Genomic DNA, 57,671 nt, shown 5'->3' with positions numbered 1-57,671 from the left:
GTCAGCGAGATACCGATTGGATAATACATCTTTAACAATATCCATCGATTTTAATAATGGCACACCGTTTTCCAATAAAGTGCCAAGGGTTCTGGCAAATCTTGATATCTGCATTTTCCACAAAAGATTACCAATAAACGGCAATTGTAACTTCTTTTGATCTAATTTTATAGCAACATGGTTATCCTTCATTGCTTTTTTATAAGAAAAGAACGCAATCACTGCTACAAGGATGAAAACCCAACCGTATCGAATAGAATATTTGCTTATACCCATGAGTATCATGGTCGAAAAAGGAAGGGAAATGCCCATACCCTCAAAGATCTGCGCAAACTTAGGAATAACATACACAATAAGCGCTCCCACACACACAAGACCCGTGATGCTTAGCAAAAGAGGATAAATCATTGCAGAAATAATTTCACCGCGTACTTTCTGCAACCTTTCCTGAAACACCCCCAATCTCTTGAGTACTTGCGGCAACACCCCACCTTCTTCTCCGGCACGCACCATATTGATATAAACACTGGAGAAAAGCTTAACATGATTCGTGAGTGTTTCGGCAAAGGATTTTCCGGACTTAATCCCATTTAGCAAATCCTCAATAACATCCCTAATCATATTCTTGCTTTGTCCGGACAATAGAATGGATAAACTTTTGTCAAGAGGCACACCACCATCGAGCAGGGTAGCAAGCTCCTGGGTGAAAGGCAAGACAGCTTTTTTATTCACACGGTTCAGGAAAAATCCAAATTTTTTATTTTTATCTGCCTGCTGAATATGCAAAATAATGTGTCCTGATTTACGGAGTTCGTTAATCAGGTCTATCTTACTCAGCGCTTCTTTTTCTCCTTCCACAATACCGCTGGATACGGTTAATAATTTATATCGAAAAATACTCATAAACGTTTATTTTTTAATGTTCGATCTCATGACTACAACCTGTTCCTCGCCATACCAATCAAGCTTTACTTGATCCGGTTCTATTGTTTTTACTCTATATTCTGCGATTTCCTCGCCTTCTTCTACAAAGATAAACGGTTTTTTACTGGCTGTCAGATCCGGGTTTTCAATAAGAGCCTTTCGCGTATTTCCGAGAATCAGGATTCCCCGTAAGATAATTTTTTTTGGTATTCCCCTTGGTTTTTGTTGATTTTCTAACGGTTGTCCAACCCCTTCCACCACTTGTCTTTGTTCTGCCTTTACCTCTGTCTTTATATCGAACGGAGTCCAGACAGTACGGTTCGGAGAGAAAGGGTTGTTTGATAATATAAGCTCATAATTATTTATTGGTTTAGTATCCGACCGGAGGGAAGGCAACAGATTATTCTTTACAGGCATTCCACCATCCTCCTTGTCAGGAATCTTGTTAATTTCGGGAGGATGATACACGAGAAATACGCAGAGAATTGCAAGGCTTACAACACTAGTAAATAAAAACAGATTTATAATCGGCAGATAATGCTTCCATTGCTTTATCTTTTTACTGAATGATTCAAAAGCAACCCACAATACTTTTTTATTCAGAGACTTCATAAAATCACGACTTTTTTTCGATTGAAGCAATAGCCATCAACGTGGAAGAAATAGTAGCGCCTTTTACAACATTTAACCCCAGGGTTTTTATTTTAAGATTATCGAGAAAAAGCAGTTTCTCGTTGTTATATTCTATATCATAGAGAAAATTCTGGAGTTTCAGGGAACTATCCAGATTACTTATTTCAAAATTAATGGATAGCACAATAAGATATGGTTTTTTGTTAATTATCTCTTTTTTTAAAGCTGTGCTTCTTGATACGACAAGTCCGTTCTTGTTGGCCAGGTTATTTATAATTTCTTGTAATTTTGCAGAGGCAAGTTCTTCCGTTACCTCGGAAAGGAATTTTTCTTGATATTCTGTATAATAGCGCTCAAGGTCATTCAACCTGGTCTCATATTGTTTTTTATTTGCTATGAATGAATAATATTTTTTCAGAAGTTGTTTTTGTGTCTCAAGCCTCTCTTTTGTTTCATTAATCGATGTAAAAAAGGGTGTAATCACGGCCCTGTCGATACCTATGAACAGGAGAACGAAGACGGCTACAATCAAAAGCACGCGCTCCCTCATTTTGATTTTATAAAGAAGTTCCGGAAATTTTCCCATATCTTATTGTCTTTGAATATTCCCTTTTATCCGGAATTTTTCCCTGCCACTTTGTGTTTTTGTAACAGGAGAAGCCAGCCCCACTCCTGAAAAAAGCGGTGAGTTTTCCAAGATAGGTATTAAATTCGTTGACGACACTGCATCGCCTTCTACTTCAAAACTATTTTCCACAATAGTAAGGGACTTTACCCATGCATCATTCGGGAGTACTTTTGCCAATTCCAGAATAACATCAATCCGCGGAATATAGTCTTCTTTAATTTTATTAACATTATCAACTGCCCTATCAAGTACTGCAATACGATCCTGAAGTTTCTCCACAGCAGTCACATCTTTTTTAATTGCTTTAATCTGAGTATCGATCGTTTTTAATACCGATACATTATTCACCTTCTGTATGTAAGGAATAAGAAATGCAAAACATATCAGGAATCCTATTAAAAAGAACATTAAAACAGTTTGGACATTTAACCTCTTTCTGGATGACCTAATGAGGCTCAGATTACACGGATATTCTGCCAAACCATACAGAGCAGCACCATACGATTCCAAATACTCATCCAATGATTGAGCGGAAATCGTGCTTCCGTTTGGTAAAATATCATTACTGACATTTGCCAACAATATTTCATCTGGAATGTTCGCCTCAATCCGGTTGGTTAATTCTGCCTCCGTTTTCATAACAGATGAGAATACCAGATGATTATTTTCAAATAAATTATAGCTGTAATTCCTCGCATTTTTGTTGATCAAAACGATATGACCCTTTTTTTCCTCCAGAATAGGGAGAAAAGCAAAAGGAGAGATCATGACACGGGCGGGAACAATCTCAATCGCTTGTAGTCTTGACAAGATAGCATCCAATTCTATTTTTTTTATAGCTACAATGAGCACCTTAGCATCCTGCCTGCTGTGATGCAATGAATGAAGATCAAAATAAACATCTTCATTACTAAAAGGAATAAAACTATCCAGTTGGTACGCAAGCGCATCTCGTAACTCCTTCAGATTCGAATGGGGATATTCTATTTCCCGGACAATAGAAAACTCCCGCGGCAAGGATAGAATAATATCTCCTGCAAAATTTCCTTTTGGGGAAAATGCATGTTTTAATTGCATGATATCCTTAGTCATAAAATCATTAATTTTGACAGTTTCATGCGAGTAGGCAATAAGTTTCTTCCAGATGGTCGTTATAATAAGGTCATTTCCAAGGAGAGATAAACCCATGGCCTTTTGAGAAAATATACTAGCAAATGGTATTTTCATGATTCCAGAATTTAGGTAGCTTATTCAGGATATGTTGCAAGAATTTTACAATGTCCCATGCCCTTTAGTACAAGCACTCTGTATCCATTTTTTATTTTTCCTGAAGAAGCGATCGAATTGATCATAATATAATTCGAATTATCCAACGTTATGTATTGCAGAATCGCTTCATAATCCTTTCCAATAATGCCAAAATACCTGAATATTTCCTTTAAGGTATCTAGCTTTTTAATTTTCCCTCGTTTATTTCTCAACTGAATTATGAAATCAGCAATCCTTTCTGTAATCGCAGGTATATAGAGGAGCGCCTCTTTTGATGCAAAATTTACGTTGATCTTCCCTGATCCGTAAATTGTCAGATGGTCCCGCAGTAAGTCAAATATTTGTGGAGTAACGCCTTTAACTAAGGTCAGCTCTTCAAGTGACTCAAAGGGTCCGTTCTTCGGTTCATAGGGATCAGGTAACGTGGCATAATAATCTTTTTCTGCACCATTAATGTGATGTAACTCATCCTTATCTAACCAATCCAGGATAGAATCTGTTATGGTTTCTGCTTCATGTTCTTTGAGCTTACAAGAAGTGAGAACCTTTATGAAATTGGCTCTCGTATCATCCGTTATCCTGTTTATATTTAATTTTCCACTTTCATCATTGATGGATACCTTACAATCTCTCTCTCCTATCTGGATTGAATACGGAATGTTACTGGGCACCCACGAATTGCTGTGTCTCCTTTTTTCCCGCAGACTTGCATCTTCTCCTGCGCCTCTCTTCTTTTTTAGCGCCTCTCTATCACCGGCTTTCGCATCTCTTTCCCTGTCATTTGGCTGCAATAATTTTTGCATTGCATACATACAGGCGCCACGTGCTGCATAGATATTTTTTACACGCTCCGTAAAAGCAATTTCCGTTTTAATAGCAATACCCGTACTACGGGTAAGGCCTACCGCAATAAACCCAAGAATTACAATTGCCCAGAGGCTAAAAATTAATACATAACCATGATTGATGATACCAGCTCGTGTTCCTTTCCGTATTTTGACACCAATAATTTTATCGCCAGAGGGGCTTTTTTGCTCATTTCTTCTTTCCATTGTAAATCTGTGCCCTCTATAACATCAACACTCTGAAATTTTTTTTGAATATCTTCTTTGTCATCAAGTTCATTATCCACGGTATCAAGATAAGCGAATGAAATTTTATCACAATCTTTAAAAAATACGGCAGAATCTTTATCTGCACGTAACAAACCTTCTGATTCTTCAGATAAGGTAATTAATACCGTAGGGTTAACTTTAAGTTCTGAGTACACGAGATCCCAAAGACCATTATCATTCACCTTAATTTTATAATTGGCAATTGTTAAACCCTGGCCATAGTGCCTCGTAAAAGAAAGGGGAGATACAAAGGTAAGAAAATCCTTTTTCCCAGTAAAATAGACATTTTCCTTTGTTTTAATATTCTCATTTCCTTCAGCATTCCCAATTTTTTTCTTTGGTACATTCTGAACGTACAGCGAAGAGACCTGTTGCCAGAAGAAATCGTAAACGGCTTTTTCTTTTGTTGATTCATTGAACCAGGTTTCATCCCTTTCCATAGAAAACAAACCCATTCGTATTGCATAAGAGCCTGCCATTATCAAAAGAGTTCCAATGAAAAGGGCTATAAGTAATTCAAATAGAGTAAAGCCTTTTTTTTGTCTCATTTACGGTGAAATATCTGGTCTGATATTTTCTCCTTTTCTTCTGAGTCTTCGTCTTTTGATTCATCAGGGGAGATACCAGATTCTTTAGAAAAATACATCGTTTCAATACGTATCCCTCCAACAAATATGCTTAATAACGTAGTTCCTTTGAGTGGAACTTCCATGGAATCTTTATCGGTAGTTTTATTATATAAATCGATCGTATCCCTTGCTTTTTCATATTCGTCTACCTCCGATACCTTCCACTGCACCCCATCCTTTGTTGTACCCTCAAAAGTTTTTTCCTTATCTCCCTTTTCGTATTTTTTTCCAAGGATTCCCAACAAAGCTTCTTCCGTTTTTGTTCTGGCAAGAAGCAATAATTCTGCATGTCTATCAATTTTTTCTTTTAATCTTGATGAATTAGCGATCAAACTAAAAAAAATCCCGATAGAAATTCCCACAATGGCCAGGGCGACCATAACCTCCAGAATAGTAAATCCGCTTTTACTCTTGGCTTTCGTATTTCTTAACTTCATCTACCCCTTGCGTAACGAGTGGCTCTATCTCCTTTAATTTCTTCTGGAAGGCATTGGTTAAGACATCCGCCTCTTCTGCATTATTTGCAATATAAGGTGTTATGAGCATCAACAATTCTCGCCTCACATTTTTAATGGAGGTAGCTTTAAATAGATTCCCCACAAGAGGGATATCGCCCAGAAGCGGTACTTTACTAATACTTTTTTCATCGCTTTGCTGTATGATACCACCCAAACTTATTGTATAGCTGCTCTTTACCACAAGGGAGGTTTCTGCCTGGCGAGTCGTAAAGGTTGGTGAATCATTCACCCCTGTTGTAGTTTTATCTGCGTTACTCACTTCTTGCTTTATGTCCAGGGTAATATAATCATTTTCAGCAATGTGTGGTGTAACGGTGAGAATAATACCCGTATCGCGGTACTGTATCTGTTGTAAAACGTACGTGGTGCCCTGTTGTTGGGTTGTGGCAGTTTTAATTGGCACTTCTTCACCAACCTGAATATGTGCCGGCTGTTCATCCCGCACGAGAATATGTGGCGCTGATAATAATTTCACTTTTTTATTTGAGGCAAGGATGTTCATAAGGAGTGAAAAACTCCCCTTGCTATAAAATAACGTGGGCTTACCAGCCTCTCTTGCGAGTTGTTTCTGTTCGGGGGTAAATAATTGAAATAATTTCAAACTTCCGGCATTCAGTGTCCACTCTGACTTATACTCTAAGCTGTCATCAATTCCGATTTCCAAGATAAGCGCCTCTAAAAATACCTGTTGCGGCGTGGCATCTATCGCCTCTATAATCATCTTTATCGCCCGATAATCCGTAGGCAAAGCTTTTACAACAACGGTATTGGTTTTCGGGTCTGCCACAACCTTCATTGCCTCGGGCTGTTTCTTTCCTGTCACTTTAGGTTGCGCAGCCATTTTTTCACTATAAATTTGTGTAAGAACAGGGACAATCGTTTCGGCTTTTTGGTGTTGAACTTTATACACATACACCTTGGCATCTTCCTCCAACTCTGAAGGAGGAACATCAATATTCTTTATCCAAAGATCGATTTTTGGTAAAAAATCCGGCATTTTCGTAACAACCAATATCTTATTTGAATCAGAAAACGGTATAAAACTCAGCTCTCCTTCAGCGCCAGCTTTTGCTCCTAATGATTGTGCAAGGGCAGTAAGGTCTTTTGCCACATTTTTCCCATCGGCATATTTCAAATTATAGAATTTCATGGCTTTACCGGCAAAAAAAGGCATATCAAAGGTTTTTACTAGCGTGAGCAGTTTTTCCATGTTTGACGCGGCTTCGACGATTACGATAAAGGGAGCGTCACCGTGGGTAACAATATTCCCTACACTCGTCATAAAAGGCCTTAGGGTTGCATTTAAATTTTTTGGATTTTCATACTGAAGGGGAACAATTTGGATTATGATATTTTTATCATACGGGGGAATTTTATCGCCATAAACCACAATATTTGTCTCAGAACGAGTTTCTGACTTGGGCAGTATTCTATATAAATCACCATCCTTCATGATCGCAAAATCATATACATACAAAAGAGTATTAAGCATAGAAATGAGCTCTTCTTTATAGACCTGTCCCGTGGCGTGAAGATTGATCGTTCCCCCTACTCGTTTGTCTAAAATGTAGTTCATATTCAGAATTTCACCCAGGATAATCTGTAAAACGTCTTTTAATTCCGCGTTATCAAAATTAAAGGCGATGTCGATTTTCTCTCCTGTATATTCTGGTTTTCGGATAGCAGGTTCGGGCTTTTTGAGTTCTTCTTTATAGAGAAATTCTTCCGGCATCCCTTCCTTTTTCTCATCAGGAACTTCTTTTTTCGGTGATATTTCAAATTCCCATGGCTTCCTTCCGACTTCTTCTGTCGTCGTAGAAAGAGTAACCGGGGCTTTAAACGGTACAAAATCGGATTGTCTTATCTGTGTCTCTTTACAACCACCAAAGAACAACAGAATAATTACCCCTGTGAGGAATATGCATTTGTCCATCAACAAATCTCCCATAAATGGGTAAATTTTTTTAATACCGTCCTCATTTATCCGTACTATACATTGATTAAGGAAGTGCGGCCAACATGCGTTTCAAAATATGCAATATGCTTGATCTTCTTTACTATGGGTGGGCAAACACAAAGTAATGCGGAAGGGGGGACTTGAACCCCCACGTCGTTTTATTGACACTAGCCCCTCAAACTAGCGCGTCTGCCGATTCCGCCACTTCCGCTTATTGTTGAATTGATCATATCTGATTTAAAGAAAGACACTTACTAATTTTAACATTGCACCGTGAAAAGTCAAAATAATTTTCATTCCTTTTCCGGAATACCTGTTGATAAGGCATAAATAAAGGCGGTCCACGGAGGGGGGGAGAATTATTACCTGGATCTGAACGTGCAAAATATGTTTTTAAGGTTCTTCCGTTATATCGTTACTCTTTACCCATCGTTTGCCCAAGGGTTTCTTCCAACGAACATCAACGTATTCCATAAGCCTGAGATTTGTGCCTTCTGTTTTTGCAATGCTTAAGAGGTTTTGTAACTTCTCTTCATCGGAAAGTTCATTCTGTTCGTTGCACAGTGGAGAGCATCCCCAACGAATTTGGGTATTGTTTTCCGTCCATAAAACAATATCACTCTTACCGGCAGAGTTCCTTTTGCACATGTTTGATACATCAACGGATACAATTTTAAAGATATTATGAATATTATTCGCCCTAAGGAATTTCACCAAGGCTATCCCTGCCTTAACACCCTTGTCATCCCATTCTTTTCCGTACAAAGGTAATCTTGCAAGCTTGTTACTCTGGATATAAGGACTATCATATTCGGTATTTTTTAATGTGTAATATTCTTTTGGCAATAAAACCCCTTCGTGATCAACGAGATATAGGTTATTTCTACTTTTAACAATTGCCATAGGTTTGCGTAGCACGAATTTGATAGCCAGCTTATTAGGAAAAACTCTTTTAACCGATTCCACGTTCTTAACCAAAACAAGGCGTCCATAAATTTCCGCTATTTTTTTGGTTAAATTATTTTCATACATGCCATATTGATCATTCAAGGCTACCAGATGTTTTATATCATCCGTAAAATGATCATTCATCCAAGAGGGCGTGTGGAAAGAAAAGGTGGCGGGACTCACCTGGAAAATACTTAATTCTATCAGGGAATACCAGATCTTTTGTATACCCCATATCATAAAAATTATTATGCAGGAAGATACGACGAAACGGGAAAAAAAAGGGTACAGAGTCCCTTTTATTGCGTGTATCTTGCCTGAAAAAGTACTCACAAACGCTGAAAGGATAGAGAACTGCATCATAAGAGGCATTAATTCTGTATTGTTTCATTAACACTTACAAGAGCGCTCTGAAAAGCAAGATCAACGATTTTTTCACACAGCGCAGAGAATGATATACCGGCGGCCTTTGCCGCCTTAGGCAGTAAGCTTTTTTCGGTAAAACCGGGAATGGTGTTTACTTCCAATAGATACAATTCATTCTTTTCGTCCAGCAGCATATCTACTCTCGAGAATCCTCTGCACCCAAGTACTCTGTGAGCACAAAGGGCCAATTCTTGTGCTTTCGCATAGAGAGAGAATGGAAGAAATCCTATCTTGAGGCGTGAATTACCAGCTTCCCTACCACTTTCCACCGATGTTTTTTCTACAATCAGATATTCTGTCCTGTTATCCTTGTATTTAGCATCATAATTAAAAAATTCCACTGCCGGTTTAACCTCAATAATCGGCAATGCCTTGTCCTCTAATATCCCAACGGTCAATTCACGCCCCTTTATGTATTTCTCTACTAGCACCTCGTATCCAAACTCAAATGCCTTTTTCATGCCTATTTGGAGATTCCTGATATCTTTTATTATAGATATACCAATACTGGAACCATTCCGTATGGGTTTTAAAACAACCGGCAATCCAAGCCGCATGATTTCATGTTGCATCTCATCTTCCTCTTGAAACTCCGTCACGGCGACATAGTCCGGGGTTTTGAGACCTGCCTCGACAAAGCAATTTTTTGTTGCTAATTTGTCCATTGCTAGCTTGCTGGCATTAATCCCTGAGCCGGTATAGGGAATACCCTTTAATTCCAGGAGTTGTTGTACACCACCATCTTCACCAAAATATCCATGTAATGCAATAAAAGCCACCTCTTTTTCTCTCTGATTGAGTTCATCAATCTTTTCATCTTTCACATCAATACAGGAAACGGTAAAACCCGCATCTGCTAATGCCTTTGCCACGGCATTACCAGAACGTAATGAAATTTCACGCTCAGAAGACACCCCACCCATCAAAACCACAACATTTTTTGGCTTCATCGCATTCCGCCTCCATTTTAGAATCTTGAAACTAAATCATAAGCAACTTTCCAAACATCGCCAGCACCCATTGTCATGACAATGTCTCCCGGGCTTACACTAGAATAAAGCACATTCACGATATCGCTCAATTGAGGAATATATTGGATATCTATACCTGAGTTACGGGTCTCTTCATATAATTTCGTAGCATTCATAGCGGTTTTTTCGTAATCATTATCCCGCGTTGCATAAATATCCGCAAGAATTACCCTGTTTGCGTTTTGAAAGGATCGTGCAAATTCTTTCAATAAGTGCCGAGTTCTACTAAATTGATGGGGTTGAAATACACACCATATTCTTTTTTCAGGATAAAGTTCCCGCGCCGCTCTTAAGGTGACGCGTATCTCGGTTGGATGATGTGCATAATCATCAATTACCGTAATACCATTCTTCACACCAACAATTTGGAACCTCCGATTTGCGCCACGAAAAGACGCTAATGCAGTTTTAATAGAATCCTTATCCACTCCGATAAAAGTACACACAGCAGTTGCCGCCAATGCGTTCAATACATTATGAGATCCTGGTATTTGTAACGAAAATTCATGAAAAAATGCATCCCTGTAAAAGACCCTGAATCTTTTCAGACCGCTGCTTCCTGAAAGCACTTCCCCACACCAATCAGAAGCATTGTCAAGAGAAAAGGTTTCTACCTTACAATTCGCTCTTCGTGCGGCAACAACGGTGTTATTGTCGTGATCATTCACAACCAATAAACCATCTTCTGAAATCGAGGAAGCAAAGTCCCCGAAGGCATGGATTATTTTCTCAATATTTTCATAATAATCTAAATGATCCTCTTCAATATTAGTAATTACCCCCACCTGTGGAGTAAGATTTAAAAACGACCTGTCATATTCACAAGCCTCTGCAACAAATAAATTTCCCTTCCCCAGATGTGCATTGCCACCAATGTCAGGCACTTCTCCGCCGATGACGAAGGTAGGATCCAGTCCCGACGTTTTTAGAATGGTGGAAATCATTGCGCTTGTCGTTGTCTTTCCGTGAGTGCCGCTGATCGCAACACCACGTTTTTCTTTCATTAATGAACCGAGAATTTGCGAGTATTTTACCACTTTTATCCCCAGTTTACGGGCAGTTTTAAGATCCGGATTATCTTCAGTAATAGATGCCGATACCACGACCATGTCCGTTTCCGATGACATAAAACTTCCATCTTGCTTGGTATTAATCTTTGCTCCCAATCCTTCAAGACTGGAAGTTAGCGGTGATATCCGTAAATCAGAACCAGAAACGATACAACCCTCATTAATAAGGATGCGCGCAACGGCACTCATTCCGATACCACCAATCCCAATAAAGTATACGCAATGCCCGCGCAAGGGACGACAATTAAACTGGCTTTCCAACAACGATGTTGACATCGGCTCCATTTTTCCACTCTCTGATGAATTCATAATGCAATACCCTCTTTTTATGTAAAATAACTGGTATTATTGGAAATTCGTTTATTGGGTAATAACCGTTGTTTTATTTTCATTTCTTGCCAACACACTGTTTACCGGTAAAATTAGCCAGCAATGAGTGCGATTTGTGCACTCTTTAGACCAATCAGTCTGCAAATGTTATCCACAACATTTGAAGATGCATTAGGAATCCCCATTCTCTTGTTTAACATTCTCATCCTATCATACTTCTCTTTATTATCAAGGATGTCGGCAATAAGCTCCATGATTTTTTCCGGTGTTACGTCAAGCTGCTGTAATAAATATCCTCCGCCGTTGCTTACCAGTTCCATTGCATTCCAATATTGGTGGTTATCCGCAGCGTACGGATAAGGTATTAAGATTGCAGGAATACCTAGCGCAGTAATTTCCGCAATGGTAGTCGCACCAGCCCTGCAAAGAATGATATCCGCCATACTAAAAGCAGCGCCCATATCATCAAGATAACTACAAACGAATGCCTCTATCTTCGTTTGTTTATATGCTGCCTTTGCAGTCTCGTAACCGTATTCACCGGTACAGTGGATAATCTGCAGATCGTTATGCAAAGATTCCAGCTTGGGCAAACATCGTAAGAATGTTTCGTTGATTGCCTGTGCGCCCTGACTACCCCCGGTAATCAGAATGGTTTTTTTAGAGGCACTCAGACCAAACTTCTCGACAGAACGCATTTTTTTACTAGACAGGATATCCTTTCGGATCGGCGTCCCTGTTACACGAACAACCTTTGCTTGGGTAAACCACTTGAGTGAACCACGCCAATGGCAATACACCTCATCTACCCATCGAGACAAAAACCGGTTCGCTTTTCCCGGAATTACATTTTGTTCAAGTAACACCGACGGGATACCGAGCAATTTTGCTGCAATAACTGGAGCAACGGACACATATCCACCCAAGCCAACGACAATGTCAGGATTAAAATTTCGTACCGCAAAGAGTGAGTCAAAAATGCCAAGAACTGTTGAGCCAATACAGGTAATTATCTGCTGAATCGATTTCCCCCATTTTTTTGCCCGAACTTGACGATACCGGAACCCTTTTTGCTCCACACAGCGTTTTTCTAATTTTCTATCAGACCCAAAAAACACAATCTCTGCCTCGTGAAATCGTGAAAGAATTTCTTCTGCTGCACTCAACCCTGCCATTAAATGCCCACCAGTACCACCCCCTGCAAAAATTATTTTCATTTTTTTATACCCCTTTTTTCTTTACAAATGCGGTACAAAAAGTAAACATGCGTGACGCATTATGAAACCACGCTACGTCCAATATTTACACACAATCCCTGACAAGTCAGCTTGCTATTTACCAAGAAAAATCTGCTACTTTTGTTATCATCTTAGACCAAATCCCGAGAGGCATCATTTTTTCAAGTTCTTTTTTCGGTGGCTCCTCCCTATCCGTTACCAAACTTACCGTCTCACTTACCTCAGATTGTTTGGCAATATTCAATAATATACCAATCCCCATCATAGAAAACAGCAAAGAGGACCCCCCGGAGCTGAGAAAAGGCAAAGGAATACCTTTTGTTGGCACCAAACCTGAGATTACAGCCATGTTGAGAGCCGCCTGTAGTCCAAACATTACCGTAATCCCAAGCCCTAAAAAAAAGCCAAAGATATCTTTTGCTGTGTGCACAATCTTTAATCCATACCATACCAAGGATAAAAACAGACCGATAATAACAATCACGCCAAGAAAACCGAACTCCTCTCCAATAATGGTAAAAATAAAATCACTATTGCTTTCCGGTAAAAAAAAGAGTTTTTGTCTGCTACTTCCCGGGCCCAACCCTGTCAATCCACCGGAACCAAGAGCAATGTACGATTGAATTATCTGATATCCTGTTCCAGAAGGGTCCTTCCAGGGGTCAAGAAATGACAATAGTCTTATTTTTCTAAATGGAACATCAAACAACATTTTGTGTACGCATGGTGTAACAGCCATAACAGTAAAAAGAACAAAAATTATTCTTGTTCCTCCGGCAATAAGCATAATCACAGATAGTATTGCAAGAAATGCGGCAGTCCCGAAATCCGGCTCCTTCAGTACAAGAGCGCTTATTACAGCTACCACCATGATGGGGAATATAAAACCATAGGTAAATTTAGACATCCGGCTCTGGTTTTTTGCTATATAACTCGAAACAAAGATAATAACAGCCAATTTTGCAAATTCTGACGGCTGGATACCCAAAATACGGTTAAAACGAATCCATCTCCGTGCACCATTGGTAACCGTTCCGATCCCAGGTAATAATACCATCACAAGCAGGACAAAAGACACGACAAGAATAGGGATACTTAATTTCTGCAAGTAGTGATAATCAATTTTTGACATTATTACCAACAGTAAGGAAGCTATACCAATCCATAAAAGGTGCTTTATGAATTGATAACCCGTCCCGCCGGATCCGGAAGTTGTCATATCGGTACTATATACCGTAACAACGCTAAACCCCAACAGAACAACCACGATGTAGACAATAATATGCCATGGTTTCACGGACAGATATCCTTTTACAATAATATAAAGCTACATACTGCCAGCAATGCTGCGGCCACCCAAAACCTCACCGTTACCTTCGACTCATGCCAGCCCTTAAACTGGAAGTGATGATGCAGGGGTGCGCAGCGAAAAATTCTTTTCTTTGTCATCTTATAACAGGAAACCTGCATGATGACAGAAACTGCCTCAGCAATAAAAATGCCACCAATCACAATCATTAACACCTCTTGCTTTACTATGATCGCAACCAATCCAAGTACACCACCCAGGGTTAGTGAGCCGGTATCCCCCATAAAAATCTGTGCAGGAAAACAATTGTACCACAAGAACCCCAAACCTCCTCCTACAAGGGCAGCACAAAAAACACACAATTCTCCACTGCCAGGAATATAAGGAACCCTTAAATAATTACTAAAATCTACCCGTCCTGAAATATAGGCAATAACAGCAAAAGCTATTCCTGCAATAATGCCGCATCCTATTGCCAAACCATCCAATCCATCCGTAAGATTTACGGCATTTGACATCCCTACGATAAAAAAGGCAACGACAACAATGTAGAACGGCCCTAAATCAAGATGAAAGTCCTTCATCCGAGGAATTATGAGATGCGTGCCCCAGGTAAACTTTTTCATGTGAAAATATAATATTAATCCCAAAATAAGCCCCAATGCTGATTGAAACAATAATTTTGAACTGTCCGTCAAACCTGAGGCTTTTACCTGGGTAAGCTTGATGTAATCATCAATAAACCCAAGAACACCAAGCCATATTAGGGTAAACAGGATCAAAAAGATGTATTCATTATAAATATTACACCAAAGCAGGGTGGAAACCAGGATGGACACAATAACAATAATTCCTCCCATTGTCGGTGTGTTTTTTTTGTCGGAATGCATGCGTTTAAGTTCTTCTGAGTCAGTTTTTGTTGTATCTTCACCAACCTTTAATGCCCGAAGTTTTTTGATAAACCAGTGACCAAAAAATATACTGATGCAAAATGCAGTAAATGCCGCCAAACATGAACGAGAGGATATATATTTGAGAATTTCTGGCGAATTTACCGAAGAAAATAGATTGTATAGCAAAGCCCTTTTACCTTTTTTAACAGAATCTTAATTGAACCATCCCAGACCAAAACCTTAATAAGTGCATGAATATTACCTGCTTTATAAATATCTTCTGAACTTCTCAATAATGTTTTCCATGCGCATCCCTCTGGAACCCTTGATTAATACCGTGTCATTTTCTTTAAATTCGCTTATTTCAGAGGCAACAATTTCAGCCACATCTTTAAAGCAAACTACCCGTTTCCCCGGCATACCGGACAATTTTGCAGCCCTTGCAGTTTCAGCGGCATACACTCCTACCGTCCACAACAAGTCAATGCCAGAATGAGCTACCGTTTCCCCAATCTCCCTATGTAACGGAACTGTCTCACTTCCCAATTCTAACATGTCGCCACAAATAAACACCTTTCTGCCCTTTGTATCCATTTCATGAAGATATGCCAGCGCTGTACGAACAGATTCAGGATTTGCATTGTATGCGTCATTGATAAGGGTAATATTTCCAATATGCTGACGCTCCATTCTCATCTGAGGAAGTTTAAAGGAAGAAAACGGCTCTTTTAGCTGGTAAATATCGTGGCCTAATGCATAACAAATCGCAAAAGACGCCAAACCGTTGCGGATATTATGATAGCCAGGCACCGGAAAATCAATTTCAAGGTCTCCGTTAATTGTTAAACGATATCCTTCGGTTTCTTTCTTTGTGTTCGTACATCGAATGTGCGCATAGGGACTGAATCCAAAACTTACTTTTTCCCCTTTAAATGCATGGGCAATTTTAACACACCAGGGATCATCAATGTTATATACAAATACCCCTCCCTTGCTGAGATTTTCCAATATTTCTCCCTTTGCCGATGCAACCCCTTCCATACTCCCAAGGCCCTCCAGATGAGTTTTGGAAACGTTGAGAATAACCGCAATATGAGGAACGGCAATTTCCGTCAGTCGCCGAATTTCTCCCGGAGCATTTGTGCCCATTTCAAGCACCCCGTATTGATGCCTATTTTCTATCTCAAATATTGTTAGCGGTACGCCAATAAAATTATTAAAGCTTCTTTGTGACCTTACTACCGAACCGAACTGAGATAACACATGATACGTCATTTCTTTCGTAGTTGTTTTTCCGTTACTCCCGGTGATACCAATAATTTTTGCAGATAATTTTTTTCGGTAATACCTTGCTAATTCTCCAAGTGCGGTCGCGGTATCATTTACACAAATTATAGGAAATTGCTCATATCCAAAATCAATTTCTCCCCCCCGCGAAACCACGGCGCCCACTGCTCCGGCATTCATTGCCGGTACGATAAACTGATGACCATCAACACGTTCCCCTTTGAGTGCAAAAAACAGGTCACCCTTTCGAATAGTCCGGCTGTCTATCGATACACCTTTTACCCTTTCATTCTTTCCGGCACATACGTTTTGTCCACCGACGGCTTCTATAATCTCATGAAAATACAGGTCTTCCATTTTGTATCTCGTTCTGTAATCTACGATACCATTCTTCTCTGTAAAATTTGCCTTACAACCTCGCGATCATCAAAGGACATTGTGACACCCTTCGCTATCTGGTTTTGTTCATGACCCTTTCCTGCAATGATCACAACATCACCATTTTTCGCCTCTGAAATGGCTTCTTCAATAGCAGTTTTTCTATCAGCCTGCACTCGAAAACACGATGCTTTCTTTACTCCTCTTTGAATCTCGCAGATTATATGAGAGGGGTCTTCTGAACGCGGATTATCACTGGTTATCCAGAAAAGGTCTGAATATTTTTCTGCAATATGCCCCATCTTTGGCCTTTTCTTCCGGTCTCTATCACCACCACATCCGAAAACCAGGATAATACGTCCTTTCGCTACATCCCGAAGGGTACGCAAAACAACCTGGAGCGCCTGATGAGTATGGGCAAAATCAACATAGACAGGATAATCCTGTCCACAGTCAATTTTTTCCAGGCGTCCGGGTACCGTTTGTAACGATTCAATACCCGTTTTTACCGTATCAATGTTGAAACCCAATGCTAATCCATTTGCTGCCGCTGCAACTGCATTATAAACATTATGCTTCCCGATCAAATTCAAATGAATCGGTACTTTACCCCAGGGAGAATTCAGCAATATTCGTGTTGCATTGACGCTTGTCTGAAGTATTTCGGCAGTCACTTCAGCATTCTTTTTCTTTATACCATACCAAACTATTTGAGATTTTGTGCACTCGGCAAAATGTTTGCTGGCATTATCATCCGCATTCAATATCGCAAACGCATCAGGACCTAGCCGCTTTACCAGTTTGAGTTTTTCATTTCTGTAATTTTGGATATTCGTATGATAATCAAGGTGCTCAACAGATAAGTTCGTAAAGATTGCAGAACGAAAACAAACCCCTTCTATACGAAACTGAGAAAGGGCATGAGAGGATACCTCTATTACCGCATATTTTATGCCTGATTCAAGCATCTCAGCGAAATACCCATGCAGTTCCGCAGATTCAGGCGTTGTTTCCCGTGCAGGTATTGCTCTGCTGCCCATCTGATACTGAATTGTACCAATCAGTCCTGTTTCATTACCAGAGGCATTGATAATTGACTTTGTAAGATAGGAGGTTGTCGTTTTCCCGTTCGTTCCCGTAATGCCAATCACCGTCATCCGCGAAGAAGGTTCTCCATAAAAACGGCTACTCATGACGGCAAGTGCAAAACGTGTATTCGGCACTATAATCTGAGGTATTTCTGTAGCATCTTCAATTTTTTTTTCTACAACAAGGGCAATAGCCCCATTCTCAATTGCATTTGCAACAAATTCATGCCCGTCGATCTTGTGGCCTTGAACAGCAACAAACACATAACCCTTCTTTACCTTTCGGGAGTCGTGTGTTATGCCATATACTTCTTTTTCCACAAAATTACAAGACTGGCATTCTTTCAAACAGGAACAAAGGTCACTTAATCTTGTAAACATCTACCTTGCTTTCTGCAAAATTCCACTTTTCCCTTGACGGAGAGAAAAAATTCATTTTCAAGGTTGCATCGAAACCCTGATGTTTCGCACTTCCCGGCCGAATGATTCGTTCGTTTACATATCTCTTTTTGTTCACCTTATCTACTTCGCCGGCATATTCCCGCAAAAGCTTGTCCAAAATCTCTCGATTGTACGTCAGGGTCACTTCAAGCTCTTTTTCCGTTTTATACCAATTGTGTCTCAAAACAGGCTTCTGCTTTTCGATTTCTTTTTGCATCGTCTTTTCCTCCTCAATTCAGCACATATCAGGCCAACCCGGATATTTCACATACTTTATCACAGAGAATCTTGTTTTCGGCATGATCGCATCTTTTTTGTGCACGAGCACAGCATGAGTTGACACAATCATTGCATTGCCATTTTAAACCTGGATGGCTCCTCACCAAGATAAACAAGCGACCGTAGAATAATTTCCCTGACGACGGGGGCTGCAACTGTACCACCATAGTACTCCCTGCTTTGAGGCTCGTTGATCATAACCAGCACACAAATGCGGGGACGCTCGGCAGGCGCATAGGCAATAAAAGATCCGACATGTTTATCATGAGAATATCTCCCGCCACTGAAGACTTTCTGTGATGTCCCCGTCTTTCCAGCAACATCATATTCCAGAAGCTTCGCGTTCTCTCCGGTGCCATCGGTAACAACCTTCATCAGTATGGGATTCATAATTGTGCGTGCAACATGTGAACTCATTACTCGTTCAACACCTTGCGAAGATTGGAAACATTCTTTTCTCGTATTACCATTGCTTATTGTTGCCTTAATAATCTTCGGCCTGATCAATTGTCCACCGTTTGGGATGCAGCAAAAAGCCGTAAGAAACTGGAGCGGGGTAACCGCAATCTCATGCCCGATTGAAACCGATATAAGAGAATATTTCTTCGACCATTGTTTCAGAGGATGAAAAACACCTCCTATTTCACCTGGAAGTTCGATCCCTGTTTTCACGCCAAACTTGAATTGCTTAAGGTACCGGTACATCTTTTCATTTCCCATTCGCAATCCCACTTTAGCCATTCCTATATTACTTGAATGTGCAATAACATCAGAAATCGTAAGATTCCCGTATTCATGGGCATCGTGCAAACTTCTCCCCTCTATCACAGCAGCGCCGTTTTCGCAATAAATAACTTCGTCAGGTCTCGCCAACCCGTGCTCAAAGACGCCAGAAACCACGATGGGTTTCATTAATGAACCCGGCTCATAGCAATCCGTGACAGCTAAATTTCTCCTTGCATATGAAGGATATTTTTCGAAATGGTTTGGATCAAATGAAGGATAATTGGCCATTGCCAGCACTTCACCGGTCATGGGATTCATAACAACCGCTGTGGCAGACACTGGCTTCCATTTATCAAAAGCAATTTCAAGCTCTTCTTCCGTAAAGCGCTGGATGTTGGCATCAATGGTCAATACAACCTGGTTTCCGTGCCGGGGCAACTGAATCTCTGCATCCGGTGTGACGATCTGACGTTGCAGCGCATCACGATTGATCAGTTTATACCCTGGTTCTCCTGACAATACGTCATTAAAGGAAAGCTCAACTCCTTCGAGTCCTCTCTCGTCAATATTGGTGAAGCCAAGAACGTGACTCCCCAATCTCCCGTTAGGATAAAAACGATGATACTCGTGTTTTGTATAGACCCCTTTTAGAGGCAATTTCGTGACCGCACGAAGCTCATCATCACCAATTTTCCGTTTAATCCAAACAAATCGCTTATCCTTATTCAGGAGTTTCGCTATCTTAGCAGAGCTCAGCTTTAATACCTTACTCAGATGATATGCTACCGTAGGAATGTCTTCAATTTCTGCGGGATCGGCATAAACAGATGACACCTGTAAAGAGTCTGCAAGGGTAAGCCCGTTCCTATCAAGGATGGTACCCCTTCGTGCAGGCAACTCAATTTTCTTCCGTTGCTGCCCTTTAGCTAATTTACAGTATTTATCATGCTCAATTAACTGAATATGCCCGAGATGAACAGCTAAAGCAAGAAACGTAATGACAAGAAAAACACCCGTAATATTCGCCCAAAATTTGTGCTTTCTTAATGGTATCACGCTGACACTCCCACAAAGGCGTATGAAACTAAATCAAAAAGGTAAATAAAATATTTACGGACGCTTTCGAGACAAAAAACAACTTTGCCCCAAAAGCGTCCGGGAGGAGGGCACAACATAAGCCACGAAACACCCGACATTTTAATTATGCAATGAACAACACTCCAGTCTGGACACCTTTTGCGTAAATATATCTTTGTGAACAACCGTTTTCATTGCCTTCCTTACATCATCTTTCAGTTTTATGCGTCCGGCAATCATCCCGGATTCGTCTTCCTGGGGAACCAGAGGCAGTTTTAGAGATAGTACCTTATAGACAATAACCTCAGGAGATTTTAACCGATCAACATAGTAGCCCAGCTTTCTGTTCTTCTCTGATAGCTCATCACAATTCCTTTGCAATTTCGCCACGATGTACCCTGTTTCGATAATTTTATTCCGCTCTGATACGACAAAAATAGCCATAAAGACGGTAATAGTAAACATCAATAACATTCTTGATATTCCCATATTAAATCCTTTCTGCCGCTCTAAGTTTTGCGCTCCTGCATCGGACGTTTTTTTCTAACTCCGCCTCACCGGGAGTCACCGGCTTCTTTGTAAGTATCTTGAATACCTTATGATTCGCTCTTTCCATGAATTTCTTCTTTACGATACGATCCTCAAGAGAATGAAAACTGATAATTACAATGCGAGCCCCTATCTGCATATAGTTATGGATTTTATCTAAAAAAACTTCCAAACTCTCCAGTTCCTTATTCACCGCAATTCTCAGTGCCTGAAATACTCTTGTTGCAGGATGAATTTTGCTTTTTCCTCGTGGTACAACTCGTTCAACGACTGCAGCCAGTTGCCGTGTTGAAGTAATCCCACCCTCCTTTTCCCCTCTTTGGACTGCTCTTGCAATCCTTTTCGACCATCGCTCTTCACCATATTTTTTCAATATCTCTTCCAATTCCCGTTCAGACAACCTTCTGATTAAATCCCGTGCAGTACCGGGCAGAGACCGATCCATCCTCATGTCAAGTGGCCCATCCTTAGCAAAGCTGAAACCCCGCTCCGCCTGATCAAACTGCATTGAAGACGCTCCCAAATCAAGCAATACTCCGTTAACCCTCTCTACTCCAGCCTGATGCAATACTCTCTCAACCTCGGAATAATCCGTATGATAAAGCTTAAAAGTACCCGCAGTTTTTGATAGATTTTGCTTTGCAATTTGTAATATTTCCATATCCTTATCAATGCCAACCAGAAATCCACCAGACTTTATTTTCTCTAATATTTTAATTGCATGCCCGCCATTACCAATGGTGCAGTCTAAAATAATATGCCCTGACTGTGGTTGTAAATAATTCAGCACTTCCTCAGCTAATACCGGTATGTGAACAAGATCGTTTGCCAGGTATTCCATGTCATAGCATTATTTATAGAAAAGGGGCGCACCGTTTTCCGATTGATGACTTTTTGCAATTAAAATAGGCCTTCTGCAATTTCTTCATACGCCTTTCCATATGCTGTTGTAAAATCGTTCCAACTTTTTTCATTCCATATTTCGATACGTGTATTTAACCCTGCAATCACAACGTTCTTTTTAATCTTTGCATGATCTTTTAAGATCTGAGGAATTAGTATCCGACCCTGCGGGTCACATTCAGGAATTTTCTGGGCAGCGGAAAAAAAAAGACGCTGGAATTGACGCGCCTTCATGTCAGCAAAAGAGTGCTGTTCGATTTTTGAAACTACGTTGTGCCATGAACTTGGTGTAAACATAAACAGACAACCATCAAGCCCTCTGGTCAGGAAAAACCCTTTCCCCTCCAAATTAACATCTATACTCTCACGAAGAGGAACAGGAATGGCAAGCCTGTTTTTGTCATCTATCGTGTGATGATATTCGCCGGTGAACATTTTTCATTTTCTCCCACTTTTCACCACTTTACACCACTTCGGCTATGACAATAAACTTTTTTATTTATTTGTCAAGCAATATTTTTATCCCTCCTTTCATTCGCGCAATAAGACGCCATTTTAGCATACAAACTGTTGTTTCATCGCTTTTCTTAGATACTATATATACCACCACGCTCACTAGGATATTTATTTGGAAATATTTAAATATTTCTCATATCCTATTTTGAATTCGCAATAAATTTATACACCTTGATTCTTTTTTTTTGAGATGTTATCATTATTTTCAAAAAAAATGGATTTTACAGCAAAAAAACCTGTGCAATTTTACTCAAAACTATCCGACTACACTTACGATCTGCCCAGGGAATTGATCGCACAACACCCGTTAGAAAACCGTGAAGATGCAAGACTGTTAATACTGTACCGGAATTCTGGAAGGATCGAACATCGCAGATTTTATGAAATTACTGAATATCTCTGTCCGGGAGATTTCCTCGTTCTGAACAATACGAAGGTAATACCGGCATTGCTAACGGGAAAAAGAATCAGTGGTGCATCCCTTGAATTATTACTCACAGAAGAAGGTGAAGAGGAAAACCAATGGAAGGTATTAATCAAATCAAACGCTAAATTAAAGGCAGGGGAAGAAATTATTGTCGCAGACAACGTACTTCCTGCGAAACTTCTCATGAAAAACGAAGACGGTTCATGGCTTATTCAATTTGATAAAAATCACCCTATAAAAGACTTGCTCGTCCAGACCGGAAAAATGCCTTTGCCTCCCTACATAAAACGCACGGGCAAAAACGGGACATGTTATTCGTCCGACAAGGAACGATATCAGACGGTATTTGCACAAAATGAAGGAGCAATTGCTGCACCTACGGCAGGGTTGCATTTTAGCCACGATACCCTTGAGAAGCTAAAGAATCAAGGCGTAGAGATAGGATTTGTTACTCTGCATGTGGGAATGGGTACTTTTATGCCTATGAAAACAGAAGACATCCAAAAACATCAGATGCATAAAGAACACTACGAATGTTCTCAAGAAATTATGGAAAAAATAAAAAAGACAAAGGAGCGCCGGAATCGTGTGATCGCCGTAGGAAGTACTTCCTGCCGTGTTCTTGAGTCGGTTGCTATAAACAACCAGACTCCCCAAACCTCGGGCAGGACAAATCTCTTCATTTACCCACCATATCATTTCCAGTATGTTGACGTTCTGCTTACTAATTTTCATCTTCCTAAAACCACCCTGCTTGTGCTGGTTTGTGCTTTTGCAGGAAGGGAAAATATTTTAAACGCTTATGAAATAGCAAAAAACCGTGGTTACCGTTTTTTTAGCTACGGTGATTGTATGATGATTATTTAGCATGAATAAATCACCGCTACAATAAATCGGTCAAAGATAGTTGATAAAAATTAATGGTGTTTCTATCTTTTTAATCTTCCATCGTTCTACTATTTTATGACAGAAAAAGTTGCCGTGGAAAATAATGGCTTTTCTTTATCACCAAATGCACGGTTAGTGCTTGAAAAAAGATATTTAAAAAAGGATGTTGCAGGGCGCCCTGTTGAATCGCCGGAAGATATGTTCCGCCGAATAGCAAAAAATATCGCATCCGTGGATTTGCTGTATAACAAAAGGGCTGATATTGTGTCACGGGAAGAACAATTTTACACCCTTTTGACGTCCCTCCGATTCCTGCCAAACTCCCCTACCCTGATGAACGCAGGAAGGGATCTGCAACAATTATTTGGATGTTTCGTGCTCCCCATAGAGGATTCTGTCGAGAGCATCTTTGAAGCCGTAAAACAAGCAGCTTTGATCCATAAAAGCGGGGGCGGCACAGGTTTTTCATTTTCGCGTATTCGACCAAAAAATGACCTGGTAAGTGCTTCTGGTGGTTATGCCAGCGGCCCGGTTTCCTTTATGAAGGTCTTCAACGAGGCTACAGAGGCTATCAATCAGGGAGGCTTCCGCCGCGGGGCAAACATGGCGGTATTGCGTATTGATCACCCCGATATCCTCGATTTCATTACTGCAAAACGTGTCGAAGGGATATTAACAAATTTTAACATCTCCGTCGGAATCACTGATGCCTTTATGCATGCCGTAGAAAAGAACGAAGACTTTCCGCTAATCAACCCCAGAACAAAAGCAGTTGTTAAGACCGTAAACGCGAGAAACCTCTTTGAACAAATTGTACATTCTGCATGGGAAAACGGGGAGCCGGGCATCCTGTTTCTGGATACCATCAATGCCGCCAATCCGACACCGGTTCTTGGAGAAATTGAAGGAACTAATCCATGCGGAGAACAACCGCTATTACCTTTCGAGGCGTGTGTCCTGGGGTCTATTAATCTCTCCAGAATGACGAAACGAAAGGGGGAAACCTATGAAATCGATTGGGATTGTCTTGAAAAGACTACTCGTCTTGCTGTGCATTTTCTTGACAATATCATAGATATAAATAAATATCCATTACCCCAAATCGAGCGCCTGACAAAGGGTAATCGGAAGATAGGACTCGGGATCATGGGACTTGCTGATTTGTTTATCAAGCTTGGTATTTCATACAATTCCGAGAAGGCCATTCAATGCACAGATAAAATCATGCGTTTCTTTTCCCAAAAGGCAAATGATGCCTCTGCCAAACTTGCAGAAGAACGTGGTGTATTTCCAAACTATCAAAAAAGCATTTATGCCGCACCCAATAGCCACCGCTTTAGAAATGCGTCACGAACTACAATCGCACCAACTGGTACCATTAGCATCATTGCACATTGTTCCAGTGGTATTGAACCTATCTTTTCCGTTGCTTATACCCGACACGTCCTGGTAGAAGGTGGATTACCGGAAATACATCCCTTTTTTGAATACCTTGCAAAAAAAAGGGGTTTTTATTCAGAAAAGCTGATAGAAGAAGTTTTCAGGAATGGATCTTTACAAAATATTCACGGGGTGCCCGAAGATGTTAAAAAAATATTTATCACCGCCCATGATGTTTCTCCAAAGCAGCAGATTAAAATACAGGCGACATGCCAAAAATACATCGATAGCGGTGTATCAAAAACCATTAATTTTCCAAAAGAGTCTAACGTGGATGATGTAAGGAATGTATTCTTATTCGCTTATAAAAGCAGGTGTAAGGGTATCACGGTATATAGAGACAAAAGCCGTGTATCACAAGTTCTATCCATTGAATGTACCTGCGCAAAACAATTGATAAGTTAATTATTACCAATCCTCTTGCGATCCTTTCTCTTCACTCTGTAGCATTCACAAAAAAGCCTTTTATTCCCTTTTACTGCAACATTTAGAATTTCCCGACCAAAGCCTCCTCAGCATTTCAATCTTTCTTTTAAATACGTCTGAACCTTTTTACCATCCACTTCTCCTCCGTATTTGCTCATGATAAGCTTCATTGCCACACCCATATCCTTAGCGGTATAGTTGTTTGTTTCAATGACCTCATTAACGATCTTCTGAATTTCATCGTCAGACAATTGTTTCGGCAGGTACTCCTCAACAATTGCAATCTCCCTGTCCAACTCCTTCACTTTTTCCGGCAAGTGCAGTTTTTCATACTCCTCGCGGGATTTCTTTAATTTCTTGCAGTATCCGCGAACGACGTCCACATAATCAATTTGGTCCCTAGGCTTCCCTGACGTATCTGCAATCTTAATATCAGCAAGGATCATACGCAGTACCGATGTCCTTAGTTTATCCTGCGCCTTCATAGCGCTTTTCAACTCTTCAGTTATCCGCTCTTTTAAATGCATAGCTATTCCTCTTTAAATGAATATCCCCCGACTTTATGCCCGCAGTTGGGACAATACAAAGGAGTGCCCTCATAATATTTTCCACAATACTTACATGGTGTCAGGACCTCTATTTGTTTACCTTGCCTCGTTCTCATAATCAAATAAACTGGTAAAACGACAATCATAAGCAGAAAAACTCCTATCATCCAACCGATAGCGGCAGGAGTCTTATAGCCTCTTTTTTTTGCATCTGTGTATACCCAAACGGCAACAGCGGCTGCGATAAGTAATCCGATAAGTCTCATCATAAAATTTGCCCTCTCAAAAATGTGCATGAAATATAACACACGCAATGCATCCCGTCAAATAATTATCCCAGAATTTCTATATCAGGGCAGTCTTAGAAAATTATCCTTGAAAGAATCATTTCTTCTAGTACAATAAGCGCCTTTGGTAGTTTTTTGTATATGATTAGACCTTGGGAGACTTACTCATGAAATACCTCTATACAGCTCCGGACTGTCCAAAATGTGAGATTTTAAAGAAGAAATACCGGTCAGAAGGAATAAGCTTTGTTGAAAGGGATGCAGACCGCATAAAACAGCCTGAAGATGAAATTGACCAGGAGGCCTTAGTACAAGCTTCCATGCAAAATATGGAATTACCCGTTGAGGTGAATGCCTGAATTTTAAGACTTAACCAATCCCCAACGTTCGCGTATATGCCTTTCTATTTTCATGAAAAACAGTCTATCGACTAAGATACCGATCAAGATAATTACCAGCATCACGGCAATGACCTGACTCATATCATTGAGTTCTCGCCCGAGCATCAAAAGATGCCCTAATCCAAGACATACAATTAATAATTCGCCTGCCATTAACGAACGCCAGGCAAAGGACCAGCCTTGCTTCATTCCGATAACAATGTGTGGGAAGGCAGCCGGAATGATCACCTCAAGATATAACTTCCATTTTTTTGCTCCCATGGTCTTCGCGGCGCGAATATAGAGCGGGGGAACATTTTTTACTCCGGAATCCGTGCCGGTAGCAATAGAAAGCACCGCACCCATAAAAACCAGAAAGATAATCGCATTGTCATTTAAACCAAACCAAAGCAAGGAAAGAGGTAACCAGCAAATTGTAGGCAAAGTTTGTAAACCGGAGATCAGAGAGCCGAGCGTATCTTCAAAGATTCGGAATCTCCCGATAAGTAAACCCACGAAAACACCAACGCCAAGAGAAATTCCATACCCAATGGCAATCCTCTTCATGCTTATTGCAACGCCAATCAGGAGGCTCTGATCCTGAAATCCACGCACCAATGTTTTTCCTACTGAAACAGGAGACGGAAGGACATATTCCGGCCATATCCCCAACCAAAACAACAGTTCCCAGAGACCCGCAAGCAAGATGAAAAAAATCACCCTTTTCAGCATACTGTACATTTTTAAATCCCCCCCCCAATATCCGTTTTTACAGGCTCTACCGTTGTGCATTTGATATCACATTCCACACATGAATCTGCATCCATCTCACATTTCACAACCTTATCAATTTCGGCCTTTAACTCCTTCATAATCCTTGTAGAATATTCTGCCACATTTACATCGTTATCATCACGGGGTCTTGGTAAATCTATAGAAAATTCCTTCTTGATTTTGCCTGGTGAAGTGGAAAGAATAAATATGCGATCCGCCAAACATACGGCCTCGCGGATATTATGGGTGACGAACAGGATCGTCTTCTTCGTCTTCATCCAGATATTCTGCAATTCATAATGGAGTATCCATCTCGTTTGAGCATCTAGTGCAGAGAATGGCTCATCCATCAAAAGCATCCCAGGATTCATTGCAAGTGCTCTCGCTATTGCCACACGCTGCTTCATACCACCAGAGAGTTCATGGATATGAGACTTCTGAAATTTTGTTAAATGCACCATCTTGAGATATTCAAGGGCAATAGTTCGTCGCTTGCTGCTGCTGACACCCTTCAGCTTTAAACCGAATTCAACATTTTTTATTACATTGAGCCAGGGAAACAGAGCTGCTTCCTGGAATATAACAACCCGGTCTGGCCCCGCACCAAGAATTCTGCGGCCATTAACCCATACCTCGCCGGAATCTGCCTTTTCCAACCCGGCAACGATATTCATAAGGGTAGTCTTCCCGCATCCTGACGGCCCTACAAGACACACAAATTCCCCTTGGTTAATTTCAAGATTTATGTCTTCCAGCACATAAACACTTCCGTTTTTTGACTGAAACGATTTTGATACATGTTGAATGCACAAATCCGGCTTTGCACTATTTGTCTCTGATATTTCCTGCCCCTTATCAGTCTTTCTGTAATCCAATTCAATCAGGTCGTCAACTCCTACACTTTCTGACATTAATCATCACCTCCCAAAACCCTAAATTATGCATTACTCATTTATCAGTGGTAAAGCCCTTTCTTTCAACACCTCATTGAGTAATCTCAAGTCAACCAAACCAGACAAATCAAATCTTTGATTTCCTAAAAAACCTGCATCATATGCCATTTCTGCATAAGAAAGCAGAGACGGGACGATGGGATCATACGTAGCTTCAAGCCTTAAGAACGCATCCTTAATAATTTCCTGAGGAAGAGATACACCAGAAATAGCCTTGATCTGTTCACAAACAACTTTCACAGCCTTTCTTGGATGTTGATGAATCCAGCGGGTTATTTTCACGTGTGCTGCCAACCACCGTTTGACGTAATCAGGATGCCTCTCTAAAAAATCTGTACCCACAATCATAAGCGTTGAACTAAATTGTCCGTCTTCCCACAAGGTTCTTTCGTCAAGAAAGACCTCTCCCTCTGCCTGCCTGATAATTCTTGACGCCCACGGTTCCGGTACCCATGCCCCATCGAGTTGTTTCCTCATAAAAAGATTTAAAATATCAGGATTACGCAAGGGAAGGATATCAACCGTGCCACCTTTTTCTCTTGGCTTTAAACCGAATTTTTTGATATACGCACGAAGGGCAATATCCTGTGTATTTCCAAGCTGAGGAGTTGCAATCCTCTTTCCGTCAAGGTCCGCAACCTTTTTTATGTGAGAATCCTTTCTTACAACAAAGAGAGAACCACCGCTTGTTACACCTGCAATTACCTTTAATGCCTTTCCACCTGACCGCACATAGCCGTTTATAACCGGACTTGGTCCTACACAAGCAATGTCGATATCTCCAGAAAATACCGCCTCAATAAGAGACGGCCCTGCATTAAAAAGCGTTGTCTTTATTTTAACCTTTGGCCCCAGGTACGCAGCAAAGGTACCCTCAGCCATTCCAACAACTATCTGCGCATGATTTATATTAGGAAAATATCCGATCCTGATTGTAGAGTTATCAACTCTTTTTGCACAGCCAACACCACATATCAAAAAAATACACAGCGTTGACAAGCAGACCAACAGTCTAAACATTTTCATCACATCTTCCACAAAATACTATAAACTCTACAAATTTAGTAGATAATTATAGAAAATTTATTAAATAGCGTAGGTCAATACGTTGCTTTCTTTTTTTTCCATAGAGTCTCTGACACGGCTACACATATCTGCAAAAGTCATTCTATCTAGAACATCCGTTATAGCGTTACGAATATCCAACATTACACCACGAATAACACAGGTAACTTCTTCTGAACAAGGCTTATATGATATTTTGCTGACGCAATCTACCGGCGCAATTGCCCCATCGAGTGCGCGAATCACTTCCCCCAAGGTAATTAAATCAGGCGAACGTGCAAGTTCATAGCCGCCCTTCAAACCTATCTTGCTGTTCAGTATACCTGCCTTTCTTAAGACAAGAAGGATATTTTCTAAAAATTTTTGTGGTATCTTTTCATTCGCAGAAATTTCTCTAATTTGGATAGCCCCCTTATTATAGTGCATCGACAGATAGATTATTGCACGCAGGGCGTAATCGCTTTTTTTTGAGAGTTTCATATTGTTGACTATTTTTAGACAATCTATATAGAATTAATGGACATTTGCGGAAGAATAACACATTTAGGAAGAATGTCAACTATTTTATTACATGGTTTCTGCAGCTTTAATAATGGTTTTATCCAATGCAGCAAATTTCTCCGTATAATCGACACGTTCACATCGCAAATCAGAGACTTGATTGATGATACTATCCACATCATAAAATTTTTCCACATGATATTTAGACATATCCATGCCATCCACAAACACAGGAACTTCAAGATTCCAGTATTTGTCTTTGCCCCATTTCGTAGTACCGCGTACAATTCCACGGATAATAGCCGCCATCTCCGGAATTTCAATCCGTTGAACCTTACGTTTAAACACCTTTGCACCGTTTGGCTGATTTTCAATAATCTCACCAACACCGCCGGTATTTAACTGATAACACCAAACTTTTCCTTCGTGCCGTTTCACGAAATCGTAAAACCAGTTTCCTTCATACGCTTTATCTCCGATAATAAATGGATTAGTGCCTACCTCCCGGATAGATTCTCCCGCACGTTTCGGATCACCTGCTGATGTTTCAATCGATTCGCCCAACATAAAGGTTGCAGCTGCTTGTTCTGGCGTCAGCTTGGCAGCGAGAGGCACTACGGTATGACGACGAGTAATAAAGACAACAATCAGCCCATCCATTTCATTGATAGGAGGCAAATTAATGCTGTTAGAAATATACGGACTCAGATCCTCACGCATCATAATCCCTCGCCCGTTACTGGTTAAGGTGTCGTCTTCAAAATAGAGGTTTCCTTCATAATCGGTCATCACGTTTTCAAAAATGGCATTACGGGACGTCACTGCTTTATAAATAATTGGCTGAGTAATGGGGTCAAGCCCTTCCGTTTTCAAATAGAATCCACGTTCAGAACCATAAGCGGAACCATCCTTCCTGAGAAACACTACATCATCCTGAAGTATCTCAATACCTTCGTCCTTGTCATTTAATCCATGCGTGTGGCAAGTATGCGTTGTTTTCCCTGTGCCGCTCATCCCAAAAATGAGCATGCCGTATCTTCCAGGACGACCGTCAGGTCGCCTTACCTTCAAAATCTTCGACCCAACGTGCAAACCAAGCATACCTCTCTGCTTGGCATTCCACATGGCCATTCTCAGGAATCCTTTTTTGGATTCGCCATAATAATCCGTACCCAAAACAACGGTCGTGCTGATCTCCGGGAAAACCAGAATCTGCCGTTCTCCCTCCTGCCACTCGGGAATATACACAATATACTGCTTTGGCTCATGATCGCCCCTGACCGGAAAGAGCGTCGCCCATGTCATGTAAGCAAGCCGGACCATTTCAGGTCTCTGGATGGAAACAAAAATATTGCAGTCCGGTGAAAACTCATCATTATTCCCCATGGTTCGATTAACGCAAACCATGGGTGCTCGTTTAACATACTCTTCAACAGCAGCTAAAGTTCTGGGAAGATTATCCATAATCTCTGTTTGTTGCGGATTAAGTTTCTTCTGACTAACAGCATCGCTTCCCACATAGACCGTCACCTTGGCACTACGATTCTTTACGGTTGAATGAACCGTTATGTTCCCATATTTCGTAAATGACGCAAACCGCTCGGCACTACGGCGTAACGTCCAGTCCCGGGAATGAATAACATTCTGGGCGCCCCTTAAGTATTCTATGATCCGGCCAACTGTCTGAAATTCTTTTGCGGGTAAAGGTGTTGCTGATGACATGGTTAATCCCCTTATCTAAGGTAATGAGCATTATTCCAGATGTCTCTGAAAGGCGGCAAATCTCGCATAAAATCCTTTTATTATAATAAGATTAACCATTTATGCAAACAAAAACCGTGCTGACATTATTTATTCCACAAAATATTAACGGCAAAGAAATTGTTTATATACCCTAACATAAAGAACGCTTGAATGAAAATGCGCTTTTTTAAAAAGCAACAGCGGAGTTTTTTCACCTGACAAAATCCTTCAGGCTGTCATAACTGGCTTCCCGTCCCAACCTCACGGACGATAATACCAGAATATACCGCAAATCCATCCCGTACCAGCATAAGATCAACCCTTGATCTTTTGGGTAATTGCGTTCAGCAGACCCGAGTCGTTTTACCTGGGCTGCGTGAATAAGTGACACAGAAAGAACACCGCTTGCTATTGCCTCTGTTTATAATGTTGACATGAAGGCGTCGTCTGACAAAACCCTCATCCATTCCGACGTCGATACCTTCGTGAAGATTATTCCGGGATACAGCTATGGAATCCAGAACTATTATGACTATCAGATCCTTACCAGTAAACTCAATTTGGTTGATAACAAAGTTACTCAGTCAATGCTGAATAGGTAATCATTGACACTAAAACTCCATGCAGGGAATTCACCAGTACGGATCGGAGTGCAGCGTGAGGAAAACCCTCTCTGCCCTATTCAGGACTGGAGTTCAGAATTCTTAACGTTAAATTTAAATAGCAGTATCGGTTTTACGTTGACTTACACTATATCCATTCGGTAAAATTCCATTGTATATAATTTTTATTTTCTACTAACCCTTAAGGAGCACGAGTAGATGAAAAATAAAAAAGCTAAGAAGAGCATTTGTTTTGGATGCAATTATGCGATCGTTTTAGATGGTAAAGTTGCTTTTTGTAATATTCTTATGCGTGACGTGGCTTATAAGTCTTGCACTGCCTTTGAACGCAACTGGCAGATAAATGATATAGTCCCGGAAAAAACAAGGGAAAGAAAAAAGGAACAGTAAAAATCTTGTATCAATGCACGATTTAAAACAATAAAAACGGGTGGTGTTCTAAACATTACCCGTTTTTTATTTTACAAAATTTGCCAGAAAATAAAAACCAGACAAATTCAATGTTATCACCCCACATTTCAACCAGTTCAATCCCAAATTCTATTGACTAAATTTATATTATATGCTATCATTCCGCCTACAGTCCCTACAGTCCGATTAAATGCTCAGGGAATTATGCAAGCTTTTTGCACAAGCAATACACCTCCCAAAAAGTACTGCCTTCATAACAGAACTCATGGAGTAGTAAGATGGAATAGATGTGATTCAGATGTTATTTTTAAATTCATTCTCGGAGAATAAAATGAAAGAAGAATTTGCTCAGTTTAAAAAACTCCTCCTTTCTTTAAGGGAAAGGCTCGTAGGAAAAGTAGATTCTATGCAGGGGGAGGCATTAAAAAGATCTAGGCAAGATGCATCGGGAGATTTATCCAATGTTCCGATACATATGGCAGATGTTGGCACAGACAATTACGAAAGAGATCTTATGATTGAGCTCATTCAAAGCGGGGAAGAAAGCGTCCGCAACATTGATACAGCCTTGGAAAAAATTGAGGAAGGCACGTTTGGTGTTTGTGAGTCATGCGGGAAAAAAATAAATAAAGAACGTCTAAAAGCTGTACCTTATGCAAAGCTTTGCATTGATTGTCAAAGAGAAGAGGAGACAGATAACGTTTAAAACAACTTTTATGAAAGCCGTGGTTTCCTTTATTTTTGTTGTGGTGATTGGTGTTGCCTTCGACATTGCAACAAAATGGATGGTGTTCTCTAAAATAAATGAAATCGATAACATACCGTTAATTCCCGGATTAATCAATATATTGCAAAGTAAAAATACTGGTGTAGTTTTTGGAATGTTTCCAGACAAAAACAACGTCTTTATTATTTTTTCAATTATAGCAATTGCCCTGATTATCGGTATTTATGTTAAATCCGACAAGTCTCCTTTTGTGTCGAATCTTGCTTTAAGTCTTGTTTTGGCGGGGGCTATAGGGAATTTATGGGATCGGATATGGTACGGCTACGTTAGGGATTTTATCGATTTCCACGTTGGAAGTAAATACCACTGGCCAACTTTTAATGTTGCTGACAGCCTGATTTGCATTGGTATATTTTTTATGGTTTTTTCTACCTTTTCGGCTTCGAAGACAAGGGCAGCTAACTAATAGCCATTTCTGGTCTGATCACGATACCATTTTAATAGTTCAAGGGTAACTTTCCCAGGTTTACCATTTCCAATTATACGACCATCGATTTTTACCACGGGAATAATTTCTGCTGCCGTTCCTGTCAAAAAGCACTCATCGGCAATATAAACATCATACCGGGTCATCAGACACTCTTTAGCCTGTACCCCCATCTTTACAGCCAGTTCCATTACGACATTTCTTGTAATACCAATTAATATTCCGGCGCTTGGCGGGGGCGTTAGAAGGATATTATCCTTTAAAATGAAAATATTATCACCCGCACATTCTGCTACATAACCATCCTTATTCAGCATTAACGCTTCTCCAGCCCCTGCTTCAATAGACTCTAGTTTTGCCAAAATATTATTGAGATAATTGAGAGATTTAATTTTGGGGTCAAGGGCGGAAAAATGGTTTCTGATCGTGGTAACCGTAACAATATCAAGCCCTCTTTCATACAGAGCTTTTGAGTATAACTCAATCGTATCCGTGATAATGATAATCTGCGGCACCGCACATTTGTTAGGGTCTAATCCAAGTTTTCCAACACCTCGGGTAACGACAAGGCGGATGTAAGAATCTGTTAGATTATTAGCAGCCATGGTTTTTTTAATAGCCTCTGCCATTTCATCCTTAGTTATGGGTATCTTGAGGGCAATTGCCTTTGCAGAATCATAAAGTCTATCCATGTGTTGCTGCAGCATGAATATTTTTCCGTTATAGGCACGAATCCCTTCAAACACCCCGTCTCCGTAAAGCAGTCCGTGGTCGAAAACTGATATTTTAGCATCTTCTTGAGGAAGTATTTTGCCATTTAGGTAAATCTTCAAACTCATCTCTAAATTTCTACTCCTTTCTCATCCTTTTACTCAACAATGCCCCCATCCACCATTCTCACAACTCGTCCAGCGTTTTTTGCCATTTCTTCGTCATGGGTAACAATCACAACCGTTTGATTCATTGTTTTGTTCACATCCCAGATCAATTCCCGGATTTCATGGCCCGTCTTTGTATCCAGGTTGCCTGTGGGCTCGTCGCACAGCAACAATTCCGGATTATTAATCAGCGCCCGAATGATGGCAACCCGTTGTCTTTCACCACCGGAAAGTTGCGATGGTTTATGCGTAAACCGGTCTCTCATGCCAACGCGCTCCAACAGGGAAATTGCCCGTTCTCTACAATTTTTCGTTACTGTTTCATTCCTTAAGAATCTGCTTCCTATAAGGCTTGGCAATAAAATATTCTCCAAGGCAGTAAAATCGGGCAGGAGATGATAAAACTGGAAAACAAAACCGAAGACACGGTTACGCATATCAGCCTGTTTCTTCTCGCTTAGCTGAGTCAGGTTTATTCCTTTATAGAATACAGAACCAGAGGTTGGTGTATCCAAAATCCCCAGGATATGCAATAGGGTACTTTTACCAGCACCAGAGGCACCCACAATTACTACAATCTCACCTTTTTTAATGGCTAAGTTAATCCCTCGCAAAACCGGCACAGTACGCTCACCATTCGCGTATTCCTTAAATACATCTTTTGCCTGTAACAATGTTTCGTTGTTTTCAAAATTCTTAGACATCATAATCATGTACAATGAGCAGCCATTTTAAAATTGCAAAGGATGACTATATCATACCTGTAAGTATTAGTCAATCATTTATTTAACGCCAGGTTATATCATTGAATCAATGCCCCGGTTTGCTAAAGCATCGGCAATGATATTTTCCTCTCTGCGCACATGCTGAATCTTCCATATCGGTATTTTATTCAATAGCGTTACAAGGTCGCCATAAAGGGACAGAATATTTGAGCTTTTTACACGATATACCCCGTTGAGTTGCCGCACCAGAAGTTCGCTGTCAGTTTTGAAGATAACCTTTTTAGCGCGGTAGACAATGGCTTTTTGGGCAGCAAGTATCATAGCCTGATATTCGGCCACATTATTTGTGGCCTTCCCAATAAACCTGCATACGTCCTCGACAAGTTGATAGTCTTCATTGAAGATAGCAACGCCAATACCTGCCTTACCCGGATTCCCCCTCGATGCCCCATCCGTGTGAATAATAAGTTCGCTTATGCATTTTTGCCCGTGCTGCGGAATATCTTGTCGTGGCAGACCGATATCCACAGGATCTGTTTCCGTTTTCGTTTTTAAAATTTCGAGAAAAAGATCGTCGATCATTTTTCTGGTAACCGAAGGATTTTCTTCGATCAATTTTTCAATGTCTAAATATTTTGAAATTAGCATCACTAATTTCCGCGAAGATATATTTTTAGTAACCACGACACCCCCCTTTATAGTATGATTGCAAAAAATCTTTTTTTGTAAGTTTTTTACAACCTCCTGCACCTCTTAGTTTATTCTAAGGAGGATTTTCTTACGACTACGCCGCGCTGGGAAATATGTTAAAAACTTACAGCACATTGTAAGAATCAATCTTAAGAATTGCAATCATATTCAACCGCAGAGATTTGCAAAGGGTATTAAGGCATCATACAAGTTCAGGGCAGATAAACTCCGTCCGTCTCTGCCTCTCTGTATCATGATAACAGGTTACTGAGAATGCGGTAAACCGTTTGCCGTACCATAAATTTCCTTCGCCACCAGAACACCGCATTGCAGCATAGTTAAAGATTTTGCTTTCTCCCTGTCGGATGCCCGATTTGGACCATGATAACGGGCGTTATGAAGAATAGTGGTATTTGCAATATATTTTTTATATAATGCTGAAAATTTCGTAAAATGTTTAATGAATAGCCGATTGATAAAAAGAGGAATTATTCATGCTGAAAAATGAAGTGCTAAAGGCCGTGCTTGACTCTCCCGGATTACCCACCTTACCAACGGTAGCATCAAAACTCATTTCGGTCACATCGAAACCAGAAACGAGCATCAGTGAAATTGTTCAGTTGCTTTCGAAAGACATTTCATTATCCGCAAAGGTGCTGAGGATTGCCAACTCTGCCTTCTACGGCTTTTCCAGCAAAATAGGCACCGTACACCAGGCAGTGACAAATATGGGGAAAAACGCAATCAGAAGTCTGGTTCTTTCCGTTTCGTTTCTTGAAATTAAAGCGAATGAGAAGCAGGGATGCTTTCGTTATGAAAAATTTTGGCAGAAATCCCTTTCTGCGGCTGTTGCAGCAAAACTCATTATGTCGGAAATTGACAAATCCGAGCCGGAGGAAGTATTTATCGCGGCGCTCCTGCAGAATATCGGAGAGTTAATTCTTGTGCGCACATTCCCGGAACAATACGAACGAGTCTTGAAAACGTTATCAGAAACACCATGGGATGTGCTTGCGATTGAAGACCTGATTATTGGGGCGAACCATGCATTTATCGGGCATGAAGTTAGCCGTAATTGGGGATTCCCTGCCGGGCTCCTGTTCCCGATACTGTACCACCATAATCCGGAGGGCTATCCGGGCAACGACAATAAAATAAGGCTTGCGACAAAGGTTGTCTATTTATCGGGACTGATTGCGAATGTCCTTAGCGCTTTTCAACCCCAGGAAAATCATGATAAATTTATTGAAAAATCCAAGACAATGCTTGGCTTTAATGATAAGATCATTGACGGGATATTGGAAAAAGTTCATTCGGAAATAATCGAAATAGCTACCTTTTTCGATTTGCATATAGAAAATCCCAAGCCGATTGAATTGATCCTGCAGGAGGCAAATATTGCCTTAAGCCTTATTAACCTGTCATACGAACAGATTAATAAGGAACTCATTTCCGCCAAGATAGAGTTGCAAAAACTGACCAAAGACCTCGAACAGAAAAACAAACAGCTCGAAAAGCTTGTGCATACCGATGGATTGACGGAGATATATAATCACCGTTATTTCCAAAATTTTCTTGAGACAGAGATACGCAGATCATTGCGTAAGCGGACGCCTGTGAGTCTTATCCTCATAGATATTGACCATTTTAAAAGCTTTAACGATAAATACGGACATCAAACGGGTGATTCCATCTTGAAAGAAACGTGCAGGCTGATAAAAAACAATATCCGTGACTATGACATTGTCGCACGTTATGGCGGCGAGGAATTTGCCATCGTTCTTGTTGAAACAACTCAGGAGGAAACGGTAAAAATTGCTGAAAAATTACGGCAATGTATCGCTTCGAATATTTTTAATGATGGTATTAAAGAATACAAGGTAACGGCAAGTTTTGGCGTGGCTACGGTGCAGCCCTCAAATAAAGAATTCAAAAATAGCGATCTTGTTGCTTTTGCGGATAAGGCGCTCTACGAGTCGAAGAAGAAAGGACGTAACAGGGTTACCGCTTATACCCAAAAGAGGAGCTGGTTTTAATATTTCAGATAATTTCCATATTCGCAATAAGGCCCCTCATTTTTCAAATGCGATATCAAAAAGCACCAGCAAATATTCAAATTTATGGTAATATCCCCTCTTTTTCCCCAAAATCACTCCCGCAGTATTTTAAAAGCATCTCTGAACTAAGGTAATGAAGGAAATTGTCCATAACAAATTTTGAAAATTTAGCTGAAATTACTTGCAAAATCTATTTGTAAATGTAATATATCTTTAACGATACATAAGTCTAATGTATTAATTTAAATAACCGCAATAGATGACTCTACTTGCCTTCAATCTTTTCATGGAGGAAGAAGGCCGTGAAAACAAGAAAATTTCAGAAATGCACTTCTGTTAGATTCATAATTCTTTTTGTGGTAGTAACGCTGCCTCTTGCTTGTGGGATGGTTCATAGTAAAGAAAGTTCCTATAAGCATACAGAACAGACAAAAGGATTTAAACAAGGCGACCTACCCCAATCTCAAGTTGACCTCCGTCAGGCATTAGACAAATTGAAGGAAAAATCAGACAACCTTGAAGCCAGGGTCAATAAGCTCGCCTCTGCGAAGGATAAGCAGATCAGGGCGCATGCACAAATGAAAATGAAAGTATCTAACCTGGAAAAAGAACATACCAAATTGAAGGAAAAGGTAGCATCCCTGGAAATAGCGAATAAGAAATCATTCAACAGGGTATCCATGGCAAAAGCGCCCCAAAAAACAAAACCGATCGTCCAAAAAAAACCGGATACAAAAGTGACACAAAAGAAAATGGTTACTATGAACAAGAGTGCAACAAAAGCAACCATTACGAAGAGCTCTTTGAGTAAAGATACGGAAACCACACCTGCTTTGCCCTCTTATTCTCCAAAAGTAACTGAAGGAGAAAAACCCGAAGAAGAAAGAGACGTAAAAATTGACGGATTAGACCTTAAAAAGATCAACGAGAAGGGTATTGAGTATGGCAGGAAGGGAATGTATGATGCAGCAATAAAGGAGTTCCAGAAAGTCGCCGCAGCGGAACCGAATCTTGCAAATGCTCATTATAATTTAGGCCTTGCTTACAAAAAGAAAGGGATGCAACCCGACGCTGACCGAGAGTTTGCTGAATACGAACGATTGAAAGGTCGAAACAATTAGCGCTTCGATTACATAAAAAGCGCCTAAACACAGAGTCGTCAAATCAAAATGAGTTTCCTTCATTGCGATAGCATTCCTCACCTTTGCATGAGTATTTCAATCTGTCTTACGTTATCATCAAGAACGGTCTCATCCGGTACCTTTTCCAACTCTGCCCGAATAATATAAGTTCCTTCTTTTAAACCATCGGTATTCCAACTGTAAACAATTTTCTGGGAAGATAATGTGTCGAGCGTTTTAGCTTCTCTGCCTATCTGCTGTTTTGTTGTAGGGCATGTTACCGTCAAAATGGTTGTTGCCTTCGTTGCCCTCTCATTACCAATAACAACTTCAATAACAACCCTCCTTCCGATGGTTGCCCGCAGCGGCGCGTCCAGCGATACAATTGTTACACCAGGCACGATAGTTTCCGCCTTTTTCTTCCCATCAGACGGACTACTGTAAGATGTTTTCAGTGAGAGCATTACTCCTATGAACAAAATAGATAACCCTGTCAAACCCTTGTTAAAGCGCTTTACTTTCATAAAATACCTCTTCGTTAAATAATTCTGTGGTACAAAATGTCTTGCTCACATGATGCAATAGAAACCTACTCAGGACACACCCATTAAACCATTATTTTTCATTACTGTCGTATCTCGCTTTATCATCATCATTACCTGAATTTTGCCAAAATAATAAGGGAGTTGATTGTAATCCATAAGATCGAGAACTAACACATCTGCCTGTTTCCAAAGAGGCAAGTGCCGGGATCAAAATCAATCGTTAATTCGACGAGTTATCTGTTTTCTATTATTTTTATGCTGACACATAAGATGTCTCTCGTTAAAGGAAATGAAACCCCCGGCAGAAAGCGCAAAAAACTTCACTTTCATTTGCTTTACTATATCATGTTGTTTGATATTGTCAAGAATCTCCATCCCGCATGAAAATAGCTCTATTCCGGACAATCTCAATTTCATCCATTCCATGAAAAATTTTGGGCTTTTACGATGCATCAGCAGCGGTTATCAAGTAACCAATGTTTTGTGCGAAGAGACGTGACATCTGGTTCATAATTTTCTTTCATCTGATATCATATGATCGAGGTATTTCTGGTATTCTTCCGGAGTATTCAGGTTTGTCAGGGATGATGTGGATCCGTCGAGTCCGTTTAATTCCTGCTCACAAACAATTCTTACCTTCACGTCTGCAAAGAAATCGATGATTCGCAATCTCCCTTCATCAAGGCATCGGCGGATCGGTTGAATGCAATTCTTGGAATAAAAAGCATGAAGAGGCTCCAGCCCGCGGCTTGTTTGCGGCACAACAACATCATAGTTATCGATCCGGTCTTTGAGACAAAGGATTACTTTTTCATCAAGAAAAGGCATGTCACAGGCGATTACGAAGGAGTGAGAACTCGTAGAGCGTATAAGTCCGGCACAAATGCCGCTGAGCGGGCCTTTGCCGGATATGACATCGGATACGATAGGCAAATTCAGATAAGCATAGGCAGAGGCGTCATTTGCCGACAGGATGATTTCGTCGAAGATTTTAGTCAGCCTTGCAATTTGATGTTCAATGAACGTTTTAACTCCGTATTTAAGAAATGCCTTATTGTATCCCATCCTCAGGCTTTTCCCGCCTGCCAGAATAATCGCGGTCACGTACAATTCTCCCTCTTTATAGTATTGACACCAAGATACCTTTTCTATGCCATTTTGTGAGCCATTGGCTCGTGATGGTTTACCGTATAAAATCTTTTTTTCGCGTAACAATTTGGCTCTTTGAAAAATCCTTGCATTTCCGGGTAACTCACACAAAACAAAACAGGTGGTTTATCGTTCGACCGAGCATACAACAAAGCCCCCTGATGCCAACCACAAGGGACCGACGCTACCTTTTCAAAAAACTAAATTGTTGCTTTTTACAAATATTTTGACAATCTTTTTCACCCCATAAGGTAAGTCCGTCGTTCTCGGTTGGCATCGCACTTAGCAAGCGAGAATGCCTGCCCTACCGATAAGGAGACTTGTTCGGGGCAGCGCCACGTTACGTTTAATCTAAAACATTAACACCCCAATTTTAGCTGTGATACAACGAAAAAGCAATTCCATATCCGAATCTTGCTGATAACGAAAGAGAACACTTTATCAGAATATTTAGTGTCTGCATTACCATGAAGTTCTCCGTCTTTTTTAACCAACTTGTGCCCCGCTCCTACCGCCACCTCGTTGATCTTGTTGACGGTCTCCTCATCTAATAAACTTACGTTATCCTTGATGCTCTACATTGAAAATCTCTTGCCCTCTCCAAATGTCGTCTCTGCCCACGACACTGCCGGATAAGTCTATGGTGACTTGCAAAGTCTTCCAGCAAATCGTAATTGGCGTCTAACCCCGACCTCATTGCCGACAAAACCAATGTTTGTCACAAGTCCATCCCATATCTCCCCGTCTTTTTCTTTCCCACCTGCACTTTCGCCTCCAATATCCAGAATATCTCCTCATTCAACTCTGCTGTAACATAGATATGGAGTAATGCATTCAATATCGGTGGTAGCTCATCACGGACTGCCATGGATACCTTTACTTCCGATATTAGTATTACCCTAGCTTGCGTTGTTGTTCAAATCGCCACTCACATCCTATCCAATGTCCTTTGCCTGCTTTATTATTTGCCCTTCTTACCAGCTCGCTACTAGCAAAACTCTTTGTTTCTGCCAATAATTTATTTCGCCCACTTGAAATATCCAATATCTTTCTCCGATTCTTTTTACCTTCTTCATATTGTATTTTCTGCTTTCGGCTGGTTTCCGTACAAACACAACATATTTTATCTCACGCCGATTGCATAGAAATATACGAATTTTTTAAAGACTAAATTGTTACTCTTTGCGTTTAACTTTACCAAAAATAATCTTGACATTATTAGACAAAATTATGAATAAAAATAACCCTGACAGGGTTATCCGATGAATTTCATGATCAGATTTTGTTTTTCCGGATCATTTAATATAGAAGTTAGGATACGGGAATTTTAACAAAACGTTGTAATTCTGTCGAAGAAGATGGTCTCCTATAACATTCTTTTTCGTTATTTAGTGTCGGAACAAAAACACATACTTTTGTCATTTCGACCGAAGGGAAAAATCTTCAAACCCTACGATTTCAATGCTCAAAAGATTTCTTGCTCCGCACGAAATGACATTTTTGGTAGTTTTCGTTCAGACACTATTTAGATTTTTTTGCGTTCCTTGCGTCTCGACTGAGGACTATTACAAAAACATTGACACTATAATTTTCTCTGTGTTATAATCCAAAATCAAATTTTTACCTTTATCTATTTACAGGTATCTTTTTTCATGAAATGTTTATTCTTATGAAGATTTCTAAGACAAGTCCTTTTTTCCCCATAATATTTTCTGTTGTTTTCTTCTTTAGTCAGTCAATAGGTAATGCGGCAAAAAATACCACGAAATCTCCAAAAGGTGAGTCACAGGTTGTTACAGATACAAACATTGTGGCAGTGGTAAATGGCCAAAAGATTCCCAAGCAAGAACTTTATACCCTATTAATAGATACTTACGGAGAGGACGCACTAGATGTGCTTATTCGCAGAACACTGATTCTTCAGGCAGCGGAAAAAGAGGGAATCAAAATTACAAACACAGAAATAGAGCAGAAATTAGAAACCCTTATCAATAATGAAATTGAAGGATTATTGCGTACGTATCAGATAAAAGACAGAGCAGACCTCGAAAAAGAATTAGCCAAGGTTGGCAGCAGTCTTGAGAATGTAAAAAAGAAAATGTCCACGAGGATGAGAAAACAGGCGGAGGTAGAACTTCTTGCTGAACGGCTTATGGAAAAAACGATTACCGTTACAGACGAAGATTTGCAGAAGGCATACGATCTGCAATATGGCGAGAAGATTGAGGCCAGCCAGATCGTCTTCAGAACCCGCCGGGAGGCTGAAGATGCACTTAAAAAATTGCAGGCCGGAGCCGATTTTGCTACTCTTGCAAAAAATGAATCGGTTGACCGTATTTCTGCCGCCCGGGGAGGAAAGATGCAGCCTTTTAGTCCAAAGGATGGAATAGGTACAGATGTGGCGCATTTAAAGGTCGGCGAGATCAGTGATATTATAAAAACAGACTACGGTTATCATATCATAAAAATCACAGACAGAAAGCCGCCGAGTAATAACAGCTTCAAGTCTGTCAAGGGAGAATTAGCAAAGGCTGTCAGAAATCAAAAATACAAAGAGAGAGTAGGTCCGTGGCTGATGAGTCTTATTGAAAATGCGTCAATCGTAAAAAATTTAGGAAACGATTAATTTTTGAATATTTTGCCTTCTAGGGAATAACCTGAAAATCGAAAAGGCTCTTTAATAAATTGACACATTTGATTCCATAAGAATAGAAAAGAAACCATGCCTGAAGAGTTTGTTATTCGTGTTGCTGAAAGGGTAAAACAATTACCTCCGTACCTGTTTGGGCGATTAAACGCATTAAAGTATGAAAAACGACGGAATAATATAGATGTAATTGATCTGGGTATGGGGAATCCGAATGACCCGACACCCCAGCCGGTTATTCAGAAATTGTGTGAAGCAGTACAGGACCCAAGAAACCACAGATACACGGTTTCAGCTAACGGCATATTTAATCTCAGGCGAGAGGTTGCAAAATATTATGAAAAACAATTTGCGGTAACCCTTGATCCTGAGGAAGTGGTGTGTACCATTGGATCAAAGGAAGGGATATCTCACCTCTGTTTGGGGTTGCTGGAAACGGGTGATACCGTTGTTGTTCCCAATCCTGCTTTTCCCATTCACATCCATGCGGTAAATCTTGCCGGCGGTAATGTTGTAAGTGTACCACTCACAGACGATGAAATGTTTTTGTCAAATCTTATTAATATAACCAAAAATCTCAACCCTTTGCCTAAAATTATCATTTTAAATTTCCCGCATAATCCCACCGCCATTACTGTTGAACTAAGTTTCTTTGAAGAGATTGTACCGTTTGCCAGAAAGCATAATATTATTATTGTCCACGATTTTGCTTACTGTGGAATTGCATTTGACGGTTACAAACCGCCCAGCTTTTTGCAGGTGAAAGGCGCTAAAGATGTAGGCGTAGAGTTCAATACCATGTCTAAATCTTTTAACATGGCCGGCTGGAGACTCGGCTTTTGCGTTGGAAACAGGGAGATTGTAAGTACCCTGGCGAAGGTAAAGGGATACTACGATTACGGCATCTTCCAACCGGTGCAAATTGCCTCAATCATTGCACTCCGGGAATGTAATAAATATACCAAAGAACAGGCCCAAATTTATCAGAACAGAAGGGATGTACTTTGTGACGGACTGAACCGCATCGGTTGGAATGTCAAGAAACCAAAAGCATCGATGTTTGTATGGGCTCCCATTCCAGAAAAATGGAGGTCGATGGGTTCTGTGGATTTTGCGTATAAACTTATTAATGATGCCGAAGTAGCGGTTGCCCCCGGGGCAGCCTTCGGTGAGCATGGCGAAGGGTATCTGAGGTTGGCAATTGTAGAGAACGAGTTACGTCTCAAACAGGCCGTTCGTCAGATTGATCGTGCCTTGAGGGATAAACACTGAATCCATGATGACTCTTGTTAAATCACAATTAAAAACGTTTCTTGGCGGTATCCATCCGGCAGAGGACGGGAAGATCCTTACTCTTGGCAAGCAAATGACAGCCATCCCGCTCCCCAGGACGGTGTATCTGGTTATGAGCCAGCATATTGGCGCACCCGCCAAACCTGTGGTAAAAAAAGGAGATTTTGTTAAAAAAGGACAGATGATCGGCGATGCGCAAGGTTTTATTTCTGCTCATGTGCATGCATCTGTTTCAGGAAAAGTTGTGGATGTTGTTCCCTGGCCGCATCCTGTCACAGGGATAAAATGCCCTGCTGTCGTTATCGAAAATTCCGGGGAAGATGTATGGATGGAAGATATGAATGTGGCTGCGGATACCGACAATCTTTCTCCTGAAGAAATCAGACACAGCATCCAATCTGCTGGTATTGTGGGTCTGGGAGGCGCTACCTTTCCTACGCATGTGAAACTTACCCCGCCAAAAGATAGGAGCATTGACACGATGGTCTTGAACGGCGCAGAGTGTGAACCCTTTCTTACCTGTGATTACCGTCTTATGCTCGACAAACCCCATGAGATAATAGAGGGTTTAAAGCTGATAATGAGATGCATCGGGTGTAAGAAGGCGCATATTGGCATTGAGGAGAATAAAAGGGACGTTTATAACCTTTTCAAGGATACTGTAGCAAAGGACCCTAATATTAAAGTAGACCTTATGGAGGTAAAGTACCCACAGGGGGCAGAACATCAACTCATCAAGGCATTATTGAACCGTGAGTTTAAGCCGACACAATTGCCTTTAGAGGTAGGAGTGGTTGTGGTCAATGTGGGGACGGCTTTTGCTGTGTATGAAGCGGTAAAATTTAGCAGACCACTCATTGAAAGGATTGTCACCGTTACCGGTAATGGAGTTAAAGATCCGCAAAATTTTTTAGTGCGTGTGGGGACACCGGTCAGACAATTATTAGAAGCGGCAAAACTTACCCCGGACGTTAACAAGATTATCTTTGGCGGTCCCATGATGGGTATAGCACAGGGAAATATCGATACCGCTGTTACGATCAAAGGAACGGGCGGTATACTTGCGTTGCGTGAAACTCAACAATGGGAATCCCGAGCATGCATCCGATGCGGACGTTGTGTAGATAGCTGTCCTTATGGACTGAATCCCAGTGAGTTGAGCATTGTCTGCGAAGCAAAAGAGTTTGATCTGGCACTTGATAATAACGTTATGGAGTGCAAGGAATGTGGTTGCTGCAGTTATGTATGTCCGGCAAAAAGACCAATTGTGCATCTCATCAAATTTGCAAAAAGTGAGATTGCAAAACGCAAGGCTAAAGGATAACGCAGAATCTTTGCAGATATTTTTTCTGAGGAATACCGATATAAGTGCTGATCGGCATGCAGGTTCATTCCAGCGGTTTTAGTCTGTTGTGTAATTTTCCGAAAACTATTGTGATTTTTATATAAACATTTGTGTCAAATCAAACTGAAATTCGTCATAATTTAATCATGAGCGTTTCCCCTCATATCTATGATGGGGAAAATATTCCACGGATTATGTGGGCAGTGGTGTTTTCATTGCTTCCGGCCGGAATCGCGGGCACTTTTGCCTTCGGGTATTATTGCCTTTCCGTTATTTTTCTTTGCTGTTTAACGTCTGTTGTTACTGAAGCCGGCATTATGTTCTTCCGGAAACAACCGGTTATACCCACAATTAAAGATGGTAGCGCGGTTGTAACAGGGATTTTACTTGCATACACTTTACCACCAGGCGTTTCGTGGTATGTTTCTGTTATCGGGTCTTTCTTTGCTATTGCCATTGTAAAGCACTCCTTTGGGGGTTTGGGAAACAATATCTGGAATCCTGCTTTGGCTGCGCGAGCATTCTTGCAGGTAGCCTATCCTGCCGCAATCAACTCAGATTGGCGCATCATGCATCACGGTATTGGCAACCTCGTCCACAATATTACCAGAATTGATTCTGAAGGAAAGCTGATGGATGCAATAACGCAGGCGACACCGCTGACAAAGGAAGCGGGTGCAAAAATCTATACCCTTACCCAATTGTTCGTAGGAAACATTCCTGGTTGTATTGGTGAGACCTCGGTGATTGCTCTCTTACTAGGCGGTGCTTATTTAATCTACAAATGTTACATCAAGTGGTATGTCCCAGTTTACTATATTATAACTATGTTCGTTATGGTGCTCGTTTTACCCCAGCGGGAAGTAACTCCATGGGCGAATAACCCCTTTTATCATATTTTTTCCGGGGGTTTGTTTTTGGGTGCATTCTTTATGGCTACCGATATGGTTACCTCTCCTCTAACAAAGCGGGGGCTTATCATATTCGCAATTGGCGCTGGCATTCTTACAGCGCTGATCCGTTTCTATTCTGGCTATCCGGAAGGTGTCTGCTATTCCATATTGCTCATGAACACAGCAACGCCTCTCATTGACCGGTATACAAAACCAAGGCTGTACGGAACCAGGAGAAAAAAAGGTTAATATGCAAAAAAAGGTGCAGTATACCATTACCCTGATGACCGTTTGCCTTTTGGCTTCCTTAGGCGTATCCTCAATTTTCTTACTTACGAAAGATACAATCAGGAAAAAGGAACTGGCTGTGCGTACCGAGGCACTGTATATGGTATTGCCTGGTCTGAAAGACGCCCCCGATGAAGTGACACCATCAGAAACATCTGATCTGGACCGCGTTTATAAAGGACTCAACAAGTCAGGGCAACTTATTGGTTATGCCGCATGTGGAGAAGCTCAGGGATATTCAAGTAAAATTAGAGTCATGGTTGGAATGGAACCTAATCTCGGAAAAATTATTGGCATTACTATTCTTGCTCAGAATGAGACCCCCGGACTTGGCACAAAAATGACGGAGGTTGAAAGCACAACCACCTTATGGAGTATAATCTTTGGTAAAGAACCGAAGGCAGTCGATTGGGATAGCGAAGAAGGATGGCAATTGCCAACATTCAGACAGCCTGAAAGAATAAAAAAATTCGGGTTATTGAAAGAAGAGAAAAAAGCGCAACCCTGGTTTCAACAGCAATTTAAACAGAAAGCCTGCAATCAACTGATTGTAACGAAGGTAGGGGATAATGAAAAAATTACGGCTATTACCGGAGCTACCATATCAACAAGAGCAGTGGTTAACGCTGTACAAAATGCGATAGACAAAATAAAAGGCATGGTTCACCCCCCTGCTTGGGAGATAAAATAGGCTTTAAAGAGCAAAGATATTTGCAGTCTATGAAAAGCATTGAAGAAATTAAACCCATTGTTGAATCCTTAATATTTGCTGCAGAAGAGCCCATTTCTCTTCGTAAACTCACAGACATTATTGAAGACGCCAATAGCGATCTGATTCAGGAAGCTGTTGCACAGTTAAAAAACGATTACAATGTGCATGGCAGTTCATTCCAGATTGAAGAAATTGCCGGTGGTTATCAATTTTTTACAAAACCTGAATACTATGAATGGATAGCAAAATTACGGAAAAAATCGGGAGAAACAAAACTCTCACAGGCTGCCCTGGAAACTCTTGCAATAATCGCTTACAAGCAACCCATATTGCGTGCAAATTTAGAATCTATCCGCGGGGTTCAGTCTGGCCAGATCATCAGATTACTTATGGACAAAGATCTGGTTAAGGTTGTCGGAAGAGATGAATCGTTAGGACATCCTTTACTCTATGGCACGACAAAAAAATTTCTTGAATATTTTGGCTTAAAAGATATTAAAGACCTCCCGCAGGTTGAAGAATTGGAAGCGCCTTAACAAGGGAGAGAATAGAATATATAGGACAAGAATTTGGCTTGAGCGGTATACCCACGAGAACTTCATAGTCAATAAGTGATGAAACGTTCAGACAAACGATAGTAAACGTAAAAAGAACGATGTCATTACGAGCATATTCGCATTACTCAGTGTAAACTCTGCGGAACAATCCCAGCACTGGGGATTACTTCGGACCGTCGCCCTCATGTGACACGTGCACGTATGCTTATTTGTTACGTTTACTATATTACAACCTTAACAAAGGTCTCCCATTCACAAAATTAACATACCATTAACATGCACAAGAAAAATGGAATTCAACCAGTTGCATTCATGGCGTCTCGGTTACAAAAAGGCCATTAAGGTTCAGGAAGCTTTACGAGAACAGCTTATTCTGAAAAGAATTGCAGGGAAAATCTCTACAGTAGCGGGAGCAGATGTTTCTTATGATAAGCATTGTGATTTCTTTTTCGCTGGTGTCGTTGTCTATAAATTAGGTAAACGGTTAGTTAAGATTGAAGAGACTACGGCTTTTGGCAGGATGAGATTTCCGTATATTCCAGGCCTCCTCTCATTTCGCGAAGCCCCTATATTGCTGAAGGCATTTAAAAAACTAAAGACCGACCCTGACGTCATCCTTTTTGATGGACAAGGGATAGCTCATCCGCGTCATTTTGGCTTAGCGTCACACATGGGGCTCATTCTTGACAGACGGGCCATTGGGTGTGCAAAAAGCCGGCTGGTAGGAGAATTCCAATGTGTAAAAAATATTGCCGGTGCGTATTCTAAGCTTTTTTTCAAGGATAAGGTTGTCGGGGCTGCGCTAAGAACAAAAGTAAACACAAACCCCATTTTTATATCTCCCGGTCACAAAATAAATTTGACGTTAGCAATTCGTATCGCTCTGGCGACATGCGATGGGTATCGGATTCCAGAACCAGTAAGACAAGCCCATTTGTTGGTAAATAAAGCAAGAAAAGAACAATCGAAATAATACGGTATTATTTTTGCTTACTAAAATATCACATAACGTTGCAAAACCGCAATCTGCCCGCATTTAATAAAAGGAGCGGAGGGTGGCAAAAAGTTTCCCAAAAAAGAAGTTTTTATTATGAAATACGACAATGTGTTGTTATCTCACAGTAAATAGAAAATAGTTACTCAATACGAAGATATAAAAAAGGATATAGTAAATGAAAATAAAGGCAGTAGTCTTTGATCTGGATGACACATTATACGATTGTACCGGCTCGCTTATCGATGCATCACGGAGGCGTGCGGCCAGGGCAATGGTGGAGGCAGGGCTCCCGTGTTCCGAAGAAGAGGTTTATCAGCTTCAAAAGAACCTTACGGAAAAATACGGCCCGTATCATCTGGTATTTAACGAAATTGTGAATAAATATTATGCAGATAACAAATTGGTCAATATTGCATACAAGGCATACAATAGCAGTGAGGTCTCTGAGATACAACCTTTTCCATATACCATTTCTACCCTTAAAGAATTACGGGAAAGGGGCTATAGGCTTTTTCTGTTAACTGTAGGTGTTCATGAGCGTCAGGAAAAAAAGATACACATGCTGGGCTTAAAACCTTTTTTTGACGAAATTGTAATTAACGATCAGGAAATCGGACTTCTTATGGAAGATTGCATGTATGATCTTCTCAAAAGGCACAATATCAGCCCGGGAGAGGCTGTGATGGTAGGCGACAGACCACGGGATGAATTACGAATCGCCAAATCACTCGGTATGACCACCATCCAGATTCTGCATGGGAGATTTAAGAACGAGCCTGCTGTAAACGAGTGTGACAGGCCAGACTATAAGATCAAACGTATTTTTCAGATTCCTACCATTCTTCAACTCAATAACATGGGAAAGACGCCTGACAAGCTTAAGATTGTCGCTATCGGTGGTGGTACCGGCCTCCCCATCATGCTTGAGGGTTCAAAGACTTACAGCAAACACCTTACCGCTGTCGTAACTGTTACTGATTCGGGGAGAAGCTCAGGTGTCCTGAGAGAGGAGTTTGGAATACTACCACCAGGAGATGCAAGAAACTGCCTGGTAGCGCTTTCTGAAACAGAAGAACAGGAGCGAGAATTATATCAATTGTTTCAATACCGGTTTGATAGAGGATCGCTGGAAGGAATGAGCCTTGGAAATTTATTGATGACGGCATTAACGGACATAACAGGAAGTTTTGAGCAGGCCATTAAAAGGGCAAGTAAAATATTAAACATTCGGGGAAAGGTGCTTCCTTCAACACTCGCGAATACGCATATCTGTGCAGAACTGGAAGATGGAACCTATGTAGAAGAAGAATTTAACGTGCGTGCAGTAGGTAAGTCACCAATTAAAGACGTCTTCCTGAAAGACGACAACGCAGATTCTCCGCCGGAGGCCATAGAAGAAATTCATAAGGCTGACATTATTGTAATAGGGCCTGGCAGTCTTTATACGAGCATTATCACAAACTTACTGGTTCCAGACATCAGAAATGCCATTCGAAATAGCAAGGCGACCAAGATATATATTTGCAATATTGTCACTCAGCCAGGCCAAACCGATCTCTATAAAGTTTCACACCATGTTAACGCCATTATAAAATATCTTGGAGAAGGCGTGTTGGATTATATGATTGTAAATAACAATATTCCCCGCAAAGACATCCTGGATAAATACCAGAAAGAAGGAGCCGAGGTAGTTTTAATGGATGAAGATGTTTATAATTTAAACATTAACGTTAAAAAAGCTGACTTGGTTGAGGACCTTAGCCAGAAACGCATCTTGTGGGAAAAACAAGATTTACTCCGACACGATCCTGATAAGCTCTCTGATTCAATTTGCAGGGTTTATGCCAATTTACCATCGTTAACGGTAAATTAAAAAAGTGAGACTTGGGATTGATTACAGCTATACCGCGGTAAGAATATAATCAGACAGGCACACAAAACTTTCTTACCCCGATAATTTCAGAGGGTATGAAACTGTTGGTATACTCGAAACAGTGCTTTATTAAAAAATGGAGACGAGGGGAATCGAACCCCCGACCTTCTCGTTGCGAACGAGACGCTCTCCCGGACTGAGCTACGTCCCCATAGAATCTGAGCATCGCTTGTCATGGAGTTCACCGTGGTAACCGCGAATTATCTGAGAACAATGAGCCAATCTGTTCCCATTTCACCCTTTGCATCCGTGAACCAAAGCCGTATTATATATTTCATGTTCCAAATTGCAAAGCAATTCTTCATATTTTATCGTTTACAATAGTATCTTGTTACCAATTTACATTACGTCAAACAATTCTTTAGAATAGCCTTTTTAAAATGCTTTTCGAGTTGACATACCAAGGTGCATCTGCTAATCTAACCCTCACATATTCGGAAAAAGGTACACCATAGAGTATTACCTCATAAAAAATTTTTTACAACCCCCACATCCTATCCTCCCATCTTTGCAAAGGAGGAGAAAAAGGGGTGGTTCATCTTGTCCCTGTATGTATTGAGCAGGGATTGGTTGTGGCTGTGCTACGTTATGATATATTTTTCGTTAGCAATCGGTCTCATCATGGTCATTTTCCTTAGTTTTGCTACTTATGGATTATGGACAAAGTATGTTAATGCCAGGATGGTGAAGGGATTCCTCTTTCCCGGCACTATTGTACACGAGCTTAGTCACGCATTGCTATGTCTTATAACCGGCACAACTATTAAAGAACTGAATTTATTCACTTCCGATAGCATGGGAATTAAATATGATAAACCAAAAGTACCTTTTCTCTTTGACTTTATCATTGCAGCTGCACCCATTTTTGGGTGTGCCTTTTTCATCTATTTTTTATCAAAGATACTCTCTAACCCTATTCCTCTCGACACCACATTCTCTCAGGAAATACACTTTACGTTCAAGGGATTTTTCGATCTCATACGACAATTACTTGATACCGTGTGGACCACCCTTAATTCTTTCAGGAACAAACTTCATATAGAAGACATACGCCACATCTTTTACATATTGGTAATTATTATTTTTACTGTTTCAATGTCGCCTCATAAACAAGACATTAAACATCTTGTTCTCGGATTTACTATCATTTCGCTGATTCTCTTTTTCCTTGAGAAGGCTGATATATCTTTATTAAAATTCAGGGGATGGAATATTTTTATAAAAGAATTGTGGGCAATCATTACCCTCGCAATCTCAGCACTAGCTACCTTGCTTTTTATTACTTTAACGATCATAGGTTTTGTTAAAGGTTTCAGGTTGACGTTTGGACACAAAACCACCGATAAATAATCCGGAAACAATTTCTTATAGCAACTTCCTTACATCTTTCGGCCGGGTATACATCGCAAAAAGCACGAAAGGAATTTGCCAAATTTTATTTCCCTGCAATACAAAAGAAACATTTCAACATCCTTTTTCCTGTTTGAATCTTACAAAGATAGGAAGACATTACTCATCGGTAAAAATTCAGAGAAATGATTCACTTCTAAAATCTGAAGTGGAGCTTTTGAAAGAATATTTTAACGGTAAACAAGTGTACTTCAACTTCGCGTTAGATCTACGGCTAGGTACCGAGTTCCAAAGAAAAGTATGGAGAAAATTACAAGAAATCCCTTACGGAGAGTATCGGTCATATAAGTGGGTTGCGGAACAGATCGGGCATCCTCTGGCTGCAAGGGCCGTGGGAATGGCAAATAATAAAAACCCTTTGCCACCTGTTATCCCCTGTCACAGGGTCATCGGTTCCAATGGTTCTTTGACCGGATATGCCTTTGGAATTTCTATAAAAAAACGGTTGTTAGAAATGGAATGCTATACCGCTCACGGTCGTCATTTTAGTCAGAACTGACGCACAAACTTCGCACTTCGGATTTTTTCCTTTCCGACTCGTTCGGGTTAGGATATGAGAGTCCATTTTCCGGTGCTGTGTTACGCAATCCTTAGGCAGTACAAAATTTTCACATAGCCTACTTTCTTTGCTAAAAGCGTAACACTCAGCCGGTCAAAATCAATCATTTTCATGAGTTCATTGCTCATTGTCCGGAAAACATCCCGGATATCCAGTTTTGAAAAACACGGTATTCTATATTATAAGTCCTTTTAAGGCTTTTTCGTAAATTTGAAATGCCTTTAAATTAAAGAGAACAAAACGCACTACCTGGATATCCACATGGATTCTTAAATAGGCTATCACGGTTTTTAAAGCTATTACCGCAGCTTCGTTCATGGGAAAACCATATGCGCCCGTGCTGATAGACGGAAACGCCAGACTTCTGATTTTATATTGAGATGCAAGGACTAGGCTATTTTTGTACGCATTTGCCAGTAATTCCGGTTCGTTTCTCTTGCCATCATAATAAATCGGCCCAACGGTATGGATAACGTACTTTGCCTTCAAGTTCCCACCTGTGGTTATTCGCGCCTCCCCCGTTGGACATCCTCCTATTTTTTTACAGCTTTCCAGTATTGCATGTCCCCCTACCCTGTGGATTGCACCGTCTACACCACCGCCACCCAAAAGACTTGAGTTCGCAGCGTTGACGATAGCATCCGTTTCCTGTTCAGTAATATCACCCTCAAAGAGTTCTAAGAAAGATTTTTTTATGGTAATTTTTATCATACCCGTTTCCGGATGTGCTCTTCGAAAATATTTAACCCTAGAATTATCCCTTACTTTTCATACCTCAAATGAGATATTTCCCAAAGCAGCAACGCCGCAACTAATCCCTGATCAATACATACAGAAGTAAGATCAACACCCCTTTTGTCCCACTTGTTAGTGGGGGGATTTGGTTGCGGTTTTGCTGTGTTATGATGTAATACTAAAATAACCCCCTAGCATAACGTTTCATAAAACCTGTACACAAGCAAACGTCATTACGAGGAGTGGAGCGACAGTGAAGCAATCTGTTGCTTACAAAAAACTTAAGAGTACTTCACTATTTTTCTCTTATGAAGGATAACATTTGGTGCCATGGATATTAATATCCAGACCGTCAATTTCCTCTGTTTTGGAGACTCTTATGCCAATGGTATGTTTCAATCCGAAGAAAATGGCAAAGCCAAGTCCACCTGCCCACACAATGACAGCGAGAAAAGCAATAAGCTGAGCAAAGAATTGTTGCCCGGAACCCGTAATTAATCCATTTACATTACCATATGAACCATCAGCAAATATGCCGACTGCGAGAAGTCCCCATAGACCGTTAGCCCCATGGACAGATACTGCTCCAAGCGGATCATCTACCCTGAATTTGTGTTCAATCAGCCACGTGGACCAGCACATCAACAAACCCCCAGCAATTCCAATAATGACGGCAGCCCAGGGTGCAACATATGCACATGGCCCTGAAATCGCCACAAAACCAGCCAGAGAACCGTTACATGCCTCGGCTACATTGACCTTTTTTGTCTTTATGTAGTAATATAGGATGACAATAACAGCACCAGCGACACCAGAAAGAAAGGTATTGGCTGCAATAATTGAAGACCTCAAGTCCGATATCGCAAGCGTACTTCCGGCATCATAAGCAAGCCATCCAAAGGCAAGGATAATTGTCCCAAGAATTACATAAGCAATATTGTGACCTGGTAAGGCATTCGCGGAACCATCCGGGTTAAATCTGCCGATTCTTGGACCTAATGCCCACGCACCCATAAAGGCACATATTCCACCGGCTGCATGTACAACACCGGAACCGGCAAAATCCTTGGCGCCGACACCAAACGGTAACTTTGCCAGCCAACCCTCACCCCATACCCAATGACCATAGAAAGAATAAACAAGGGTATACACGAGAAAACACGCCAGTAAATAAGCGGAGAATTTCATCCTTTCTGCTATAGCACCGGCTATAATACTACCAATAAATGTCGCAACAACAGCCATGAAGACAAAGAGTAAAACGGTTTTTACATCGTAAGTCTCTCCGAGAAGCATAAAACCGCTGTAGCCAATGAAGGAATTGCCCTTGTCAAGCCCGGATCCAAGTTCAGAACCCCCGAACATCAAAGCAAAACCAAAGAGCCAAAAAATAAGGGTGCCTGCCGTCGTTGCCATAAAGCAATGCGTCATGTAGCTGAGCATATTTTTGGAATTAACAAGTCCACCCAACAATACAAATCCTGCCTGCATAAACAGGATAAGGAAGGCTGCCATGAGCACCCAAACAAAATTTCCTGCGACATTTAATCCTTCAAGACTTAGAGAAAATGTCAATGCACCGTTGGAATCGCCTGCATGTGAATTACGCATACAAAAGAAAACCAGTGGGAGGCCATATAATATGAGCCATCCGAGAGATTTTAATTTCATCCATGATATGTTACGCATGAGTATTTCCTTTCTTTTATGGTTGAATATATTTGTTAACATTATTATCACTCTTTTGTAATTTTGAATAAGTAAAATCTTCATCTTCAATTATCTTCTCACAAACCTCAACGATCTCATCACCCTCTATTTTCTCTCCGGTAAATAATTTAACGCCCATTCCCTCTGCAATAGCACGTTTTCCCATTTCACCGGTGTGTAGCAAATAATCGATTCTACTGCAATACACACATTTTACCATCTCCATTTGCGCCCGTTTATACATCATCAATAATTATGCAAACTACCCGATCCCCATCTGTATCCTGAACAACGATCTCAAGTTTTAACTTTTTATGCAAGTCTATCTGAGCATTGCCTGCCGCATCGCATTTGTACTATTCCCAATCCCCTTCCTCATTCCCTTTCCCCCCTTACCACCTTTCCATTTTTTTCTTTTTCCAGCAATGCCACACTTATTGCTGAAAAACATTTAGACCGAATATCTGTCTCTATTTTTTTATGACCGTTTCCTCCATAAAATTTTTTACTAGTAAAACAAACTAATCTTATAATGTCTCAGTAAAACGTGCAGCAATAATTATTCCAATAGCCTTTTATCATCATAACTAATTATGTGATTGCGTGTTACCAACTTCGTTGTTGTCCATTTACAATTCTAAAAAATGGCTGGAATCAACCTTTTTGCTTCATTTTAAACGAGATAGTTGCTCGATGATAAGAAAAAAGAGATGTTCGTGATAGAAGATGATGAGTATGCCCTTGATAGGATCGGAATCCTTTTAGCAGATGTTCACTCCTGGGTAAAAAATAAATAGGATGTGAAGGTCTTGGATTTATTAATTATTACGGCGAGCGGGAAGTTTTTTTCTTGTGACTATCCGTATCTACCAATATGGCAATGCCTCCAATAATTACTCAGCTAACCCGACTTTCGCAATTCGAGGGGTGTGCCTGGAAAAACAAGGGGTCATGCAAAAAGGTCGGCACTACAAGGCTTTCTGAAAATCCACCCCTTGAATATCAAGACTTTCACAATGATTCTTGCCCAAAAATGACCTTTTTTTGCCACAAATTGCGAAAGTCAGGCCGAGACTACTCTTATAATACTCTTTGTCATACCAATCCCAGCACCACTCCCATACATTACCGGTCATATCCTACAGGCCAGACACATTGGGATCAAACGAGCTGATCGGAGCAGTGCGCCATAGCCCTCTTTATACCCCGCCAACGTTCCCGTCCAGAAAAACACACGTTTTGCCAATAGGCTCTCCGTCTCCTCACGAGTATTTTTGTACCCATTTTCACCTCACAGCGCATTCCCACTCGATATCGGTTAGACAACGGTAATTCTCTTGGCGCTGAAGTCGGTGTTTACCGTGTCATCATTGATAGTATAAACGGGGCTAACCCCACCTTTTTGCTCCGACAGTTGCAATAGGCTTATCGCATCGTTCCAACTGACACACTCCAATGGTTTGTCCCTGTCGTTCGTTCTTGTTTTCCAAAACTCAGCGAAAAACATTTACAATACGTTAGCAATATATCACCTAAATCCTGCAAACAAGGCGAAGCCTTGTTGCAGGATTAGGCCAGAAATGGT

59 protein-coding genes and 2 tRNA genes (1 of these 61 running past the window's edge) are annotated in these 57,671 nt (G+C 40.7%); 19 read left to right on the top strand and 42 right to left on the bottom strand.

Annotated features, from left to right (window positions below; translation table 11 throughout):
* The 22 genes from BIY37_RS10530 to mraZ form a co-directional block, all read right to left on the bottom strand.
* Positions 1 to 903, bottom strand: the 5' portion of a protein-coding gene (locus BIY37_RS10530) for a type II secretion system F family protein (RefSeq protein ID WP_070067793.1). Its footprint begins 300 nt before the window's first position; 903 of the gene's 1,203 nt are visible here — the first part of the coding sequence; it begins with the start codon at positions 901 to 903; its stop codon lies beyond the left edge, outside the window.
* Positions 904 to 909: 6 nt separating this feature from the next.
* Positions 910 to 1,536: a hypothetical protein gene (locus tag BIY37_RS10525; protein WP_070067792.1), complete on the bottom strand. Its 627-nt coding sequence runs from the start codon at positions 1,534 to 1,536 to the stop codon at positions 910 to 912.
* 4 nt (positions 1,537 to 1,540) lie between these two features.
* Positions 1,541 to 2,143, bottom strand: coding sequence for a GspMb/PilO family protein (locus tag BIY37_RS10520; RefSeq protein WP_070067791.1), 603 nt, complete (start codon positions 2,141 to 2,143; stop codon positions 1,541 to 1,543).
* Between the two features lie 3 nt (positions 2,144 to 2,146).
* A complete protein-coding gene (locus BIY37_RS10515; protein ID WP_070067790.1) occupies positions 2,147 to 3,412 on the bottom strand; it encodes a PilN domain-containing protein in 1,266 nt (421 codons plus the stop codon).
* A 20-nt stretch (positions 3,413 to 3,432) separates the two neighbouring features.
* Positions 3,433 to 4,506 (bottom strand): type II secretion system minor pseudopilin, encoded by a 1,074-nt coding sequence (locus BIY37_RS10510; RefSeq protein ID WP_070067789.1) that lies wholly within the window; start codon positions 4,504 to 4,506, stop codon positions 3,433 to 3,435.
* The gene (locus BIY37_RS10505; RefSeq protein WP_070067788.1) at positions 4,401 to 5,117 is read right to left on the bottom strand and encodes a PulJ/GspJ family protein; all 717 of its coding nucleotides are present in this window, start codon (positions 5,115 to 5,117) and stop codon (positions 4,401 to 4,403) included. Before BIY37_RS10505 ends, BIY37_RS10510 begins: the two co-directional genes overlap by 106 nt.
* Positions 5,114 to 5,635 (bottom strand): pilus assembly FimT family protein, encoded by a 522-nt coding sequence (locus BIY37_RS10500; protein WP_070067787.1) that lies wholly within the window; start codon positions 5,633 to 5,635, stop codon positions 5,114 to 5,116. The genes BIY37_RS10505 and BIY37_RS10500 overlap by 4 nt, the downstream gene beginning before the upstream one ends.
* The gene (gene gspD / locus BIY37_RS10495; protein WP_179129369.1) at positions 5,604 to 7,649 is read right to left on the bottom strand and encodes a type II secretion system secretin GspD; all 2,046 of its coding nucleotides are present in this window, start codon (positions 7,647 to 7,649) and stop codon (positions 5,604 to 5,606) included. The genes BIY37_RS10500 and gspD overlap by 32 nt, the downstream gene beginning before the upstream one ends.
* Before the next feature lie 149 nt (positions 7,650 to 7,798).
* Positions 7,799 to 7,884: transfer RNA gene (locus BIY37_RS10490), tRNA-Leu, on the bottom strand.
* A gap of 182 nt (positions 7,885 to 8,066) precedes the next feature.
* Positions 8,067 to 8,861, bottom strand: coding sequence for a cell division protein FtsQ/DivIB (locus BIY37_RS10485; protein ID WP_143299252.1), 795 nt, complete (start codon positions 8,859 to 8,861; stop codon positions 8,067 to 8,069).
* A 131-nt stretch (positions 8,862 to 8,992) separates the two neighbouring features.
* Positions 8,993 to 9,997, bottom strand: coding sequence for a D-alanine--D-alanine ligase (locus BIY37_RS10480; RefSeq protein WP_070067784.1), 1,005 nt, complete (start codon positions 9,995 to 9,997; stop codon positions 8,993 to 8,995).
* A gap of 17 nt (positions 9,998 to 10,014) precedes the next feature.
* On the bottom strand, positions 10,015 to 11,457 hold the full coding sequence (murC, locus tag BIY37_RS10475) for a UDP-N-acetylmuramate--L-alanine ligase (RefSeq protein ID WP_230402503.1): 1,443 nt from the start codon (positions 11,455 to 11,457) through the stop codon (positions 10,015 to 10,017).
* Between the two features lie 113 nt (positions 11,458 to 11,570).
* The gene (murG, locus tag BIY37_RS10470) at positions 11,571 to 12,695 is read right to left on the bottom strand and encodes an undecaprenyldiphospho-muramoylpentapeptide beta-N-acetylglucosaminyltransferase (protein ID WP_070067783.1); all 1,125 of its coding nucleotides are present in this window, start codon (positions 12,693 to 12,695) and stop codon (positions 11,571 to 11,573) included.
* A 118-nt stretch (positions 12,696 to 12,813) separates the two neighbouring features.
* The gene (ftsW, locus tag BIY37_RS10465; protein ID WP_070067782.1) at positions 12,814 to 14,013 is read right to left on the bottom strand and encodes a putative lipid II flippase FtsW; all 1,200 of its coding nucleotides are present in this window, start codon (positions 14,011 to 14,013) and stop codon (positions 12,814 to 12,816) included.
* A 14-nt stretch (positions 14,014 to 14,027) separates the two neighbouring features.
* Positions 14,028 to 15,035: a phospho-N-acetylmuramoyl-pentapeptide-transferase gene (gene mraY / locus BIY37_RS10460; protein ID WP_261340851.1), complete on the bottom strand. Its 1,008-nt coding sequence runs from the start codon at positions 15,033 to 15,035 to the stop codon at positions 14,028 to 14,030.
* Positions 15,036 to 15,185: 150 nt separating this feature from the next.
* Complete coding sequence (locus tag BIY37_RS10455; RefSeq protein ID WP_070067780.1) at positions 15,186 to 16,562, bottom strand: UDP-N-acetylmuramoyl-tripeptide--D-alanyl-D-alanine ligase; 1,377 nt, start codon at positions 16,560 to 16,562, stop codon at positions 15,186 to 15,188.
* A 20-nt stretch (positions 16,563 to 16,582) separates the two neighbouring features.
* On the bottom strand, positions 16,583 to 18,052 hold the full coding sequence (locus BIY37_RS10450; RefSeq protein ID WP_080325023.1) for a UDP-N-acetylmuramoyl-L-alanyl-D-glutamate--2,6-diaminopimelate ligase: 1,470 nt from the start codon (positions 18,050 to 18,052) through the stop codon (positions 16,583 to 16,585).
* Positions 18,033 to 18,329 (bottom strand): hypothetical protein, encoded by a 297-nt coding sequence (locus BIY37_RS10445; RefSeq protein WP_070067779.1) that lies wholly within the window; start codon positions 18,327 to 18,329, stop codon positions 18,033 to 18,035. The genes BIY37_RS10450 and BIY37_RS10445 overlap by 20 nt, the downstream gene beginning before the upstream one ends.
* 128 nt (positions 18,330 to 18,457) lie before the next feature.
* Entirely contained in the window at positions 18,458 to 20,173 is a 1,716-nt protein-coding gene (locus BIY37_RS10440; RefSeq protein WP_070067778.1) for a peptidoglycan D,D-transpeptidase FtsI family protein, read from the bottom strand.
* A 141-nt stretch (positions 20,174 to 20,314) separates the two neighbouring features.
* The gene (locus tag BIY37_RS10435; RefSeq protein WP_070067777.1) at positions 20,315 to 20,683 is read right to left on the bottom strand and encodes a hypothetical protein; all 369 of its coding nucleotides are present in this window, start codon (positions 20,681 to 20,683) and stop codon (positions 20,315 to 20,317) included.
* Position 20,684: 1 nt separating this feature from the next.
* Entirely contained in the window at positions 20,685 to 21,584 is a 900-nt protein-coding gene (rsmH, locus tag BIY37_RS10430) for a 16S rRNA (cytosine(1402)-N(4))-methyltransferase RsmH (protein ID WP_070067776.1), read from the bottom strand.
* Positions 21,585 to 21,643: 59 nt separating this feature from the next.
* Positions 21,644 to 22,081, bottom strand: a complete 438-nt coding sequence (gene mraZ, locus BIY37_RS10425; RefSeq protein ID WP_070067775.1) for a division/cell wall cluster transcriptional repressor MraZ — start codon at positions 22,079 to 22,081, stop codon at positions 21,644 to 21,646.
* A gap of 295 nt (positions 22,082 to 22,376) precedes the next feature.
* Here mraZ and queA point away from each other — a divergent pair, with 295 nt between their 5' ends.
* Positions 22,377 to 23,456, top strand: a complete 1,080-nt coding sequence (gene queA, locus BIY37_RS10420) for a tRNA preQ1(34) S-adenosylmethionine ribosyltransferase-isomerase QueA (RefSeq protein WP_070067774.1) — start codon at positions 22,377 to 22,379, stop codon at positions 23,454 to 23,456.
* Between the two features lie 114 nt (positions 23,457 to 23,570).
* A complete protein-coding gene (locus BIY37_RS10415) occupies positions 23,571 to 25,322 on the top strand; it encodes an adenosylcobalamin-dependent ribonucleoside-diphosphate reductase (RefSeq protein ID WP_070067773.1) in 1,752 nt (583 codons plus the stop codon).
* 107 nt (positions 25,323 to 25,429) lie between these two features.
* Here the strand turns inward: BIY37_RS10415 and BIY37_RS10410 are convergent, their stop codons facing one another.
* Both BIY37_RS10410 and BIY37_RS10405 read right to left on the bottom strand, forming a co-directional pair.
* Positions 25,430 to 25,870 carry a GatB/YqeY domain-containing protein gene (locus tag BIY37_RS10410; RefSeq protein ID WP_070067772.1) on the bottom strand — a complete coding sequence of 147 codons (441 nt, stop codon included), beginning with the start codon at positions 25,868 to 25,870 and terminating at the stop codon, positions 25,430 to 25,432.
* Positions 25,871 to 25,872: 2 nt separating this feature from the next.
* Positions 25,873 to 26,160: a hypothetical protein gene (locus tag BIY37_RS10405; protein ID WP_143299251.1), complete on the bottom strand. Its 288-nt coding sequence runs from the start codon at positions 26,158 to 26,160 to the stop codon at positions 25,873 to 25,875.
* Positions 26,161 to 26,345: 185 nt separating this feature from the next.
* Between BIY37_RS10405 and BIY37_RS10400 the strand changes: the two genes are divergently transcribed.
* Entirely contained in the window at positions 26,346 to 26,537 is a 192-nt protein-coding gene (locus BIY37_RS10400) for a thioredoxin domain-containing protein (RefSeq protein ID WP_070067770.1), read from the top strand.
* A 3-nt stretch (positions 26,538 to 26,540) separates the two neighbouring features.
* Here BIY37_RS10400 and BIY37_RS10395 read toward each other — a convergent pair whose 3' ends face one another.
* The 6 genes from BIY37_RS10395 to BIY37_RS13215 all read right to left on the bottom strand — a co-directional run bounded on the left by BIY37_RS10395 (position 26,541) and on the right by BIY37_RS13215 (position 31,985).
* Positions 26,541 to 27,299: an ABC transporter permease gene (locus BIY37_RS10395; RefSeq protein ID WP_230402497.1), complete on the bottom strand. Its 759-nt coding sequence runs from the start codon at positions 27,297 to 27,299 to the stop codon at positions 26,541 to 26,543.
* 2 nt (positions 27,300 to 27,301) lie between these two features.
* A complete protein-coding gene (locus BIY37_RS10390) occupies positions 27,302 to 28,243 on the bottom strand; it encodes an ABC transporter ATP-binding protein (RefSeq protein WP_080325021.1) in 942 nt (313 codons plus the stop codon).
* 33 nt (positions 28,244 to 28,276) lie between these two features.
* Entirely contained in the window at positions 28,277 to 29,311 is a 1,035-nt protein-coding gene (locus tag BIY37_RS10385) for an ABC transporter substrate-binding protein (protein ID WP_070067769.1), read from the bottom strand.
* A gap of 60 nt (positions 29,312 to 29,371) precedes the next feature.
* On the bottom strand, positions 29,372 to 29,830 hold the full coding sequence (locus BIY37_RS10380; protein ID WP_070067768.1) for an RrF2 family transcriptional regulator: 459 nt from the start codon (positions 29,828 to 29,830) through the stop codon (positions 29,372 to 29,374).
* Between the two features lie 87 nt (positions 29,831 to 29,917).
* Positions 29,918 to 31,573, bottom strand: a complete 1,656-nt coding sequence (locus tag BIY37_RS10375; RefSeq protein WP_080325020.1) for a phosphoenolpyruvate carboxykinase domain-containing protein — start codon at positions 31,571 to 31,573, stop codon at positions 29,918 to 29,920.
* A gap of 232 nt (positions 31,574 to 31,805) precedes the next feature.
* Positions 31,806 to 31,985 carry a hypothetical protein gene (locus BIY37_RS13215; RefSeq protein ID WP_143299250.1) on the bottom strand — a complete coding sequence of 60 codons (180 nt, stop codon included), beginning with the start codon at positions 31,983 to 31,985 and terminating at the stop codon, positions 31,806 to 31,808.
* A 43-nt stretch (positions 31,986 to 32,028) separates the two neighbouring features.
* Here BIY37_RS13215 and BIY37_RS13530 point away from each other — a divergent pair, with 43 nt between their 5' ends.
* From BIY37_RS13530 to lspA, 4 genes are all read left to right on the top strand, one after another.
* Entirely contained in the window at positions 32,029 to 32,196 is a 168-nt protein-coding gene (locus tag BIY37_RS13530) for a hypothetical protein (protein WP_179129368.1), read from the top strand.
* Positions 32,197 to 32,415: 219 nt separating this feature from the next.
* Positions 32,416 to 32,607, top strand: coding sequence for a hypothetical protein (locus BIY37_RS10370; protein ID WP_070067767.1), 192 nt, complete (start codon positions 32,416 to 32,418; stop codon positions 32,605 to 32,607).
* A gap of 352 nt (positions 32,608 to 32,959) precedes the next feature.
* The gene (locus BIY37_RS10365; RefSeq protein WP_070067810.1) at positions 32,960 to 33,334 is read left to right on the top strand and encodes a TraR/DksA family transcriptional regulator; all 375 of its coding nucleotides are present in this window, start codon (positions 32,960 to 32,962) and stop codon (positions 33,332 to 33,334) included.
* Positions 33,282 to 33,821: a signal peptidase II gene (gene lspA, locus BIY37_RS10360; RefSeq protein WP_080325018.1), complete on the top strand. Its 540-nt coding sequence runs from the start codon at positions 33,282 to 33,284 to the stop codon at positions 33,819 to 33,821. Before BIY37_RS10365 ends, lspA begins: the two co-directional genes overlap by 53 nt.
* On the opposite strand, the gene ilvE is transcribed toward lspA, so the two are convergent.
* The 3 genes from ilvE to BIY37_RS10345 form a co-directional block, all read right to left on the bottom strand.
* Complete coding sequence (ilvE, locus tag BIY37_RS10355) at positions 33,818 to 34,681, bottom strand: branched-chain-amino-acid transaminase (RefSeq protein ID WP_070067765.1); 864 nt, start codon at positions 34,679 to 34,681, stop codon at positions 33,818 to 33,820. The two genes, lspA and ilvE, sit on opposite strands and share 4 nt — an antisense overlap.
* 29 nt (positions 34,682 to 34,710) lie before the next feature.
* Positions 34,711 to 35,424, bottom strand: coding sequence for an ABC transporter ATP-binding protein (locus BIY37_RS10350; RefSeq protein ID WP_070067809.1), 714 nt, complete (start codon positions 35,422 to 35,424; stop codon positions 34,711 to 34,713).
* Positions 35,425 to 35,517: 93 nt separating this feature from the next.
* Positions 35,518 to 36,093: a ribonuclease HI family protein gene (locus tag BIY37_RS10345; protein ID WP_201789430.1), complete on the bottom strand. Its 576-nt coding sequence runs from the start codon at positions 36,091 to 36,093 to the stop codon at positions 35,518 to 35,520.
* A gap of 536 nt (positions 36,094 to 36,629) precedes the next feature.
* Here BIY37_RS10345 and BIY37_RS10340 point away from each other — a divergent pair.
* Positions 36,630 to 38,171: a sensor domain-containing diguanylate cyclase gene (locus BIY37_RS10340; RefSeq protein WP_070067764.1), complete on the top strand. Its 1,542-nt coding sequence runs from the start codon at positions 36,630 to 36,632 to the stop codon at positions 38,169 to 38,171.
* A 323-nt stretch (positions 38,172 to 38,494) separates the two neighbouring features.
* On the top strand, positions 38,495 to 39,313 hold the full coding sequence (locus BIY37_RS10335) for a tetratricopeptide repeat protein (protein ID WP_070067763.1): 819 nt from the start codon (positions 38,495 to 38,497) through the stop codon (positions 39,311 to 39,313).
* A 77-nt stretch (positions 39,314 to 39,390) separates the two neighbouring features.
* On the opposite strand, the gene BIY37_RS10330 is transcribed toward BIY37_RS10335, so the two are convergent.
* From BIY37_RS10330 to BIY37_RS13525, 3 genes are all read right to left on the bottom strand, one after another.
* Positions 39,391 to 39,837, bottom strand: a complete 447-nt coding sequence (locus BIY37_RS10330) for a hypothetical protein (RefSeq protein WP_070067762.1) — start codon at positions 39,835 to 39,837, stop codon at positions 39,391 to 39,393.
* A 528-nt stretch (positions 39,838 to 40,365) separates the two neighbouring features.
* On the bottom strand, positions 40,366 to 40,962 hold the full coding sequence (gene mobA / locus BIY37_RS10320; RefSeq protein ID WP_143299249.1) for a molybdenum cofactor guanylyltransferase: 597 nt from the start codon (positions 40,960 to 40,962) through the stop codon (positions 40,366 to 40,368).
* Between the two features lie 763 nt (positions 40,963 to 41,725).
* A complete protein-coding gene (locus tag BIY37_RS13525) occupies positions 41,726 to 41,875 on the bottom strand; it encodes a hypothetical protein (protein WP_179129367.1) in 150 nt (49 codons plus the stop codon).
* Positions 41,876 to 42,676: 801 nt separating this feature from the next.
* On the opposite strand from BIY37_RS13525, the gene BIY37_RS10315 reads away from it, so the two are divergent.
* From BIY37_RS10315 to yvcK, 8 genes are all read left to right on the top strand, one after another.
* Entirely contained in the window at positions 42,677 to 43,633 is a 957-nt protein-coding gene (locus BIY37_RS10315) for a peptidylprolyl isomerase (RefSeq protein WP_179129366.1), read from the top strand.
* Positions 43,634 to 43,729: 96 nt separating this feature from the next.
* Entirely contained in the window at positions 43,730 to 44,926 is a 1,197-nt protein-coding gene (locus BIY37_RS10310) for an aminotransferase class I/II-fold pyridoxal phosphate-dependent enzyme (RefSeq protein WP_070067759.1), read from the top strand.
* Positions 44,927 to 44,930: 4 nt separating this feature from the next.
* Positions 44,931 to 46,271 (top strand): electron transport complex subunit RsxC, encoded by a 1,341-nt coding sequence (gene rsxC / locus BIY37_RS10305; protein WP_201789429.1) that lies wholly within the window; start codon positions 44,931 to 44,933, stop codon positions 46,269 to 46,271.
* Positions 46,272 to 46,438: 167 nt separating this feature from the next.
* Positions 46,439 to 47,434, top strand: a complete 996-nt coding sequence (locus BIY37_RS10300; RefSeq protein ID WP_070067758.1) for an RnfABCDGE type electron transport complex subunit D — start codon at positions 46,439 to 46,441, stop codon at positions 47,432 to 47,434.
* A gap of 1 nt (position 47,435) precedes the next feature.
* Positions 47,436 to 48,164: an RnfABCDGE type electron transport complex subunit G gene (locus BIY37_RS10295; protein WP_070067757.1), complete on the top strand. Its 729-nt coding sequence runs from the start codon at positions 47,436 to 47,438 to the stop codon at positions 48,162 to 48,164.
* Positions 48,165 to 48,193: 29 nt separating this feature from the next.
* Positions 48,194 to 48,721, top strand: a complete 528-nt coding sequence (gene scpB / locus BIY37_RS10290; protein ID WP_070067756.1) for an SMC-Scp complex subunit ScpB — start codon at positions 48,194 to 48,196, stop codon at positions 48,719 to 48,721.
* 310 nt (positions 48,722 to 49,031) lie between these two features.
* Positions 49,032 to 49,715: an endonuclease V gene (locus BIY37_RS10285; RefSeq protein WP_070067755.1), complete on the top strand. Its 684-nt coding sequence runs from the start codon at positions 49,032 to 49,034 to the stop codon at positions 49,713 to 49,715.
* Between the two features lie 199 nt (positions 49,716 to 49,914).
* The gene (gene yvcK / locus BIY37_RS10280) at positions 49,915 to 51,612 is read left to right on the top strand and encodes a YvcK family protein (protein ID WP_080325016.1); all 1,698 of its coding nucleotides are present in this window, start codon (positions 49,915 to 49,917) and stop codon (positions 51,610 to 51,612) included.
* 137 nt (positions 51,613 to 51,749) lie between these two features.
* Here the strand turns inward: yvcK and BIY37_RS10275 are convergent.
* Positions 51,750 to 51,823 (bottom strand) — tRNA-Ala (locus BIY37_RS10275).
* 437 nt (positions 51,824 to 52,260) lie between these two features.
* On the opposite strand from BIY37_RS10275, the gene BIY37_RS10270 reads away from it, so the two are divergent.
* A complete protein-coding gene (locus BIY37_RS10270; protein ID WP_070067754.1) occupies positions 52,261 to 53,022 on the top strand; it encodes a M50 family metallopeptidase in 762 nt (253 codons plus the stop codon).
* Positions 52,997 to 53,581 (top strand): methylated-DNA--[protein]-cysteine S-methyltransferase, encoded by a 585-nt coding sequence (locus tag BIY37_RS14405; protein WP_420886194.1) that lies wholly within the window; start codon positions 52,997 to 52,999, stop codon positions 53,579 to 53,581. Before BIY37_RS10270 ends, BIY37_RS14405 begins: the two co-directional genes overlap by 26 nt.
* Positions 53,582 to 53,815: 234 nt before the next feature.
* Here BIY37_RS14405 and BIY37_RS10260 read toward each other — a convergent pair whose 3' ends face one another.
* The 5 genes from BIY37_RS10260 to BIY37_RS10240 all read right to left on the bottom strand — a co-directional run bounded on the left by BIY37_RS10260 (position 53,816) and on the right by BIY37_RS10240 (position 57,593).
* Positions 53,816 to 54,352, bottom strand: coding sequence for an O-acetyl-ADP-ribose deacetylase (locus BIY37_RS10260; RefSeq protein WP_070067753.1), 537 nt, complete (start codon positions 54,350 to 54,352; stop codon positions 53,816 to 53,818).
* A gap of 330 nt (positions 54,353 to 54,682) precedes the next feature.
* Positions 54,683 to 56,065: an ammonium transporter gene (locus BIY37_RS10255; RefSeq protein WP_070067803.1), complete on the bottom strand. Its 1,383-nt coding sequence runs from the start codon at positions 56,063 to 56,065 to the stop codon at positions 54,683 to 54,685.
* A 16-nt stretch (positions 56,066 to 56,081) separates the two neighbouring features.
* Entirely contained in the window at positions 56,082 to 56,333 is a 252-nt protein-coding gene (locus tag BIY37_RS10250) for a hypothetical protein (protein ID WP_070067752.1), read from the bottom strand.
* Positions 56,334 to 57,054: 721 nt separating this feature from the next.
* Positions 57,055 to 57,222 carry an SUMF1/EgtB/PvdO family nonheme iron enzyme gene (locus BIY37_RS14400; protein ID WP_420886193.1) on the bottom strand — a complete coding sequence of 56 codons (168 nt, stop codon included), beginning with the start codon at positions 57,220 to 57,222 and terminating at the stop codon, positions 57,055 to 57,057.
* Between the two features lie 182 nt (positions 57,223 to 57,404).
* A complete protein-coding gene (locus BIY37_RS10240; RefSeq protein WP_070067751.1) occupies positions 57,405 to 57,593 on the bottom strand; it encodes a hypothetical protein in 189 nt (62 codons plus the stop codon).
* Between the last annotated feature and the right edge of the window lie 78 nt (positions 57,594 to 57,671).

Origin of the sequence: Candidatus Brocadia sapporoensis, assembly GCF_001753675.2 — a bacterium.
Lineage (GTDB): Bacteria > Planctomycetota > Brocadiia > Brocadiales > Brocadiaceae > Brocadia > Brocadia sapporoensis.
This window is presented reverse-complemented; position numbering and strand designations above follow the sequence as displayed.

Coding starts and splice junctions, on each gene's coding strand:
- yvcK (WP_080325016.1), top strand. CDS start 49,915: ATGAAAATAAAGGCAGTAGTCTTTGATCTGGATGACACATTATACGAT.
- queA (WP_070067774.1), top strand. CDS start 22,377: ATGGATTTTACAGCAAAAAAACCTGTGCAATTTTACTCAAAACTATCC.
- BIY37_RS10370 (WP_070067767.1), top strand. CDS start 32,416: ATGAAAAATAAAAAAGCTAAGAAGAGCATTTGTTTTGGATGCAATTAT.
- rsxC (WP_201789429.1), top strand. CDS start 44,931: ATGATGACTCTTGTTAAATCACAATTAAAAACGTTTCTTGGCGGTATC.
- rsmH (WP_070067776.1), bottom strand. CDS start 21,584: ATGGAATACCTGGCAAACGATCTTGTTCACATACCGGTATTAGCTGAG.
- BIY37_RS10250 (WP_070067752.1), bottom strand. CDS start 56,333: ATGATGTATAAACGGGCGCAAATGGAGATGGTAAAATGTGTGTATTGC.
- BIY37_RS10375 (WP_080325020.1), bottom strand. CDS start 31,573: ATGTCATCAGCAACACCTTTACCCGCAAAAGAATTTCAGACAGTTGGC.
- mraZ (WP_070067775.1), bottom strand. CDS start 22,081: ATGTTCACCGGCGAATATCATCACACGATAGATGACAAAAACAGGCTT.
- gspD (WP_179129369.1), bottom strand. CDS start 7,649: ATGGACAAATGCATATTCCTCACAGGGGTAATTATTCTGTTGTTCTTT.
- BIY37_RS10315 (WP_179129366.1), top strand. CDS start 42,677: ATGAAGATTTCTAAGACAAGTCCTTTTTTCCCCATAATATTTTCTGTT.
- BIY37_RS10270 (WP_070067754.1), top strand. CDS start 52,261: ATGATATATTTTTCGTTAGCAATCGGTCTCATCATGGTCATTTTCCTT.
- BIY37_RS10455 (WP_070067780.1), bottom strand. CDS start 16,562: ATGGAAGACCTGTATTTTCATGAGATTATAGAAGCCGTCGGTGGACAA.
- BIY37_RS10300 (WP_070067758.1), top strand. CDS start 46,439: ATGAGCGTTTCCCCTCATATCTATGATGGGGAAAATATTCCACGGATT.
- BIY37_RS10410 (WP_070067772.1), bottom strand. CDS start 25,870: ATGCATTTAAAAGAGCGGATAACTGAAGAGTTGAAAAGCGCTATGAAG.
- ilvE (WP_070067765.1), bottom strand. CDS start 34,681: ATGAGTTTGAAGATTTACCTAAATGGCAAAATACTTCCTCAAGAAGAT.
- BIY37_RS10480 (WP_070067784.1), bottom strand. CDS start 9,997: ATGAAGCCAAAAAATGTTGTGGTTTTGATGGGTGGGGTGTCTTCTGAG.
- BIY37_RS10525 (WP_070067792.1), bottom strand. CDS start 1,536: ATGAAGTCTCTGAATAAAAAAGTATTGTGGGTTGCTTTTGAATCATTC.
- BIY37_RS10390 (WP_080325021.1), bottom strand. CDS start 28,243: ATGTCAGAAAGTGTAGGAGTTGACGACCTGATTGAATTGGATTACAGA.
- BIY37_RS10435 (WP_070067777.1), bottom strand. CDS start 20,683: ATGGGAATATCAAGAATGTTATTGATGTTTACTATTACCGTCTTTATG.
- lspA (WP_080325018.1), top strand. CDS start 33,282: ATGCAAAGCTTTGCATTGATTGTCAAAGAGAAGAGGAGACAGATAACG.
- BIY37_RS10405 (WP_143299251.1), bottom strand. CDS start 26,160: ATGATGAGACTTATCGGATTACTTATCGCAGCCGCTGTTGCCGTTTGG.
- BIY37_RS13530 (WP_179129368.1), top strand. CDS start 32,029: ATGAAGGCGTCGTCTGACAAAACCCTCATCCATTCCGACGTCGATACC.
- BIY37_RS10345 (WP_201789430.1), bottom strand. CDS start 36,093: ATGCTAATTTCAAAATATTTAGACATTGAAAAATTGATCGAAGAAAAT.
- BIY37_RS10295 (WP_070067757.1), top strand. CDS start 47,436: ATGCAAAAAAAGGTGCAGTATACCATTACCCTGATGACCGTTTGCCTT.
- BIY37_RS10500 (WP_070067787.1), bottom strand. CDS start 5,635: ATGAAGTTAAGAAATACGAAAGCCAAGAGTAAAAGCGGATTTACTATT.
- BIY37_RS14400 (WP_420886193.1), bottom strand. CDS start 57,222: ATGACCGGTAATGTATGGGAGTGGTGCTGGGATTGGTATGACAAAGAG.
- BIY37_RS10400 (WP_070067770.1), top strand. CDS start 26,346: ATGAAATACCTCTATACAGCTCCGGACTGTCCAAAATGTGAGATTTTA.
- BIY37_RS10395 (WP_230402497.1), bottom strand. CDS start 27,299: ATGTACAGTATGCTGAAAAGGGTGATTTTTTTCATCTTGCTTGCGGGT.
- BIY37_RS10260 (WP_070067753.1), bottom strand. CDS start 54,352: ATGATAAAAATTACCATAAAAAAATCTTTCTTAGAACTCTTTGAGGGT.
- BIY37_RS10240 (WP_070067751.1), bottom strand. CDS start 57,593: ATGTTTTTCGCTGAGTTTTGGAAAACAAGAACGAACGACAGGGACAAA.
- BIY37_RS10485 (WP_143299252.1), bottom strand. CDS start 8,861: ATGATATGGGGTATACAAAAGATCTGGTATTCCCTGATAGAATTAAGT.
- BIY37_RS13525 (WP_179129367.1), bottom strand. CDS start 41,875: ATGGCAGTCCGTGATGAGCTACCACCGATATTGAATGCATTACTCCAT.
- scpB (WP_070067756.1), top strand. CDS start 48,194: ATGAAAAGCATTGAAGAAATTAAACCCATTGTTGAATCCTTAATATTT.
- BIY37_RS10450 (WP_080325023.1), bottom strand. CDS start 18,052: ATGTTTACAAGATTAAGTGACCTTTGTTCCTGTTTGAAAGAATGCCAG.
- BIY37_RS10330 (WP_070067762.1), bottom strand. CDS start 39,837: ATGAAAGTAAAGCGCTTTAACAAGGGTTTGACAGGGTTATCTATTTTG.
- BIY37_RS10505 (WP_070067788.1), bottom strand. CDS start 5,117: ATGAGACAAAAAAAAGGCTTTACTCTATTTGAATTACTTATAGCCCTT.
- BIY37_RS10310 (WP_070067759.1), top strand. CDS start 43,730: ATGCCTGAAGAGTTTGTTATTCGTGTTGCTGAAAGGGTAAAACAATTA.
- BIY37_RS10255 (WP_070067803.1), bottom strand. CDS start 56,065: ATGCGTAACATATCATGGATGAAATTAAAATCTCTCGGATGGCTCATA.
- BIY37_RS10385 (WP_070067769.1), bottom strand. CDS start 29,311: ATGAAAATGTTTAGACTGTTGGTCTGCTTGTCAACGCTGTGTATTTTT.
- murC (WP_230402503.1), bottom strand. CDS start 11,457: ATGAATTCATCAGAGAGTGGAAAAATGGAGCCGATGTCAACATCGTTG.
- BIY37_RS10380 (WP_070067768.1), bottom strand. CDS start 29,830: ATGAAACTCTCAAAAAAAAGCGATTACGCCCTGCGTGCAATAATCTAT.
- BIY37_RS10350 (WP_070067809.1), bottom strand. CDS start 35,424: ATGTCTAAGAATTTTGAAAACAACGAAACATTGTTACAGGCAAAAGAT.
- BIY37_RS10365 (WP_070067810.1), top strand. CDS start 32,960: ATGAAAGAAGAATTTGCTCAGTTTAAAAAACTCCTCCTTTCTTTAAGG.
- BIY37_RS10515 (WP_070067790.1), bottom strand. CDS start 3,412: ATGAAAATACCATTTGCTAGTATATTTTCTCAAAAGGCCATGGGTTTA.
- murG (WP_070067783.1), bottom strand. CDS start 12,695: ATGAAAATAATTTTTGCAGGGGGTGGTACTGGTGGGCATTTAATGGCA.
- BIY37_RS10340 (WP_070067764.1), top strand. CDS start 36,630: ATGCTGAAAAATGAAGTGCTAAAGGCCGTGCTTGACTCTCCCGGATTA.
- BIY37_RS10510 (WP_070067789.1), bottom strand. CDS start 4,506: ATGGAAAGAAGAAATGAGCAAAAAAGCCCCTCTGGCGATAAAATTATT.
- BIY37_RS10520 (WP_070067791.1), bottom strand. CDS start 2,143: ATGGGAAAATTTCCGGAACTTCTTTATAAAATCAAAATGAGGGAGCGC.
- BIY37_RS10445 (WP_070067779.1), bottom strand. CDS start 18,329: ATGCAAAAAGAAATCGAAAAGCAGAAGCCTGTTTTGAGACACAATTGG.
- BIY37_RS10285 (WP_070067755.1), top strand. CDS start 49,032: ATGGAATTCAACCAGTTGCATTCATGGCGTCTCGGTTACAAAAAGGCC.